The organism is Delftia sp. S65, assembly GCF_016516495.1.
Lineage (GTDB): Bacteria > Pseudomonadota > Gammaproteobacteria > Burkholderiales > Burkholderiaceae_C > Comamonas > Comamonas acidovorans.
Genome location: NZ_JACVUR010000050.1, coordinates 1 through 40,883, shown reverse-complemented (window position 1 = coordinate 40,883; position 40,883 = coordinate 1). Strand labels below are relative to the sequence as shown.

The following is a 40,883-nucleotide window of genomic DNA, read 5'->3' as shown; positions in this document are numbered from 1 at the left end:
GCACCAAAACGACAAGCCTCAGAACTGCAAAGTTCTGAGGCTTTTTCGTTTGTGCCGCCGTTGGTGTCGAGGTTTGTGCGGCGTCTTCGCCTGCTGCGGTGATCTGTGTGAAGATCGGCTCCCTATGAGCAAGGCTTTCACCAAGGAATCCGACGGCGACGACGATGATGAAGTCGGCCTGCCGCCCTTGCCGCCGGGCGGCAAGAACTACATCACGCCCCAGGGCTTCGCGCGGCTGAAGACGGAGCTGCTGGACCTGATCGACAACGAGCGCCCGCGCATCGTGGAAATCGTGCACTGGGCGGCCAGCAATGGCGACCGCTCCGAGAACGGCGACTATCTCTACGGCAAGAAGCGCCTGCGCGAGATCGACCGGCGCATCCGCTTTCTGACCAAGCGGCTGGAGATCGCCGAGGTGGTCGATCCCTCCGTGCATGCCGGCAGCGAGCAGATCTACTTCGGCGCCACCGTGACCTATGTCGATGACGAGGGCGAGGAGCGCACCATCACCATCATGGGCATCGACGAGGCCGACAGCGCACGCCAGCAGGTCAGCTGGATCGCACCCGTCTCGCGCGCCCTGCTCAAGGCCCGTGTGGGCGACGAGGTGGCCCTGCCCACACCCGCAGGTGTGCGCACGCTGGAAGTGCTGGAAGTCACCTACCCGGAGCCGGGCAGCGCCGCCGGGTGAGCGTTCAGGGCTGCAGTTTCTGCAGCAGCTCCAGCGTGGGATAGCCGTCGGCCACCAGGCCCTGGCTTTGCTGGAACTGGCGCAGGCCCGCGCGCGTGGCCGGGCCCATCACGCCATCGGCCGTCCCGGCTGAAAATCCCCGTTCGTTGAGCGCGGCCTGCAAGGCGCGCAACTGCTCGCGCGACAGCGGTGCCAGATCGCGCGGCCAGGCCGCCTGCACGCCGGGGCCGCCGGCCAGTTGCTGCGACAGCAGGCCCACGCCCAACGCGTAATTCACGGAGTTGTTGTAGCGCAGGATGGTGCGGAAGTTGGCTCCCACCATGAAGGCCGGCCCGCGCGCGCCGGCCGGTGCGATCACGCTGGCATCGGCCATGGCGGGCAGGGCGGGGCCGTCCACGGCCTGCACGCCTTCGGCCGCCCATTGCGCGCTGTCCTGGCGCACGCTGGTCTCGGCGCGTGCATGGTCAAAGCCTGCCGGCAGGCGCACTTCCACGCCCCAGGGCTCGCCCGTCTTCCAGCCCGAATGGGCCAGGTAGTTCGCCGTGGAGGCCGTCACATCGGGCAGGCTGCCCCAGATGTCGCGGCGGCCATCGCCATCGGCATCCACCGCATAGGCCAGGAACACGGAGGGCAGGAACTGCGTGTGGCCCATGGCACCCGCCCAGGAGCCGATCATGTGGGCCGCATCGATATCGCCGTTGTCGATGATGCGCAGGGCTGCAAGCAGCTCCTTTTGCGCCCAGGCGGCGCGCCGGCCGTCAAAGGCCAGCGTGGCCAGCGCATCGACCGTGGGGAAGTTGCCGAAGTTGCCGCCGAAATTGCTTTCCATGCCCCAGATGGCGGCGATCACCTCGGCCGGCACGCCATAGCGCTGGCTGGCCGACTGCAGCGGTGCAGCCGCTTCGCGCAGCTTGGCACGGCCCTGGGCAATGCGCTGGGCCGATACGGCGCTGTCCAGGTACTGCCAGGGCGTGCGCGTGAATTCAGGCTGCGAGCGGTCCAGCTGCACCGCGCGGCGCTGCAGCCGGGCAGGCTCCAGCGCGCTGCGCACGGTTTTCTCCGAGATGCCGGCGTCCAGCGCCTTGCGCGCGAAATCCCGCTTCCATGCTTCGAAGCTGGTGGCCTCGGCCTGCTGGGCGGCATCCGGCGCGGTGGTCGGTTCGGGCTGCACGGGCGCGACAGGCGCCGTGGGGGCGGGCATGGAAGGCGGCACTGTGACCGGCGCAGGCGCCGGCCGGGACGCGCAGCCGGCCAGCAGCACGGCGGCCAGAGCGGTGGCCAGGGCGGCACGGTTGAGCGCGGCGGGATGGCGGGCGGTGGGAAAGGCGTGGGCTGTGGCTTGGGCGGTGGCGTGTGCGTGGTGCATCCGGCCATTGTCTCCGCTGCGCCCCGGCTCGGAGTGCAACACGGTGTTTCTGCATTGGGCGTGCGGGGCCGCTATGCTGTGCGGCCATGACCGCCACCGCTCCGCCGCCATCACCATCCCCGGTTCTGCACGATGCCGCGCTGGCCCTGCGCGCCTTGCTGCCGCCCGGCCGGCGCTGGCTGGTGCTGACGGGCGCGGGCTGCAGCACGGGCTCCGGCATTCCGGACTACCGGGATCTGGAAGGCCAGTGGAAGCGTCCTCAGCCAGTGACGCTGCAGGCCTTCATGGGCAGCCATGCCACGCGCCAGCGCTATTGGGCGCGCAGCCTGCTGGGCTGGCCCGTGATGGCGCAGGCCAGGCCCGGCCAGGCCCACGCGGCACTGGCGCAGTTGCAGCGGCGCGGATGGATCGAAGGCCTGGTCACCCAGAATGTGGACGGCCTGCATACGGCAGCGGGCAGCGATGGCGTCATCGACCTGCACGGCCGCATCGCCGCCGTGCGCTGCATGGGCTGCGGCGCCGGCATGGAGCGCGCCGTGCTGCAGGCCATGCTGCTGGAGCGCAACCCCGGCTGGGCCGGCCTGAGCGCCCAGGCCGCGCCCGACGGTGATGCCGATCTGGAGGAGCGCGACTTCAGCCGCTTCGACGTGCCGGCCTGCCCGCACTGCGGCGGCGTGCTCAAGCCCGATGTGGTGTTCTACGGGGAAGGCGTGCCCAGCCAGCGGGTGCAGGCCGTGCGCGCCATGCTGCAGCAGGCCGGCGGGCTGCTGGTCGCCGGTTCGTCGCTGATGGTGTATTCAGGCCTGCGCTTTGTGCATGAGGCCGTGGCCCAGGGCAAGCCGGTGGCGGCCATCAACCAGGGCCGCATGCGCTCCGAGGATTTGCTGGCCCTCAAGATCGAGCAGGACTGCGGCCCGTTGCTGCAGCAGCTGGCCCAGGACCTGGCGCAATGAAAAAGCCCCGCAGGAGCGGGGCAGTGTTCATCAGGGGATGACGCGCGATGCGCGCACCACCGAGTGCACGCGGCGCAGGTTGCGCAGCGCGGACTCCACCTGCTGGTTGTCGTGCACCGAGATCACGAAGCACAGGTCCGTGGTGCTCATGGCCGCCTCGTCGGCCATGTCCACGCGCAGGATGTCCACCTCGGCGCCGGCCAGCTCGGCCGCCACGCGCGCGAGCACGCCCTTGCCGTTGTTGACGGTGACCACGATGCGGGCTTCGAACAGGCGCGCGGCATCCATGTCATCGGCCCACTCGACCACGATGAAGCGGTCCCTGTCCTTTTCCTGCAGGCGCTGCGCGATCTTGCACTGCGCATGGTGGACGATCAGGCCTTCGCCGCTGCCCAGGTAGCCCACGATGGGGTCGCCAGGCACGGGACGGCAGCATTGCGCGTAGTGGATGGAGCCCTGGTTGGAGCCGTCCAGCAGCACGGCACCCTGGAAGGGGCGGTTGCTGGAGTTGAAACGTTCGCGTGTGAGCAGCAGGGCGTCGGGCCGGTGGCCGTGGCGCGCCATCAGCGCCGTCAGGCGCGAGGCCACCAGCGACGCAATGCGCCGGCCCATGCCGATGTCCACCATCAGGTCGGCGCGGCTGCGGCTGCCGGCCATGCGCAGCACCTCGTCCCACAGTGCCTGGTTGGCCTCGTCGGCCGGCGGCACGGCATCCATGCCTTCGGCCCGCATGGCCTGGGCCAGCAGGTTCTCGCCCAGGCGGGCCGATTCGCTTTGCGCGGCCGACTTCAGGTAGTGGCGGATCTTGGAGCGCGCGCGGCCCGTCTTCACGAAGCCCAGCCAGGCCGGGTTGGGCGTGGCGTCCTCGGAGGTGACGATCTGCACCACGTCGCCGCTCTTGAGTTCGGTGCGCAGCGGCACTTCCTCGTTGTTGATGCGCGCGGCCGTCATGTGGTTGCCGACCTTGCTGTGGATGGCATAGGCGAAGTCCACCACGGTGGCGCCGCGCGGCATGGCCATGATCTCGCTCTTGGGCGTGAACACGTAGACGGCGTCGGGGAACAGGTCCACCTTGACGTGGTCCCAGAACTCGGCCGCATCGCGCGTCTCGTTCTGGATGTCCAGCAGCGACTGCAGCCACTGCGTGCCCAGCTGCTCGGAATCGTGGCCGGGCTGGGCCTTGTACAGCCAGTGCGCGGCGACGCCCGCTTCGGCGACGATGTGCATTTCCTCGGTGCGGATCTGGAACTCGATGTTCACGCCCGAGGGGCCCACCAGCGTGGTGTGCAGCGACTGGTAGCCATTGTTCTTGGCAATGGCGATGTAGTCCTTGAAGCGGCCCGGCATGGGCTTGTACATCTGGTGCAGCACGCCCAGCGCGGTGTAGCAGTCGATCACGCGCGGCAGGATGACGCGAAACCCGTAGACGTCCGTCACCTTGGCAAAGCTCAGCTGGTTCTTCTCCATGCGCAGATAGAGCGAATACAGCGTGCTTTCGCGCCCGGCCAGGCGTGCCTGCAGGCCTGCGCCGGCGAACTCCGCATTGACCTCGTCCTGCACGCGCTGGACCAGGTCGCGGCGACGCTTGCGCGAGCGGGCGATGGCCTTTTCCAGCGTGGCATAGCGCCAGGGGTGCAGGTGACGGAAGGCCAGATCCTGCAGCTCGCGGTAGGTCTGGTTCAGGCCCAGGCGGTGGGCGATGGGTGCGTAGATCTCCAGCGTCTCCGACGAGATGCGGCCCCACTTGTTGCGCGGCATGTCGCCCATGGTGCGCATGTTGTGGGTGCGGTCGGCCAGCTTGATCAGGATGACGCGCACATCGCGCGCCATGGCCAGCAGCATCTTGCGGAAGGACTCGGCCTGGTTTTCCTCACGCGTGTTGAACTGCAGCTTGTCCAGCTTGGTGAGGCCGTCGACCAGCTCGGCCACGTCCTGGCCGAAGCGCTGGGCGAGGTCCGCCTTGGTGACGCCGCAGTCTTCCATCGCATCGTGCAGCAGCGCGGCCATCAGGGCCGGCGCGTCGAGCTTCCAGCTCGCGCACAGCGCGGTGACGGCAATGGGATGGGTGATGTAGGGTTCGCCGCTGCTGCGCCACTGGTCGCTGTGGGCCAGGTCGGCAAAGGCATAGGCTTCGCGCACCTGCTCGATGCTGGTGGCATCCAGGTAACCCAGGTGCTCCATCAGTCCGGCAAAGGCATTGGCCGACACGCTCGCTGCCTGCTCTGCAGACATGCGCTCGGGCCGGGGTGTCGGTACGGGATCAGAGGGGGCTGTGAACGAAGTCAAGGCCGCTTTCATGACTTAAATGTAGCGTGCATGCGGGTTTGTGCAGGCTTCATGTAAAAAAAGCACCGCTGTGCGGTGCTCTTTGTGGGGCCATTGTGTTGCTTTGCAGCAAATCAGCCCGGAACCTTCTTCAGCATCTCCAGGCCGACCTTGCCTTCGGCGATCTCGCGCAGGGCGGTGACACCGGGCTTGTTCTTGGTTTCGATCCTGGGCGTGTGGCCCTGGCTCAGCATGCGGGCGCGGTAAGTGGCGGCCAACACGAGCTGGAAGCGGTTAGGGATCTGCTCCAGGCAGTCTTCAACAGTGATGCGTGCCATCAGGATCTCCGGGAAACGTCAGTTGGGTACAGAAATATTGAGAGACTCGAAGGTCTCTGCTCGGCGGCTGCGCTGAGCCGCATACTTGAGGCGCTGGGCGTGGATGATCGTCTTGAGATCAAACAGTGCGCTCTCGAACAATTCGTTGATTATAACGAAGTCGAATTTCGCCACCTGGGCCATCTCCTCGGCCGCGTTCGTCAGGCGCAGCTCGATCACCTCGGGCGCATCCTCGCCCCGGTTTTCCAGGCGTGCGCGAAGCTCGTCCCAGCTGGGCGGCAGGATGAAGATCAGAACGGCGTTCGGAAACGCCTCCTTGACCTGCAGCGCGCCCTGGTAGTCGATCTCCAGCAGCACGTCGGTGCCGACCTGGATGCGCTCTTCCAGCGCCTTCTTGGCCGTGCCGTAGCGGCGGCTGTGCACATTCGCCCATTCGACGAAGGCGTTGTTCGACACCATGGTGTCGAATTCCTGGTCGGAGACGAAGTAGTACTCGCGGCCGTGCTTTTCCTGCCCACGCGGCGCGCGGGTGGTGTGGGAGACGGAGGGCGAGACGCGCGCATCGAACTCGCGCAAGGCTCGCACCAGGCTGGACTTGCCGGCCCCGCTGGGGGCCGAGACGACAAAAAGGTTTCCGGGGTAATCCATGGATTTGTGCGCAGTTTGGTTACGCATGGGCATCTGTGATGGGCTTATTCGATGTTCTGCACCTGCTCGCGCATCTGCTCGATCAGCACCTTCATGTCCACGCTGATGCGGGTCAGCTCCAGCGTGGCGGACTTGGAGCCCAGCGTGTTGGCTTCGCGGTGCAGTTCCTGGATCAGGAAATCCAGGCGCTTGCCGATCTCGCCGCCCTTCTTGAGCAGGCTCTGGATCTCGTCCAGGTGCGAGTCCAGGCGGGTGACTTCTTCCGCCACGTCGATGCGGATGGCAAAGGCCGTGGCCTCGGTCAGGGCGCGGTCCTGGGCGGCTTCGGGCGCCACGGCGCCTTCGGCCAGGGCCATCGCTTCCTTCCAGCGCTCCATGAAGCGCAGGCGCTGCTGCTCCACGAGCTGGGGCACCAGGGGCGTGGCGTCTGCCGCGAGCTTGCGCAGCTGGGCGATGCGGTCCAGCAGCATGGTGGCCAGGCGCTTGCCTTCGCGGGCGCGGGCTTCCAGCAGTTCGGTCAGGGCCTGCTCTGCCAGCGTGGGCAGCACGCTGCTCCAGTCGATGGCCGAGTTGGCGCCGCCGCTGGCCAGGCGCAGTGCGTCGGAGACGGACAGGCTGCGAGCGTCGGGCAGCCATGACTGGACGGTGTCCTGGAGCATGGCCAGGCGCTGCAGCATGGCGGTGGAGGGGTCGGGCAGGGAGTTGCCGTCGTCGTTGTCGATGGCGGCGCGCACTTCGACCTTGCCGCGCTTGAGGCGGGCGGTCAGAAGGGCCCGCAGGGCCGGCTCATGGGCGCGCAACTCGTCGGGCAGGCGGAACGAAAGATCCAGGAAGCGGCTGTTGACCGAGCGGATCTCCAGACCGAGCCGGCTGTTGCGGCCCGACGCTCCACCATCTTCTGCGGACGCGCCGTGCTGGGCACTGGCGTATCCGGTCATGCTGTAAACTGGCATTGGACTTTTGATGGATGCTTGCAATTGCCCGATTATCCGGGTTTCGCCTCATCCCTGAGACTCACCGGAGAAAAATGTCTTCCAAGATCAAGCCGGCGCCATTGCCGCCAGGCAGCACGATCGGCGGCTATCGGGTGGTGCGCAGGCTTGCTTCCGGCGGTTTCGGCGTCGTTTACCTGGCCTTGGATGCAGAGGGCAAGCAGGTTGCGATCAAGGAATACCTGCCCGCATCGCTGGCCACCCGTGCCCCCGGAGAGTTGCAGCCCGCCGTGGCTCCCGAAAAGCTTTCACTGTACCGCCTGGGCCTCAAGAGCTTCTTCGAGGAAGGGCGTTCCCTTGCACAGATCTCGCACGCTTCCGTGGTCAGCGTGCTCAACTTCTTTCGCGAGAACGAAACCGTCTACATGGTGATGAACTACCTGGAGGGTGCCACCCTGCAGGACTTCGTTGTCACCGCGCGCGAGCTCAAGGCCGAGAAGGTGTTCCGCGAATCGACCATCCGCTCGCTGTTCGATGAGGTGCTGCGCGGCCTGCGCATCGTGCACCAGCACAAGATGCTGCACCTGGACATCAAGCCGGCCAACATCTTCATCACCAATGACGACCGCGCCGTGATGATCGACTTCGGCGCGGCGCGCGAGGTGCTGTCCAAGGAGGGCAACTTCATCCGCCCCATGTACACGCCGGGCTTTGCTGCGCCCGAGATGTACCGCCGCGATGCGTCGCTCGGCCCCTGGACCGACATCTACGCGATTGGCGCCTGCATCTATGCCTGCATGCAGGGCTTTCCGCCCAACGAGGCGCCGCAGCGCCAGGACAAGGACCGGCTCACGCTGGCGCTGACCAAGCTGCGCGGCGTGTACTCGGACAACCTCATCGAAGTCGTCGAGTGGTGCATGGCCATGGACCCGGGTTCGCGCCCGCAGTCGGTGTTTGCGCTGCAAAAGGAATTGAGCCGCGAGGGTGAGCGCCGCTACACCAAGCTCAGTGTCTCCGAGCGCATGCGCCTGCAACTGGACACGCTGGTGACCGACGCCAAGAAGAACATGCAGAAGATCAGCGGCGCGGCAGGCCTGCCGGCCGTCGGCCAGGAGCGCAAGCCATGAGGTTTTCGGTATTTCAGCTGAGCCGCCGCGGCGGCCGGGCGCTCAATGAAGACCGCATGGGCTACTGCTACACGCGGGAGGCCGTGCTCTTCGTGCTGGCCGACGGCATGGGCGGCCATCCCGAAGGCGAGGTCGCCGCGCAGCTGGCGCTGCAGGTGATGTCCGTGCATTTCCAGCGCCAGGCCAAGCCGCTGCTGGACGATCCGCAGGGCTTTCTGGTCGATGCGCTGCTGCACGCGCACCGGCAGATCCTGCGCTACGCCAGCGCCAAGGGCATGATCGATACGCCGCGCACCACGCTGGTGGCGGCCGTCATCCAGAAGGGCAAGATCACCTGGATCCACTGCGGCGACTCGCGCCTGTACCTGGTGCGCGGTGGCGAGCTGTTGGTGCGCACGCGCGACCACTCCTATCTGGAGATGGGCGAGATCGCCGCGCAGCTCAAGACATCCAGCCGCAATGTGCTGTTCACCTGCCTGGGCTCGCCGTCCAAGCCCATCTACGACGTGACCGAGCCGCGCCGGCTGGAGCAGGGCGACAAGCTGCTCCTGTGCTCCGACGGCCTGTGGGGCAGCGTGGACGAAGGGCACCTGATGCGCACCCTGCACGGCCGCACCGTGTCCCAGGCCATCCCCCAGCTGGTGGAAACGGCGCTGCGCAACGCGGGCGATGCCAGCGACAACGTCACGGCCATCGCCATGGAGTGGGAGACGCCCGACGCCTTCGAGTCCACCATGGGCATCTCCACCCAGGACATCGAGAACGACGCGTTTGAATCCACGATCCAGGGGGGGCCAATCGAAGACCTGGAAGATGAGCTGGATGACGCTGCCATCGAGCGCTCCATCGCCGAGATCAACGAGGCGATACGCCGCTCGGCCGAGCGCCAGTTCAAGCGCTGAACGCCGCTGCCGGCCCGCAGCAGCGGTGCCGGTGGCGCGCATGGACTACCGAACCTATTGACGACAAAGGGCGCACGGGCGCCCGACTGGATTTCTACGATGAAGATTGTGTTGGCCTCCAACAACCGCGGCAAGCTCGCCGAGCTGCAAGCCATGTTCGCCCCGCTGGGCGTTGAACTGATTCGCCAGGGCGACCTGTTCGAGGGCGAGGCGCCCGAGCCGCATTGCACCTTCGTGGAGAACGCGCTGTCCAAGGCCCGCTTCGCGGCCGAGCGCACGGGCCTGCCCGCCATTGCCGACGACGCCGGCATGTGCGTCTCGCATTTCGGCGGCCTGCCGGGCGTGGACACGGCCTACTACTGCACGCAGTTCGGCTACGAGAAAAGCGACGACAACAACGTGCGCGCCCTGCTGGAGCAGATGCAGGGCGTGGCCGACCGCCGCGCCGCCATGGTCAGCACCCTGGTGGGCGTGCGCAGCGCCAGGGACCCCGAGCCGCTGATCGCCATGGGCCGTGTGCTCGGCGAGATCACCACCGAGCGCCGTGGCACACAGGGCTTCGGCTTCGACCCCGTGATGTACATCCCCGAGCTGGGCCAGACCTTTGCCGAGATGGACCCGGCCGTGAAGCACGCGCACAGCCACCGCGGCCGCGCCACGCTGCAGATGATCGAACTCGTGCGCGAGCGCTGGGTGCGATGATTCCCATCCAGCCCCAGGATTCGGCCTCCGGCGCCCAGGCCGCCGTGCAGCGCGACATCCAGCACTACATGCGCCCCGGCACGCTGCAGCTGGGCAGCCTGCCGCCGCTGTCGCTGTATGTGCACCTGCCCTGGTGCATTCGCAAGTGCCCGTACTGCGACTTCAACTCGCACGAGCATGGCCGCGACGGCCCCGAACTGCCCGAAGACCGCTACATCGACGCCCTGGTCGCCGACCTGGAGAGCGCGCTGCCGCTGATCTGGGGCCGCACCGTGCACAGCATCTTCATCGGCGGCGGCACGCCCAGCCTGTTCGCGCCCGAGTCCATCGACCGGCTGCTGGCCGCCATCCGGGCGCGCCTGCGCATGGAGGCCGACTGCGAGATCACCATGGAGGCCAACCCCGGCACCTTCGAGACCGACCGCTTCCGCGCCTTCCGCGCGGCCGGTGTCACGCGGCTGTCCATTGGCGTGCAGAGCTTTGACGACCGCCTGCTGCAGGCCGTGGGCCGCGTGCACGACGGCGCCCAGGCGCGTGCGGCCGTGCGCGAGGCGGCCGACAGCTTCGAGACCTTCAACATCGACCTGATGTACGCGCTGCCCGGCCAGACCGAACTGGACCTGGCGCGGGACCTGGACGTGGCCATGTCCTTCGCCCCGCCGCACCTGTCGGTCTATCACCTGACCATCGAGCCCAATACGTATTTCGCCAAGTTTCCGCCGGCCATCCCCGAGGACGACCTGGCCTACGACATGCTGGACCGCATCACCGCGCGCACCGCTGCCGCGGGCATGCAGCGCTACGAGATCTCGGCCTATGCGCGTGAGGGCCACCAGTGCTGGCACAACCGCAACTACTGGCAGTTCGGCGACTACCTGGGCATAGGCGCGGGCGCGCACAGCAAGCTCAGCTTTGCGCACCGCATCGTGCGCCAAGTGCGCTTTCGCGATCCCGCGCGCTACATGGACCAGGCCCTGGCCGGCGCGCCGCTGGCGCAGGACGGCGAGGTGCGCCGTGCCGACCTGCCCTTCGAGTACATGCTCAACGCGCTGCGCCTGCGCGAAGGCTTTGCGCTGCAGGACTTCATGGAGCGCACGGGCCTGCCGCTGTCGTCCATCGCCAAGGGGCTGGACGCCGCACAGGCCAAGGGCCTGATCACGCGCGACCTGGGGCGTGTGGTGCCCACGGAGCGGGGCTTTGACTTCCTCAGCGACCTGCAGGAGCTGTTCCTGGCGGAGTGAGCGGGCCAACGACGATTGAAAAAGGACGCCTCGGCGTCCTTTTTTCGTCCAGCGCCACCGCGCAATCGGTCGGCGATCAGCCGCAGCGCACGGCCACGATGCGGCCTGTGCCGTCGACCACCAGGTTCAGGCGTTCCTGGTTGAACTCCATGGTGGTCGGCTGGCCTTCGCGCAGCACGCGGGCCATGTAGGCGCCCGACTGCTTGCGGGCGGCCTCCAGCGTGGCCGAGGTATTGCTCTTGCCCACGAAGGACTGCGCCGATGCCGCATTGCAGACCTGCACGGGGCGCGGGGCCGGTTGCGCCGCGCCGCCGCTGCTGCCACCAAAAGGATTGCTCATGCCGGCGCAGCCTGCCACCAGGGTGGTGGCGCCCAGCAGGGCCAGGGCGGCAAGGCGGCGTTGGAGGGCGGGGGCGGTCATCGGCATGGTCTGTCTCCTCGATTCATGGGGTGTTGCTGCGCAGTATCAGGGCGGGCGCGGGCGCGCTGCCTCGGACAATGCCGCATACCTTAGCCGGGCTGAGCCGGGCCAAGGCGAAGCCGAAGGCATGCGGAAGTAACAGGTGGCAGCAAAGGCTTCAGCGCCGCGCGCTGCGGCCTTCCGCGGGGGCGTGGTGGAAGACCGTGGCCTCCATGCCCATGGCGCGTATCTTGGCGGCCGCCTGATCGGCGCTGCGCTGCTTGGCAAAGGGGCCCGAGCGCACGCGCACGATCTCGCCCTTGTTGCTGTGCAGGGTCTGGCTGAGCGTGGGCAGCTTGGCTTTCTCCAGCCGCTCCACCACGCGCCCGGCATTGCCTGCTTCAGAGAACACGCCGATGTTGATGTAGTAGTTGCCCGGCTCCAGAGCCGCCGAGGCGGCCTTGGCAGGTGCCGGGGCCGGGGCCTTTGCGACGGGTTCGGCGGGCTTGGCGGGCTTGGCTGGTTTGGTTTCAGCCGCCGCCTTGGAGGGCTTGGCGGGCGCTGGCGTGGCTGCGTGCACGGACGCAGGTGCAGGTGCAGGTGCAGGTGCAGGTGCAGGTGCTTTGGCTGGCACCAACGCGGCCTTGACGGGAATGGCTGCCGCTGCAGTGGCCGCGACGGCACCCGCAGCGCCGGCCGCTGCCACGACGGGCATGGGTTCGACCGTGCCGGAGACGGTGCTGCCGGCGGCGGGCAAGGGCGCTTGCGGATCAAGGCGCGCCTCGGTCTGGGCAGCCGGCTCTTGCGGCTGGGGTATGGGGGCGGGAGTAGGGGCGGGTGTGGGCGCCGGTTCCGTCCTTGGCGCTTCAACGGCAGGTACGGCTGCGGCGGGCGTTGGCGCCACGGCTGGTGCAGCTGGCGAAACTGGTGCAGCGGCCGGTATGGCTTCGGACGGGATCACCTCGGTCTGTGCCGCCATGAAATGTGGCATGCCCGACAGCGCCCAGATGCCTGCACCGGCAGCGGCGGCAAGCACCGCACCGGCCGCCACGGCCAGCCGCTTGCGCAGGGGCGTGGCCGCGCGGCGGGCCAGGCGTTCGTGCGCTGCGGCCATGTTGGGGGCCTCGCCAATGGCTTGCAGCGTGTGGCGGCGCACATGGTGCCAGTACAGGGCATTGGCGCCCAGGCCGGGAATGGCAATGGCCAGCAGGATCAGCGTGGCATCGATGCCGTGGGCAATGGCCGGGGGCAGGCCCAGCGCGGGGCGCAGCAGCAGCCCCCAGACCAGGCCCGTGCCGCCGGCGGCCAGCGCATAGAGGCCGCCCTCTTGCCACAGCCCGCGCAGCCCGCACCAGGGCAGGGTGAACAGGCCTGCGGCCAGATTCCAGGTAGGCAAGGGCTTGCCCAGCGCGTCGAAGCGCTCGAACAGGCGCAGGTAGTAGTCGCGTGAGGGCTCGCCAATCAGGCTGGCGTACAGGCCCGGCATCAGGCCGGTGCCCTGTCCGCCGGTGAAGCTGATGACGCCGGAATGTGCGCCGGCGCCTGCCCGCTCGTTGGGGGCCGCGGCGTCATCGCCGTGCTGCAGCGCATAGACTGCGGCGGCGAAGGCGCTGGCTATCGAGGGCGGCAGTTTGCTGGGGCTCTTGGGAGAGTCGGCCGTGTCGGGCCTGCTGGAACTGCCGGGCTCGGCAAAGGCGGGCTCCTGCCGGGCAGGGGCCGCCTGCCTTCCGAAATCGATGGTGGCGGGAGGTGCTGAGATGGCGTCTTCCGATGGGGCGGGCATGTCAGCAATTGTGTCATGCACTCATGGCTGTCGGAATCACGACATTCGGGCGGATCGATCGGGTGAATCAATCGGTCAGATCCATCGCGCAGATCCATCGCGCAGATCCATCGCGCAGATCAATCGCGCAGATCAATCGCGCAGATCAATCGGGCCGATCCATCGGCCCCGATCGATCTGCCGTTGCCATCAGGCCTGGCGCGCGGGCAGCACGGTGGCGCGGCACTCGCCGAAGCCGATGCGTGCGGCGCCCGGCTTCTCGCACCAGCCGCGCAGGATCACGGCATCGCCATCCTGCAGGAAGGTGCGGCTCTCGCCATTGGCCAGGGCCACGGGCTTCTTGCCGCCTTCGGTCAGCTCCAGCAGCGCACCGGCCTCGCTGGAGGTGGGGCCGGACAGCGTGCCCGTGCCCAGCAGGTCACCGGGCTGCAGGTCGCAGCCGTTGACGCTGTGGTGGGCCACCAGCTGGGCCATGGTCCAGTAGGCGTGGCGGTAGCTGGTGTGGGTGATCTGCTGGGCGGCCTGGCCTTCGGCGCGCATGCGGCCGGTCTCCAGCGCCACGCTCAACTGCACGTCGAACGCGCCGCGCTCGGAATTGGCGGACGAACTCAGGTAGGGCAGGGGCTGGGGATCTGCGGCGGGCCGCGTGAAGGCCGTACGGTAGGGCTCCAGCGCCTCCAGCGTCACGATCCAGGGCGAGACCGTGGTGGCGAAGTTCTTCGACAGGAAGGGGCCCAGCGGCTGGTACTCCCAGGCCTGGATGTCGCGCGCCGACCAGTCGTTGAGCAGGCACAGGCCGAAGATGTGGTTCTCTGCCTCGTCCATGGAAATCGCCTCGCCCCAGGCGTTGCCAGCGCCGGTGTAGATGCCCATCTCCAGCTCATAGTCCAGGCGTGCGCAGGGCTTGAGCGCGGGCGCTGCGGCGTCGGGCGCCTTCAGCTGGCCCATGGGGCGGCGGAAGTCCACGCCCGACACGCGCAGGCTGGACGCACGGCCGTGGTAGCCAATCGGCACCCACTTGTAGTTTTCCATCAGCGGGTTGTCCGGGCGGAACAGCTTGCCGACGTTGGTGGCGTGGTGCACCGAGGTATAGAAGTCCGTGTAGTCGCCCACCTGGGCCGGCACCGTGTATTCCACGTCGGACTGGGCCACCAGGCAATCCTGCAGTGCCGCTTGTGCGGCAGCGCCTTCGCGCAGCGCGCGCGACAGCGCCAGGCGCAGGGCCGACCAGGCGGCAGGTCCCATGGCCATGAAGCCGTTCAGGTGCTGTTGCGAAGCGGCTTCCAGCTGCGGCTGCACGGCATCGCCCAGGGCCTTGAGGGCGCTTGCGCGCGCCAGGTCCAGCACCTGGTCGCCAATGGCCACGCCGCCGCGCCAGGCCTCCTGGCTGCCTGCGCGGCGGAACACCGCGTAGGGCAGGTTCTGGATGGGAAAGTCGCTGGCGCCGGTATTGGCCGAGGCCACCCAGCTGCGCAGGCCTGCGTCATGGGTTTCGTTCAAGGACATCTGTCTCTCCTGGTTGGGTTTGTCTGTCGTTGGTCTGAAAAGGGGTTTGGCGGGGCAGGGCGAGGCGTGGCGGGGTCAGGCGGCGGCAAAGCCGCCGTCCATGTTCCAGTGTGCGCCGCGCACCTGGGCGGCCTGCTCGCTGGCCAGGAAACCGGCCAGCGCCGCCACCTGCTCCACGGTCACGAAGGCCTGGGAGGGCTGCTTGGCGCCCAGCAGCTGGCGCGCCGCCGCTTCGGCATCCAGCCCTTCGCGCGCTGCCAGCGCATCGATCTGTCGTTGCACCAGTGGCGTCAGCACCCAGCCGGGGCAGATGGCGTTGCAGGTCACGGGCGTGGTGGCGAACTCCAGCGCCACCGACTTGGTCAGGCCGATCAGCCCGTGCTTGCTGGCCACATAGGCCGGCTTGCGCGCCACGCCCACCAGCCCGCTGACCGAGGCGATATTGATGATGCGGCCCCAGCCGCGCTCCAGCATCTGCGGCGCGCAGGCCTGGATGGCGTGGAAGGGCGCCGAGAGGTTGACGGCCAGCAGCTCGTCCCACTTGCCGGCAGGGAATTCGAGCAGCGGGCTCACATGCTGCATGCCTGCGTTGTTGACCAGGATGTCGATGGGCCCCAGCTCGGCCGCAATGCGCTGCGCCAGCGGCGCGATGGCGCTGCCGTCGCGCAGGTCCAGCCCGTAGTGGCGCACCGGCACGCCATGCGTTTGGGCGATCTCGCGCACCAGTGCATCGGTCTCGGCCGATGCGGCGGCCTGGCCATGCAGCGCGATGGCCGCGCCCTCGCTGGCCAGATGGCGCGCCACGGCCAGGCCGATGCCGCTGGTCGAGCCGGTGATCCAGGCCACGCGGCCCGCATGCGGGCGACAAGCCGGGGAGGAGGGGGTGGGGTTCATTTCAGAAGATCCATTTCCATATGCACGTACTCGCTGAGAAAGCGCACCCGCGCCCAGTAAATCAGCAGCCCATCGGCGTTGCAGGCCCAGCGCAACGCCTGCATCAGCGGCGTGCCCAGGGCCACGCCCAGGTGCTCTGCGGCCAGTTCGTCGGCCGGCGCCACGCTCAGGTGCTGGCGCGCCACGGCAATGCGCGAGGGGTCGCTGCTCAGGGCCACGGCCAGGGAGCTGCGCTCCAGCTGGGCCTCGATCTCGGGGAACAGTTGCTGCTCCAGGTACAGCTGCGACAGGCAGAACCGCGCCGCGTCATGGTCGTACACGCGCAGCAGGTGCACGTAGGCGGGGGCCATGCGGCCCACGTCGGGGAAGCCTTCGGGAATCGGCGGCAGGCAGTCGCGCCCGGTGTGCAGGGTGATCTGGCCGATGTGGGCGCCAAAGGCCACCAGCTCCTTCCAACTGGTGGGCAGCAGAAAGGACGGCGGCTTGTAGGGCGCCGCAATCACCCGCGTGCCGCCGCGCTTGCGCGTGAGCAGCAGGCCCTCTGCCACCAGGGCGCCCAGTGCCATGCGCACCGTGGTGCGCGACACGCCATGCAGCGCCTCCAGCTCCTGCACCGTGGGAATGGCGCTGCCTACGGGCCAGGCGCCCGTGGACACCTTGCTGCGGAACAGCCGCGCCAGCTGCAGGTGCAGCTTGTCCCGGCCTTGTTGAGAGGCCGACGCGGTGGAGTTGGAGGGCATGGAGGCAATAAAGTATCTATTCAGTGCTTTTATTTTCACACAAAGCGCCAGCCCTGACAGCCTGTGCTGACGCCCATCGTTGACAAATGTCTTCAATTGAGCAGGCCGAATGACTTTTAAACTGCGGCCCTTTTTCGGTTTTTCGTTTTCGTTTTTTGAATGTTGGCCAGAGCGGCCGTTGGGTATTTCATGCAGCAGCAACATGCTTGGGAGTTTTTTCGCGCCGGTGGAGTGGACCAGGTGGTCATCCGCACCGGGCAGGACATTGCGCACATCGGCGAGCTGGACCAGAAGCTGTGGGTGGCCCTGGCCTGCCCCACGCGCGGCATCGAGTTCGACAGCGACACGCTGGACCTGATCGACGAGGACAAGGACGGCCGCATCCGCCCGCCCGAACTGATCGCCGCCTGCCAATGGGCCGTGGCGCGCGTGCGTGACCCTCAGGTGCTGGCCGATGGCGGCGACGTGCTGCAACTGTCCAGCCTGGAGCGCGACAGCGAGCAGGGCGCCCTGCTGCATGCCGAGTCCGAGCGCATGCTGGCCCTGTCCGGCCAGGCCGGCGGCGCCGCGCTGAGCCTGGCCCAGGTGCGCGAGCGCCTGGCCTCCCTGGCGGCCATGCGCTTCAATGGCGACGGCATCGTCAGCCCCGCCACCGCCGGGGACGACAAGGCGCTGGCCGCGCTGGTCGAGCGCATCGGCAAGGCCTATGGCACGGCGGCGGGCGCCGATGGCGTGGCCGGCATCGCACGCAAGCAGGCCGAGTCCTTCTATGCCGACCTGCGTTCCCTGCGCGACTGGCATGCAGGCGCCGAGGCCCTGGGCTGCGGCATTGCCGAGCGCGACCAGGCCCTGGCCGCCGCCCGCGCCGTGGACGCGGTGCAAGCCAAGGTGGACGACTTCTTCGCACGCACGCGGCTGGCCGCCTTCGACACGCGCGCGCAGGACCCGCTCAACCCCTCCATCGAAGGCTATGCCGCCCTGGGCCGCGAAGTGCTGGACAGCGGCGCCCAAGCCATTGCCGCCCTGCCGCTGGCCGCCGTAGCGGCCGACCGCGCGCTGCCGCTGGCCCAGGGCGTCAACCCCGCCTGGGCCGGCGCGCTGCAGGCCCTGCGCGAGCAGGCCGTGCAGCCCGTGCTGGGCGAAGACCTGCAGGAGATCACCGCCGCGCAGTGGGAGCAGGTCAAGGCCGCCCTGCAGCCCTGCCGCCAATGGCTGGCGGCCCGGCCCGCCACGCCGCTCGATGCCCTGTCGCAACAGGAGGTGCAGGCGCTGCTGGACGGCGGGCAGGAAGCCGCGCTTCTGGACCTCATCGCCCAGGACGAGTCCGAGAAGGAACACAGCCTGCAGGCCGTGGCGCTGGAAAAGCTCATCCGCCTGCAGCGCGACCTGCTGGTGCTGCTCAACAACTTCGTCTCGTTCAGCAGCTTCTACCGGCGCGAGGGCGCGGCTTTCCAGGCCGGCACCCTCTACCTGGATGCGCGCAGCTGCGACCTGACCGTGGAAGTGAGCGACACGGCCGCCCACGCCGCGCTGGCCGGCCGTGCCAAGACCTGCCTGGCCTACTGCGAGCTCCGGCGCGAGGGCAAGAAGAAAGCCATCGTCGCGGCCTTCACGGCCGGCGACGTGGACTTTCTCTTCGTGGGCCGCAACGGCGTGTTCTATGACCGCGCGGGCAACGACTGGGACGCCACCATCGTCAAGCTCATCGAGAACCCCACCAGCATCGGCCAGGCCTTCTTCCTGCCCTACAAGAAATTCCTGCGCATGGTGGAGGAACAGGTGGCCAAGCGCGCCTCGGCCAAGGAAGAGGGCGTGACCGCCAGCCTGGGCACACAGGCCGGCCAGCTGGTCACGGCGCCCGGCACCGCTGCGGCCAACGCCACAGCCGCCACGGCTGCGGCCGCACCGCGCAAGACCGATGTGGGCACCGTGGCCGCCCTGGGCGTGGCGCTGGGCTCCATCAGCGCCGTGCTGGTGGGCATCTTCGGCAAGTTCATCGACCTGGGGCCCTGGATTCCCGTGGCCCTGGTCGGCCTCATCGCGGCCATCTCCGGGCCCAGCATGATGATTGCCTGGCTCAAGCTGCGCCAGCGCAGCCTGGGGCCCATCCTGGACGCCAGCGGCTGGGCCATCAACGGCCGCATGCGCATCAACCTGCCGCTGGGCCGCAGCCTGTCGCAGACCGCCAAGGTGCCGGTGGGTGCACGGCGCACGGCGGGCGACCCCTATGCGGAAGGCAACGGCCTGCGCAACACCCTGGTGGCGCTGGCCGTGGTGGCCTTGCTGGCGCTGATGGCCTGGCGCCTGCACTGGGTCGATGGCCTGCTGCCCGCCGGCTGGCAGTACGGCGCGGCACCGGCCGCTGTGCCGGCCGTGCCAGAGTCCGCACCGGCACCTGCACCGGCGGCTCAGTAAGTCGATGCCAAGGGGCGGGCAAACCACTTGCCCCGCCCCGGTCGGGAAGCCTCAAGGCGCGACAATAGCGCCATGACCACCCCCACCCACGTACAACGCAGTGCCGTGCCCCTGAGCACGCACGACACCACCCGCATCGACGACCTGCGCATCAAGGCCGTGCGCCCCCTGATCACCCCGGCCCTGCTGCAGGAATGGCTGCCCGCGCCCGAAGCCGCGCAGCAACTGGTGGAAACCAGCCGCGCCGCCATCTCGGACGTGCTGCAGGGCCGGGACGACCGGCTCATCGTTGTCGTCGGACCCTGCTCCATCCACGACCACGACCAGGCCATGGACTATGCGCGCCAGCTCAAGGCCCAGGCCGACGCCCTGGCCGGCGAGCTGCTCGTGGTCATGCGCGTCTACTTCGAGAAGCCCCGCACCACCGTGGGCTGGAAGGGCTACATCAACGACCCGCACCTGGACGGCAGCTTCGCCATCAACGAAGGCCTGGAAATGGCCCGCGCCCTGCTGCTGGACGTGCTGGCCCTGGGCCTGCCCGTGGGCACGGAATTCCTGGACCTGCTGTCGCCGCAATTCATCAGCGACCTGGTCAGTTGGGGCGCCATCGGCGCGCGCACCACGGAAAGCCAGAGCCACCGCCAGCTGGCCAGCGGCCTGTCCTGCCCCGTGGGCTTCAAGAACGGCACGGACGGCGGCGTCAAGGTGGCCAGCGATGCCATCCAGGCGGCCAGCGCGCCCCACGCCTTCATGGGCATGACCAAGATGGGCCAGTCCGCCATCTTCGAGACCCGCGGCAATGGCGACTGCCACGTCATCCTGCGCGGCGGCAAGCAGCCCAACTACGGCGCCGAGCATGTGCAGGCCGCCTGCGCCCTGCTGGAAGGCGCAGGCCTGCGCCCGCAGGTCATGATCGATGTCTCCCACGCCAACAGCAGCAAGCAGCACCGCCGCCAGATCGACGTGGCGGCCGACGTGGCCCAGCAGATCGCCGGTGGCGATGCCCGCATCACGGGGCTGATGGTCGAAAGCCACCTGCAGGAAGGGCGGCAGGACATCGTGGACGGCCAGCCGCTGGCGCATGGCGTGTCCGTGACCGATGCCTGCATCAGCCTGGAGCAGACCGTGCCTGTGCTGGAGCAGCTGGCTGCGGCGGTGAAGGCGCGGCGGGCGAAGCTGCGGGGGTGAGTTGACTGGCCGGGTCTGTTTTGGACCCGCGTCAGGCAATGGGGCAGTCCTGTCCTTCGGCAGGACTGCAATGCAATCGCCACAGCGCAGTGGCATGCATATGAGCCGCCGATGTAAAGCAGGGTCGGCAGACTGCGAATTCCATTCAGGCGCTGGTGCAGCCCAGGCTGTGCATCAAGACTTTCAGATCAGTCCGATTGCATCATGTATTTTTGCAATGAATGATTGATTTATTCATATCGGATTAAAAGATTCTTCTATTGCTGCATCCAGATGTATTTCGAGGATTGCACCAATATATTTGGCCGCCATTGTTATGGTGGTCCATATTCCGGGATGAGAGGGGCGAAGGACAAGGGAAATGAATGGCTCTATCAAAGAAGAGCAGGATCTTCATTTCAAAGAATTCGAGTCATATATCATGGGTTTTGATTCTGAGGAGGAGGGATAGGTATGAGGCCTGGTGATGCAAAGCGGGTATTTGATCTTGCAGTTGGACGCGCCGCCCCACCGCTTGCCTCCATGGTCACCATTTTTGCCATTAGTTTTTATAGCTCGACTCTCGTTGCCCAATTCAGCATAGCCCTTTCCTTTGCATCACTTTTCTTTGTGTTGCCAGCGAGTATTGGTGCGATCTTTTTTTCGGAAATGTCTGCAAGCAAAGATAAGGAGCAATCGGACTCACTCATCAGTTTGCTGTTTTGGCTGGTATTCCTGTACACCGGGTTTTGTTTTATTTTGGTGTATTGGCTTCCTGTTATCTCGAAAACCCTGATATCCGGTTTGCCAGAGGAGCTATTGGATGGAGCCATATCCCAGGCAAGATTGATAATTCTGTGTATTCCCTTCTTCGGAATCATCAATGTATGCGGCTGCGTTCTTGAGTCAAGATCACATACTGCCATCGTTGCAAAATTCAGAATGTGGCAGGTTTTTTTCCATGCAGCATGTGTGATTGTTGTGCTGGCGCTGCTTGGGAAGAATGAGTGGATGAGTGACGATTCGGTCGCTCTGGCCTATCTGTTCAGTGACATCATTTTTTCCGTTGCCGCATATGCTTTGATGCGGAAATACGGTCAATTCAGTTTTTCATTCAATTTTCGTGGATTGCCTGGCAGAAGAATATTTTCCGTTTTGATCCCTGGCTATGCCAATGCTTTCTTTGGGAAATATCTGCTTTATATATTGTCAATGTCTGTTGCAGGGCTGGGTGCAATGTATTCTGCAATTCAATCTCAAGCTTCTGCCATATTGCTGTTGGCAGAGCTGCCTGCCATGGGAGTCTGTGCTCTTCTGGCAATGGAGATATCCAAAAATCGTGGAAAATGGGCAGTGCAATTTCAGTTCATCAAAGATTCGTCGTCATTGATGATTTTTTGTGCCATTATTCCAGTTGTTGCATTGTCTGTATTCATGCTGTTCTATGAAATATCGGAAGCGAATGGTTCTGAAATTGTAGGTGAGGGTTTCCTTTCCTTGTTGTGCAAAGGAGTTACGGATGTGGTGTTCTTCTATGCGGCAGCAATTTCTGGTGGGCTAGGTCTTTATTGGTCGTCAAGAATCATTTTTTGGACTATTTATGCAGTGATATTTTTTGCCCCAATGTCATTGGGCTTCCATGGCTCCAGTTATTCCATGATCAACTATATTTTCTCGTTTTCTTCTCTCGTGTCCTGTGTGATGTTGGTATTGCTTATTCACAATAGGCGAGGGTCTCTATCTGAAGAAAAGATTGGCTTGAAGGAACGCTTGTAGCCGTGGTGGCCTTGGCGAGGTCGTCTGCCCTTCGACAACCTTGCAGCCCCGCAACCGCCACGACGCAGGCGCTGACATACGGGGTGGGGAGACCGGGGGATCGTTCTCAGGCCCGCACGGGCCTCGGCTCCAGATTGCGCGCCGTCCCCAGCCAGGTCGCGCAATGCGTTTCATGACCATCCTCGGCCACCGCGTACAGGTCCGCCGCGCAGATGCTGAGCACGCGGCCGGCATCCACCACGCGGCCGCGCGCCCGCAGGTGGGTGCCGCGTGCGGGCGCGAAGAGCTTCACGCTGCCGTCCACCGTGGCATTGGCCCAGCCAGCAGGCAGCAGCGAACCTGCGGCCGACACCGCCGCAAAATCGCCCAGCGCAAAGATCGCCGTGGCCTGCAACTGGCCCGGCTGAAAGCACAGGGCATCGGCAATGGGCATCTCCAGCTCGGTGGCGCCGGGCTCGGCTCGCACAAAGCGCAGGCCCAGGGTGTGCGCCATGGGCATGGCCAGCACGGCCTTCTGCAGCGCCTGGGTGGATGGGGTGGGGTGCGTGGTCGGCTCAGTCATGGCTTGTCTCCTTCGTGGTGGGTGAAGCGGCACGGCGCACGCGCGGCCAGGGCGCGGCGGGTTTGTCGGGGGTGCTGGCTGGGGCCGGTGCCGTCTGCGCCAGATCCCGCTCGGCCTGGCGGGCGCGCAGCCACTGCACATGGTCCAGGGCCTGGGCGCGCTGGGCCTGCAGCGCGGCGATCTGTTCGTCTATCTCCTGCACGCGCTGCTGCACGGCATCGGCCAGGTCACCGGGACCTATGCGCCCCGCACGCCAGGCGCGCAGGTTCTCCGCAATGCGCGGCAGCCCGAACCCCAGCGCGCGGGACATGGCGATGAACACCACCTCGCGCCGGGCCGAGCGCGGATAGTCGCGGTAGCCATTGGGCAGGCGCCGGGGCTTGAGCAGGCCCGCGCGCTCGTAGTGCCGCAGCGCGTGGATGGAGACGCCCGTGAGCTGGGCGAGTTCGGAGATCAGCATGTGCCAAGGCTAGCAAGGCTTGTGCTGGACTAGGGTTGGGGAGGTGACAGGTTTTTTCTATCGCTGTCTCTTGGCAGTCGTCTTCAAGCCGGCTGCGCGGCAGGCCTCATCACGCGCGCCGTGAACCGGGCCATGAACTCGCGCGTGGCAACGCGGGCGCCCAGGGCCGTCAGGTAGTTGGCGCAACCGTGCACCACCGAGGCGCGGTTGTCGTCGAAAGCTTTTAGCCCCAGGCGAACCACGTCTTCGCTGGATGCTTTTTTCCCGAAGGATGCGGCCTCGCCGGCGCGGGCAAAGAACGCCGTGTCGGTAGCGCCCGGGCACAACGCCAGCACGCGCACGCCGCGCGGCCGGTATTCGGCCCAGAGCGCTTCGCTGAACGAAAGGACGAAGGCCTTGGTCGCGGCGTAGACCGCCATGTACGGGACCGGCTGAAACGCTGCCGTGGAGGCGATGTTGATGACGCCGCCCTGGCGCTGCTCCAGTGCGGGGAGACACAGGTGCGTCAATTCCACCAGGGCTCCCACATTCAGATCGATGGCCTCCCGCTGCATGGCCAGCGCCAGTTCATCAAACCTGCCGTGGGTGCCGAAGCCCGCGTTGTTCACCAGCAGATCCGGCAGCAGGCCCCTGGCGCTGACGGCATCGAAGACCCGCCGGGCCGCCCCGGGTGCGGCCAGGTCCTCGACCAGGAATTCGGCGCCGGGCAATTCGCTGGCGAGCTTCTCGAGCCTGTCGCGGCTGCGCGCGATAAGCACGACTTTGGCGCCACGGCGGGCAAGCTCCCTGGCGAATACTTCGCCGATGCCCATGGAGGCACCGGTCACCAGGACGGTTTTCTGGGAGAAATCAAAAGGGGTTTTCATGCACTCGAGTATTGCGACGGGGTGCCCGGCTGGGAATGGGCAGCGCTGGTAAGCTGATTTGCATTCATGAAAAACCAACCGCCCACCACCTGGGATGACCTGCGCGTGCTCCTGGCGCTTCACCGCTACCAAAGCCTGCTTGCCGCAGGCGCTGCCCTGGGCCTGTCCACCTCCACCGTCGCGCGGCGCATCGAGGCGCTGGAGCAATCCCTGGGCCGCGCCCTGGTACACCGCAGCAGCGCAGGGACGACGGTCGAGCCCGATGCGATGGAACTGGTGGAGCTGGCCGAGCAGTTCGAGCTGGGACTGGGCGGCATCAAGCGCGACGACCGGCCCGATGAGAAGGCCCATGCGCTGACCGGCACCATCCGCGTCAGCATGGGCGAGGGCTTCGTGAAGCCCGTGACCGCCGTGCTCTCGCAGTTGAGAAGCGCGCACCCCGGGCTGCATATCGAAGTGGCCGTGGAGTCGCGCTTCACGGATGTCGGGCGGCGCGAAGTGGATGTCGCGCTCCGGGTCGGGCGCTCCAGCTCGGCCGTGGTGGTGGAGAAATGGGCGGGGCAACTGACGTTTGGCCTGTACGCCTCGCACGGCTATGTCGAGCAGCGCCTGCCGGGTCGCCACCTGCGCGTGCAGGACTTCGCCTGCCACGACTTCGTGGGACAGGACCTGGCCACCGGCCGGCAGGACGCCTCCAACCTGTGGCTGGCCAGCCGGGGCGCCACCCGGTTCGTCTTTCGATCCGGCTCCGACCTGGCCCGCCAGGAGGCCACGGAGCAAGGTCAGGGCATCTGCCTGCTGCCCGACGCCATGGCCCATCCCGTGCCCGGCCTGGTGCGGCTGGAGGTGGATGCTCCACTGCCGTCCTGCCCGGTGTACCTGGCCTATCACCGCGACCGCCGCAACGTGCCGGGCGTGCGGGCGGTCATTGACGCGCTGGGTGCGGCGCTGGCCGATGGGCTGCAGCCGCCCGCAGAAAAGGCGAATGCGGCCAGCCCCGCTGCGAAGCCATGACAGGCACGGTCTTTCCTGCCCTTTCAAGGCGAGGGCGCGAACGACGTACCCGGTGAGCAGCCAGGACCATCGTTGGTCGTTGATCCCAACGAAACATGAATGGGCCTTTGCTGGCGCGGAACGACCCGTTGTCGTCGTTCGTGCCTCGGTGCCTGCAACCCCTCAATCCCTGAGCAAGCGCGCCTTCACCGTTCGCCCCTTGATCTTCCCGCTATTGAGCCGGGCAACCACGTCATGGGCAATCTTGCGGTCCACGGCCACATAGGTTGCGAACTCGGTGATGGCGATCTTGCCCACTTGCTCGCGGGTGTAGCCGAGCCGCTCAAGATTGGCGAGCGTCGCAGGCGAAAGCGCAAGTTTTTCGAAGGAATGGGGGGGGGAGCCGAGGGGGCAGTCATGGCGGCATTTTTGTTTTGGCGCTCTCAAGACCGAGGTGCGGCACGTTGGTCACTGAGAAAGAACAGGGGCTTGCTGGGCCATTGCCGGCATGTGCGAGAAGACGGCCAGCGGGGTGCTGAAGCCATGGAGGGTCGAGATCTGTCATGGGGCTGCCGGCGATGGCGTCGGCGTCGTCCAGACTCACCACGGACACAGGTCGGCACCGGGGATGCCGTGGGCTTCAACGCGGGCGTTCTGCGCCGCGATCCACTCGCCATATTCGGCTTCGAATGCCTTGCTGCAGGTGGCGCTACCCGCGTCGTCGTGCCTGGCTTGCAAGGCCATGTACTGCTCGACCGAGAGGATGACCGTGTCGACTTGACCCGCCTTCTCGACGAACACAGGCCCGCGCTTGGCTTGCGCGCAGAGGCTGCCAAAACGATTCTTGGCTTCGGTGGCGGTTACGTGCATGGTGGAAATCCTCCGGTGATTGGCTGTTTTGGCTAATCCAACCACCGCGCGGGAAGGGCCTCGGAGTGAGTTTGCCCCTGTATTCCCGCCCCCCGACTTATTCGCAATCAAGCGCTTGGTCAGTCCCTGCGGCCTGTTGTCACCTGAACTCCCGAGGCGAACGCATTTCCAGCGAATAATGCGGATGCATCTCGCACCGGCGCGCCTGGCAGCCATTTGGACCAGCACTGCTGACCGCTGTTGCGGGGGGGGGGGCATACCGGCTGGGCCAACCCCTCCGCCTTCGTCCGCGCCGTGCGCGATGTCTTGGATGCCCCCTGATCCTGGCTGGCGGACTGTCCGACGGCGTGGCACCGCGCGCCGCACGCACTCTGGGCTGTGACCTGGGCTCCATGGGCACCCAGTTCATTGCTAAGTGCGAGACCCTGGCCAGTGACACCTATCGCCAGAAGCTTGTCGAAAGCTCGCTGTGCGACGTGATGCTCACCCGCTGCATCAACTCCGGGAACTCACACTTTCACGTGCGCTTGTCGGGACTGCGGCTGGGCCAAGCTGGTTTGCTTCATGAGGGCCGATCGTATGGCATCAACCAGTCAGCGCAAGTTTTCGGCGATTCCTGCCAACCTTCATTAGAGCGAATTCATAGTCCAAGGGCTTACCCTTTACATCAAGTGTTGCAAAGAGTAATACGCTGGCGCACCACAGCCCGCTTTGATTTCATAAAGCTGGCGATGCCCACATATGGCTCGGGAGGGGATAAATGCCTCAGTCCTTTGTTTGTCGCATAGCCGCCGCTTTAGCCCTGCTCCTGTTGCTGACTGGCTGCAGCGTTAACCCCATCGTCCAGTGGCGGCCCGTGGCAGACCCTCCTGCCGGCATGGACGCAGCGCTGGCGGATGCCCAGCAGCTCCGGACGCAGTTCGAAGCTAAGGCGGAGCAGCAGATGGGCAGAAAGCTCCTGACCAATGACTTGCTGTTCGGGCTAGGGGTGGCCTCGTTCGCTGCGGCGATCTCGACGGCGCACAAGGATGTCTTGAAAACGACCGCCGGGCTGGGCGGCGCGACATACCTGTATTCGACTACGGCGTTGCAACAGCCCATCTTCGATGCGTACCAAGTGGGCATTGGCCGCGTCAATTGCGCGGCCACCATTGGCCGCGCTCTGCGGGTGGACCCGCGCGCGGTGGGCGATCAGACCAGACAAACGGAAGCGCTGCGGCAGGAACTGCCTGTGTTGGCGGGTGCTATCAGCGATGCGGAGTTGCAACTGCTGGGCGCCGACGGCATCCCTGCCGACTACAAGGCAGCAGCCAAGTCAAGGATTGCCAGCGCCCGAGAGACGCTGGAGCGAGCCCGCGCTGCCAGCAAGGATGCGGATGCCTTAGGTGAGCGCGAAGCCGGCATGGCTGGCAAGCTGATGGGCACGCTGCATGCCATTCACCAAGCGGTGAACGAGATGGCGGCCAAGGGCGTGCCCGAGCCCAAGGCTGTGATGGAGTCATTGAAATCGCTGGCCGGCTTGGCTGGCGATTTCGGCAAGGCGGTGGGTGCCGATGCAGCGCCTGCTGCATCGGCGGATAGCACCGGAGGGCCCTCTTCCCAATCTTCCGGAGGAAAAAACGTCAGTTCTTCCGGTGTCGCCCGCCCCAACGCTGGCGTAGCCCTGCCGAATCTGACAGCGATTGGCCAGGCTCTGGTCCAAATGGCCAGCGCTGAGGCGCGGGTGGGCGTATTGGCTGATGCGCTGGCGCAGCGAGCCGTGCGCCACACCTCTGACGTGGACGTGAGCGACATGGACAAATGCGTGCCGGACGTCGCCAAAATGAGCACGTTCAAGCTTTCCACATCCGTGCTGAATTTCACCGCGAACAAGGATGATGACCAAAGCCAGAGCTTCTTCGTGTCGGGCGGCGCCACGAACTACACGGCCCGGATCACCAGCCAGCCGACGTACGGCATCTCGCTGGTGTCGCCCTTGGCGGGTGGCAACCTGTTCGACGTCAAGGTGCCGAAAACCACCAAGGGGCCGCACGATCTGACCATCTTGGTGGAAGACTCGTCATCGCCCCGCAACCAGGCCACGCTGGTCATCAAGGTGCGCGAGGCTGGCAAGACGACGGCTGATGCCCAGGCAGCGGCCGGCGGCCCGTCTGCCAGCATGGTCCAGGCCTTAAAAGCCGCGAAAGATAGCGGCGCGTCCATGACTTTCGGTACATCCAGGCTGACCATCAGCACTTGGTATCTCGACCCAAATGGCTTGCGCGTGGAGCTGGCGTGCCAGGCTGGCGCCAAGCCAGTGCCGATCGCCAACAAGGAGGTGCGGTCGAAGCTGCTTGACTTGTTGAGGGATGGCTTTCAATTGGCACCCGATGCGGCCGATGTCATGCGCAAGGCACCCGCCAAATTCTCTGTGGCGACCGTCCCCGCCACATGTATCCAGTGACGATTCGCAATGCTCCCAGCCCGGACCCAACCGGGATAGACGATGTGGTGCTGGTCGAGGCACGGGCACGTTGGGTCAGTCTGTCCCCGGCGCGGCAGATGTCGGTGGCGCGTTGCTTAGCGTTATGCCGGCAGGCAGACTTTACGCGCTCGGTGCGGCAGGTAGTGACGGTGACGGCAGGCCTGCGCCGCCGCAATGATGAGGAAGGCGTCGAGTATTTGCACAACGAGCCGTGCGTGGTGTTCATAGTGCGCCGCAAGATGACGGAAGGGCAGTTGGCGCGAAGCCCCTCGCAGCGGTTGCCTCGGGAGTTGCTGGCACCCGCCTGGATCGATGGTCGCGAACAGGTGGTGTCGGTGCCGACCGATGTACAGACACAGTCGCGGCTGGAGGGCGCTGGGGCGCAGGCCCTGACAAGTGTGAGCGTGGACTGCACTGATGGCTGGTGGGCGCGGGGGGTGTTGGCCTGGGCGGTCTCGGTGGGCGGCCAGCGATATGCGCTGGCGCCTATGCATGTGCTGACTCCATGCCTCAGCCCGGATGGCATGGGCGGCCATGTCGGTGCCAGGGTAGGCTTGGGTCAGCCATTGGCCGCCAGCACCGGATTCGGCGGCAGAGTGGTTCCGCTCGAAGAGGGGATGAGCTTTGATGTTCAATTGGCCAAGTTGCTGCGGCCCGCGGCTTTCTCCGCGTTGTTCGGCGGGCTGCGCCTGTCGGCCGAGCGGCCATGGGCGCGGTCCGAGGAGGAGTTCGATCAATTGCTCGGGGATGGCCTGTCGCTGGAGATCTTCGCGCCCGCCGACAATCCTGACCGCACCGATGGCGGTGTGCCGCCATTTCCGGCGGAGCGCTCGATAGTGGAGCGCGAGTGGGAACTGACCTATCAGTTCGCTGATGGATCGAAGCGCAAGATCAAGCATCGAGTTCTTGAATTGCAAGTGCGCTTTGGCAAGTGCACGTTCAGCGGCGACAGTGGCTGCCCCGTTCTGCTGCGTGATGCGGACGACCAGTTCACGTTGGTGGGGATGCATATCGCGGGGGACGTGGACCGAGGCCAGTCGTATGTCGTGCCGATCTGGCGGCTGTTAGACCCCCGGAGTTATGCGGACGTGGGCGGCAGCCTGCCAGATGGAACGTTGGATCTGGTGACCAGCCCGTAGCCTATGGCAACGCTGAATAAGAGTGGCTAACACCACTTGGTCAGAGGCTCCCCCTGCAGAGTAGTTATGCCTCCATGCCCTCATGTCACGACGACCCGTAAGCAACGAACTGTGGCGACAGCTGCAACCCCTGATGCTGGTGTCTGGGAGCAGTTGCATCGGGCCATGCTGACTCGCTTGCGTGAGCATGACCAGATCGATAGGAGCCGGGCCAGCATTGATGGCTCCTCGATACTAAGCCCCTGGGGTCCAGCAAACAGGGCCGAACCCGTGAGATAGTCCCCTGATTCCCCAGCCCCGTCCTATCGCTTATCTTTGAAGATAGGAGCAGGACTGTGCATATGACTAGGCATACGGAGTCAGTAGAAGTAGTCGTGAGGGACCAGCGCCGCAGGCGCTGGTCTCTCGCAGAGAAGGCGGCGCTGGTGCGCCGAACCTACGAACCAGGCATGAGCGTGTCATTGGTCGCTCGGCAGGAAGGCGTTTCGGCTGTACTGCTGTTTCAGTGGCGCAAGCTCGAACGCCAGGGTGTTTGACCGCCGCCTCCGCTCGCGAGGCAGTCGTGCCGGCATCTGAGCTGGCGGCTGCCCGCACGGAAATCGCCAAGCTGCAGCGCGTGCTCGGCAAGAAAACCTTGGAGAACGAAATCCTCAAGGAGGCCGTGGAGTACGCCGCAGAAAAAAAGTGGATTGCGCGCTCGCCCTTGTTGCCCGGGGGCGACCAGTGATAACGGTCTGCCAGACGATGGGGCTGGCGCGCTCGCATGCGCGCGACCTGCTTGGACGCAATCAAGGCTGGACCGATGGCCGCAGCCATCGCACGCCCTGCGACGATGCCGGGCTGCTCGCCTAACTGCGCCAGGAAATTGCCGACTCGCCCAGCTATGGCTACAGACATGCCTGTGCCTTAGTGACCTGCTTGACGCGCAGACGGTACTGGCGCAACTGCCAGCGGCCTTCGAGCACTTCAACGAGGTGCATCCGCATTCTTCGCTGAAAATGTGGTCGCCTCGGGATTTAAGGCAGAAACATGCCCGAGGGGCTGACCAGGTGCCTTATTGCGAATAGGCCGAGGCCAGGAATATGAGGCAACATCAGCTTCGTCCGTGCCGGGTGGAGGTGGGCGGGTGATGGCAGGGATCGACTCTTGGCCGTTGTTCGAGCCAGGCCGAGCAATCTCTGTAAGCGGTTGCGGCCGTTCATATTCGCTGTCCGGACTAGCGCTGTCTGAGACTAAGTTCGGAAGCCATGCGCTTGCTCGTACCGTCTTTGCAGACATAGAGCGCAAAATGTACCGGCCGTCACCGCGTGCCTGAATGGGCCGCTCAGAAATGTTGCGATCACTATGCCTTCTGGGTGGTCTTAGTCCTAATGGTCTTTTTTGCGGGGCTTTTCTTGGTGACCGCCCGGAAATCGTCCGGCGTCGTCGCATCAATGCCGATGACGCGGAGGTAGCGCGTCCGGTCCTTTGTCTCAAGCTCCTGTGCCTTTGCCGAAAGGATCGCCAAGACCTCCTGAAAATTGAGCTTCTTCTTTGTTTTTGGGTCTATCCACTGGCGACTCTTGGTTTGCAAGACCACGACCAGAAAACCCGTCGTCGCCTTATTGTGACGCATGTATTGGCCTACCAGTTGATCCTCAAGGGCGGCGACGTAGTCCGTGAGGTTCCATCGAGCAGACATCTTCAGTTCGATGGATGCGCGCCAATCGTCTTTACTGCACAGGATGTCCCTGCGTTTAGCCTCGGCCGTCTGGGATTCGACGGTCACGGAATACCGCGTGCGAGCATGATGGTTTAGCTCGCTGGCTAAGAGCCTTTGGAAGAGCGCTTCCAATGCTAAGCCCGCTTTCTCGCCTTCAGTGCCCTTCTTGCTGACCCGCATGAAGTCGACCTGGCTAAAGAAGCTGCGCAGGCTGTGCTCGCCGCGTTCGACGTCGTACTTGACGGCGCGGAGGTCTGCATGCACTGCCATAGCGAGCGAGGTCGTGCCGGTAACTTCCCCACGGAAGTCCTCCTCGAACTTGGCGTACTTCACTTGCGGCAAAGGCTCACGGGTGAACTGCCGCTCACGAAGTTCAAATTGCATCTTCTTGATGTATTCGACCGTGAAGTTGCTAGCAGGCATGGCTTGCTTGATTCGCTCCAACGCGCTGTAGGCAGCCTGAGACGTCGCGGCAGCAATTCCGCTGATGATTCCCCCGCGGAATCGCTCTGCGTTGTCCCGATCGCCAGGAGTATAGGAAATGCCCTCCGGCCTTTCCACATCATCCTTCGGGTCGACTGCCCACCTCGTCCATAGGTACAGGTCCTCCAGCGCCAAGATGCCGTGGTCGCTCTCCGTGGCAATTCGCCCAGCGATGTTCTCGTGGTCACGACCGAATGCAGCCGCGAGGTCAAAGATGAAAGTCTTGACGGCCAGCGGGTCCGATGGCCCCCAAGCGTTGATTGCATTGCGCCACCGCAACGGACTATGAATGAACCAGCGGGTAGCCCAGGTAAACGCATGTTCCCGCTGCGCGCGCAGGGCCTCGTCGACTGGGTCAGCCAGCGGCGAGCAGTAGGCTGCCTTCATCTTCTGAAGCGCCAGACGCTCGAAATCATTTTGCGGAACCTTGCCTGGCACCGAGAGGGCGGCCTTCAGCAACCGATTCAATACGTAGTCGTGGGATGGATTCACGTTTACAAGATACGTCCATGCAAGGCCTGCGAGCGCTTCTTGGACCGGTACAGGCGCGTTGGAAACGGATGCCAGTAAGTCTTCGGCATGCTCCCTGGACGTCGCACCTTTCGCTGCTTCGCCCGCGATTGAAACCAACTCAGAAACCGAGACGGTCGGATATTTCTCGACGAGGGGCCAAAACCACTTCGGATAGCCATTGATTTCGAGGAGTCCGTAACGAAGGGCCCGGCGCACCTCCGGATCCGTGAGTGCGGGAAGCGTAGTCCCATCCGCAAGCTCAAGGTGGAGACCCTGCAGGCCAGCGGCGGAGATGTGGAAAGTCGAGTTCGGTTCGCTCTCCTTGAAGGTCGGGGTCTTGTCGCGCCAAAGTCGACTCATGCCCTGTCGGGTCGCAGCAGCAATCTTCGTTCCGGCGGCCTGCTCGAACGCCTTGAAGTCGACCTCGCCATATCGTGAGGTGCGATTTGTTTGTAATAGCCACCTCGCGATCCACTCGAGCGCCAGGGTATCCGTTCCTTTCGCCAGTGCGCTCAAACGCTCGGTGAGTTGCCGCTTGGCCTTGGCTCCGACGGTGCGTTCCTCGCTCTTCGGCTTGGCCGGCTTAGGCAGTGGCTGTTGTGCAATGGCTTGCGCGCATTGAGCCTGCCAATCTGCGTATACGCGAGTGAGCTGCACGTCGTTCACTTGAACCACGTCCTCGGGTGTGTAGGAGGAAGGCCGGCGAAAGCCAACAACCGCGTGAAGCAGGTCGTCGTCATTGAGCCGTCTCTGAACGGTGGCTCGCAGCAATGCGAGGCGCACGGTTGCATTCGCCTCTACCGCCGACCTCAGCTCCTCGATTGCGCTGCTCTGCTCGTAGCTGTCGTAGATCACCCGATTCACGATGAGGCACAAGCGAGCGACCTTAGCCGCTTGTGAGCCATCCGTCCGTACCACTAAGGCTTCAAGAACCTTGGCAATCAGGTCCAAGTACTGCTGATCCTCGCGATTTTGCTTGTGCTTCACCTCCCTCTTCGCCATGCGCACAGCAAGCCCTCGTGCCAGTTCATATAGCTGACCATCTGTAGCGTCGGTCAGTAAGCTTCCCTTCTCGATGGAATAGGAAATCTGGAATCCACGGGGTCCTGCCAAGAACTGGTTGTCAACCATCACGGCGACGTCACGGGGTGAAAAATATCTCCATCCCAATTCTCGTATTAGGCGGCTGACGACGCCTTCTCGCACATCAGTGCTCGCCATCGCTGCGTCGGCGAGCGCCGCAAGATCGGCATGCCAACCCAATGCAAGGAAGTAGCCAACGTCGCTGCTGTCTGAAAGGACGCGGGCAAATTTTGACCCGTGACGCTTAAGAAGCTTTGCCCGCAGCGGCTCAATCTTGCATGCGGTGGCAATATCGAGAAGGGCTTGCCGCGCCCAATAGTTGTCCTGATACTGGTCGTACAGGCTCGAAATCGTCCCAGCCAATCGGTCTGGCCCTGCCTGCCAGAAGTTTTCAGACGTCAGCCTGAACATGTTGCGGCCGATGTGATCGCCCTGTTCCACCAAGCGCTTGATGCTTTCCGTCAAAGCGTCCTGTGCCGCCTTGAGCGGAACGGCCGGGTTGCGGAGGTCGCCGAAGAACGCCAACGCCTGGGGGTCTTTCTCCACGATGACCTCTCGGCAATGCGCATTCAGCGTGGCAAGCCATCCCAGCATCGGTAAGAAGGCGCGCTGAACTCCTCGTTCGCCGCTGGTCGCAGTCCAAGTGAAATTCTCGAGGAGTCGCTCGGCCTGATCAGGCGAAGCCACCAGGCCGGCGAGACGCTTGGCCGCAAGGAAGGGCAAGAGTTCGTCGGGATAGACCTTGACCTGATGGTAGCCAGCGTCAATGAAGAGTTGGGAGTTCAGCAGCGCCTTGATGCCCGCTTCGTGAAGCAGCGGAGACGCAATCAGTCGAGCTGACAAGGCCGATTCAGGAATGGCCAGGGTCGCCTCAGGCATCTCGATATTCAACAGCTGACATACCACCGAAGCAGAGGCTAGGCGCTGGGCGGCAGCGGTGAGGAACGTTGGCTCGGGGTTGCCTGCGTCTACGAGTCGATGGTCAGCGCCATGCAGTGTGCCGATAGCGTTCACAACGCGCTCGAACACATCGGTCAAGGATGCCGGCGGATTGGCCACCATGTCGATACGAGCAAGGATGTCCAGTCCGCCCGGGCTGCGGATGAAGCCTGGCAGGCCCCGCTCACTGGCAATCTCGATTAGCTGCTTTGCATTGAGCGCCGGGTATCGCCCCGCAAGGTAGACGGCAGCCTGATCGTATTCCAGATGGGCCATGGAAAACAGTCGCAGCGGTGTCCTTTTCTCGGCGTCTACTGCCACGCTGACCACACCGTCGCTATTGCCAAGTCCACTCACTCCACCGGAGCCACCGATGAGCTTTGGAGCTGGCTTGGAGAGCAGGCTGGAGAGCTTTTCGAACACTCTTGAGGTGAGTACCGCTGGCCGAGTCGAAATAACCCACCTGACATGCTCGTTCGGCCATTTCATCTCGTCGGCAACGTCTCCAACAAGATGGCTAATGCTCTCGTCCTTACCAGCGGCGGCGGCCTCATCTAAAGAGTCCACGAACACCGTGATGCGACCTACAGGCGCAGCTTTCCAAGCGCGGTACGTATCGCGGTCATCGCCTTCCAGTGCCTTTTCTAGACTTCCACGATCTGCGAGCTGGCGCAGTGCGATGAATACCGCTGTCTCGCCGTTCGCTCGCAATTGCGCTGCCTGATGGCGCATCTCGGTGGTCTTGCCGAAGTTGGCCGCCGCAACGATGACGCTGCTGCGGTTTTCAAGCACCTTGGTCCATCCCACCAATTTGCCATCTAGTTGCGGAGCGATGAGTTCGTCCTGGTCGTAGCTTTTACGCTCAACAAAGCGTCGATTCAGATCGTAGTAGGCCAATTTTCCCTCTGCAGTTTGTATGTGTTTTTATGCGGGAGCAGTTTAGTCATAAGCGAACTCCCAGAATTGAACCGGCGGCCCATGCCCATCGAAGGCTCTATTTGGCTGAGCCGCGGTCAAATGTGCCGCCGTCCAGCAGTTGGCTGGTGATCCATTGCTGTCGTTCGTGCCGGTTGATCGACGTCGGCCCGCATCCACTAGAGGCGTTCATTCGTTGCTCGCTTCTGCTTCAATCAAACGGCGCTTAGTCTCATCGCGAGCCTCCCCGAGCTGTTTGAACTCGCCCGTGAGGAGGGTGTCAATCGAACACCACACCCGCGCGCTACGTCTGATGGAGTCCGCTGTGCCGCCGGCACCAAGCTTGGTTGGCGGCCGCATGGCAGGGCCAAGCCTGTAGACGAAGTGGTCCATGTTGGTCGTGGCCCAGGTGGGATCTACCGTAGACACGTCGAAGACGATGTCGTGGCTTTCGATCCGGTGGATCGACTGCACTTGGCCCCAGTATCGGAACGCGATGTAGTTCGGTGGCTGCGTGGGCCAGGTATTGCCCACGGGATGGAAATAGCTGCGGTCTTTCTCGACCACGTCGATCCAGGTGCGCTTGCCGTCTTCGCGCATGAGGTTCGAGCTCAGCGACACGACGTAGACCATGTTGTCTCGCGTTCTTTCCATGGCAGCATAGCCCTCCAAATGGATGATCAATTCGCGCAGCCAGAGCTTTTCTTCAAAGCCGTCCGCTTGCTCCCGCGCGGCCTTAGCCATGCCCCGGATCGTGCCCCACGACACATGCATGACCGGAACGCCAGCGATGTCGGATGGCAGACGTCGATTGGCGATGCGCTCAGAGATGGCCGACACGGAGACGAGCACGCGTCGCAATGCCGGTTCAGCGTCCAGGCGGGGGCGGTAGCGCCTTAGCTGGTCTATGCCCGGCAGCGAAAAGCCCTGCTTAGCCTCCAAGATCGCGTGCAACTCATCGCCACAGCGCAACTCCATGTCGGTGAAGCCGCGATCCTTACTGTGGGCCTGTAGCTCGATGCGCATATCTGCAGCGTCAATGGTCTTGGCCGCGAACTTCTCGGCCAGGATGGAGATCAAGGCCGGGCTCCTCTCGAGTGCCCAACCGAGCGCGTAAGTGGCGCTGTTCTCGTTTTTGCCTAAGAGTTCGAACACGTTCTTGGGGAACGAGGCGCGAATCGCCAGCGTCATTGAAAGTCTCCGTCGAAGCATTGCGGGTTGTGCGATATAGCGGCAGCTCAGGATTGGCCGCAGCTCGATCCATATGAGATAGTTCATAAGCGTTCAGGGCCGCCACACGGGCCATCGAGTTTTTTGCCTGGGCTACGCTGCTGTCAAAAATCTCCTCATATCGTACGGCGGGTTATGGCCGTTGCGGCCACTCAGACACTGCGCATGAAAGGCGCAGTTCAACCTGAAGCAGCCCAGCTAAGCAGGTATCACAACCGGCTCCGCTTGGCCGATCTCCGTCAGGTAACGGACTACTCAAACTTAATCGGCACCGATTGTTAGCTCAACTGAAGTGCGCAGCTAAGGAGTCTTACTGATCGGCTGCTTTCAGTCGCAATCATCAGGTCGCCCCGGCGTCACACAGCGGCCGTTCAGGCGACCCATCGGCTTAAGGGCGACTACTTTCACTACCCGCCCTTGAATTCCTCTGTTCGATGGTGCGCCATGTATTTTTCGTGGTCGGGTTTCAGCGCAATCTTCATATCGGACGTGATCCCAAGTTTTGTGGCCTCAATGAAAAGAGGAGAGAGGCGAATCGAGCCGTCCATCTCGAATGTGATGAAGCCCTTGTCGAAAGCCTTGTCCAGATTTGGCGAGAGCAGCAGTCCGTTCCACTGGTCCAGTCGCTCACTATTCGTTGACTTCTTCCATGGCTTGATGTGAGACGCAACAAGAAGGCTGGTGTCGTTGAACCCCGTGACAGCACAGCTGGTCCAGTGCAGCAGCACCTTGTCTCGGAACGCTCCCTGCCCGATCCTAGATTTGATCAGCGCCGTCTTCTCAGTCGCTGTTGTGTTCGGATCGCTGATGATCTGTTCGAGATCGGCTTGCATGTCGTCGCTACCGTTGCTCGCAAGGTATGCGGCGAACTGCGACAAGGTCGCACTGTACATGTGGTGCCCGCGTGCGTTTCGCTCTTTGAAAACGGGCAGTTTCTGGATGCTTGGAGAAAGAGCAGCTAGGGCCGAAGAACTGGTCAAGGCGATCAGAGGACCGGAGGTCAGGCCGCTATCCATCGCCCATTTGGACAGGGCACCACGGAGCGCTCTGTCGTAGCTCTTCGCCGAGGACTCCGAAAGCCCTCTGTAAATCATCCAATCGTAGAAGTTCATGCTCTAAAAATTGTGCGGGGTCTGGCTATTCTCGCGCAGCGCTGGGTCGACTAGCTACGACCGTTGACCGGCGCGACGCGCTAGGCTCAGGTTCTGACCGATAACCCCGTTCGCGCAGCTTGTGAGCCTATTCAAAGGTGTCGAGATAGGAGCAGTAAACAACCTGCTCAAGAACTGTTGAGCGATGCCTTCTCAACCCATTCCCTTCTCTGTCCCAGCCACCAAACCAAGCACCGATTTCTTCGCCCTGACTCGCCCATCACGAGTGAGCTGCCGCACGCCAGGATCACCTCTGCAAGGTCATCGTCCTCGCAGTAAAGGTAAGAAGAAAGCGCGCCGAGAACTTGCGGAATCCGATTAGACGCCTCCACGGTCGGCCGTGTAGTCCGTTCCATATTTGCTCCTCCGAATGGCCGCAGTCTTTGCATCCAGGCTGGAGACAACCATCACCGCTTGCCTTCCGTTCTACGAATTCCGTAGAGACGCTCTTCGCCGATTCAACGAGCATCGCAGGATGCCTCATCATCCCGATCCTTCATCGGCTGCTTCTGCCATGCCTCGGCTCGACGACCTCGCCATCGACGCCGTCCTGCACATGGGCGCCGCGCTGGATGTGCTGGACCTGCACGCACGCCACAACATCACGGCCATCAATTGCGTCTGCCGGGACCTGCTGCGCATCTACTACGTTAAGGCTGATCAGGCGCAGTCGCTGGAGCCGCAGGACAGGGAATTGCTGGGCCTGCTGCACGACACGGCGGTGAACCTGGGCTATGCCATAGAGGTGGTGGACCATCTGAATGGCGACGAGGCTGACGACCCCATCCTCTATGCCGTGAGCTATCTGCTCAAGGCGGCCAAGCGGCTTGCGGATGAGGGCTTGTCTGCTGGGGTGTCGTGATGGGTGAGGGCGCGAACATATTGCCTGCGCTTCACATGCAGGGAATCTGCGTGCGTTGGGAGGCTGCAGTTTGCCGGAGCCATGAATTCGTGCACTGTGGCGCCGGAGTTTTGAACAGAGCCATGCTCGTCGCTGCAGACTCGTACTGATTGGCTCATTTTTTTGGCGACGGTGGAGGCCTGGCGTTGGCAACCGTTCCCTATGCGGCTACGCCTTATGTCGGCGCAGAACGGCCAAGCTGCGATGCCGAATCCGTTGGGAAATGTGCTTGTTCTCAGATACCAGGGCCAGCGCTTGAAGCACATCAGCGTTCACCGGTGCACCTTGCTCCAGCCATTCGATGGCCAGGCCCGGCCAGTAGTCGGAGGCTTCGTAGCCCAGGCCGGCCAGGACGATTTCAACGGGCGATGCACTGCCTGAATAGGCTTGCAGCGGGTGCTCCAGATGCAAAAGCAGGATGCGCGTGTCCATTGGGTTGAATTTCAAAGTTTTGCTGCGGGGTTGCATTCACTGAATCCAGTTGCCACGCCTGGCATGAGTGCGTGTCCATCCGTCATCAATCTTGCCGCCGTTGATCTCGCAGGAAGCTGGCGTCTGCGTCGTGCCCTGCACTCTGGCTCCCGTGTGGTTTGTCATGGAAACGGGGGCGGCAATCACGAGGGTCACCACCCGGCGATCCTTGGTGGCACTCAGGTACGTTGCGCCCGGGGGCAGGCCGGCATTTTTCTGGTACCAGTCAAGACACATGCGCGCTTCTTCCTCCAGCATGGAGGAGGGCGATACAGCCTGTGGTGCGGGGGCTGACGCGGGCTTGGTGGCGGGCTCGGTCGGCATTGTGTCCCGCAAAGGCCCGGGGGATGCAGGGGGCGGGTCCAGTTGCATGGGCTTGGCGGTGGTGCCTTGCGGGCAAGGGGCATCCTGGTACCAGGTTTTTCCATCGCTAAGGCATTTCATGACGGCTTGGGCATCGGGGGCCAGGCCGGCTGCTGCCACCATCCACAGCAGGCTTTTCAGCAGGGCGGTCTTGTTTCGGGTTGGCTTCAGGGCAGTGCGGGTTGCAGGATTGCCGCCGCCAATGGATGCATGGGCCATTGAGTTTCCAATGAAGTGAACTGGCTGCTGCGAGCCTTTGCCCTCGGTATTGCCGATGCGCTGCGGGGCTGGAAATGACGGGTTTCCTGACTCTTTTTCGGCCCCGTGCAGCGGTTATACGTCAGCCACTTCAACCCACCAATTCACCTGCCGAGCCAGACTTCCTTGAGCAGGCCTTGTCGGTGACGTTTGCCCTGGGCCGCTTGCATTTGAAATAAGTGGTTGCTAAAGTGTCGCCATGCCCGAGAACGACATCTTCAAGGCCTTGGCCGACCCTACGCGCCGCTCCATCTTCGAGAAGCTGGCCGCTGGCAGCATGCATGCCAGCGCGCTGCGCGAGGGGATGGATATCAGCCAGTCGGCCATGTCCCAGCATCTGGCCGTGCTGCGCAACGCGGGGCTGGTGAGCGAGCAGCGCCAGGGGCGCTTCATGCATTACGAGGTCGATCCCGAAGGGCTGGCGCTGATTGCGGGCTGGCTGGCGAAGTACCGCGCCTACTGGCCGCAGCGCGTGGATGCACTCAAGGGCCTGCTCAAGGATATGGACCAATGAACAAGATGAGCAATATGGACACCGACGATGCGGCCCGCGAGCTGGTGCAGGAGTACGCGCTGGACGCACCGCCCGAGAAGGTCTGGCGCGCGCTGAGCATTCCCGAGCTGCGCGCGCAGTGGCTGCCGGGCACCGAGCATGCCGAGCCTTTGCAGCAGGTGCCGCAGCAGGCACTGCGCCTGCGGCTGCGAGAGGCGGAGCCGCCCTTTCTTGAAAGCACGGTGGACCTGCAGATCAGCCCCGGCGCCGATGGCGGCACGCTGCTGCGCATCGTCCATGTGCTGACCGATGCGCGGGTGCAGCCCGCCAGGGAAGCGGCCAACGACGGCGGCTTCCTGATGTACGCAACCTGATGTACGCAACCTGATACACGCGGCCTGAGGGCCCCGGCAACGGGGCATGCGGCGCAGGGCCGCAGCCCTTTCTTTTTCACCACCACACACAGGAGTTCGCCCATGCGCGAATCGATGATGCTCGTCCCCATGGTTGTCGAACAGTCGGCGCGCGGAGAGCGGTCCTTCGACATCTACTCGCGCCTGCTGCGCGACCGCGTGATCTTTCTCAACGGCGAGGTGAACGATGCGGTCTCTGCCCTGGTCTGCGCGCAACTGCTGTTCCTGGAGGCGGAGAACCCGGACAAGCCCATTCACCTCTACATCAACTCGCCGGGCGGGGTGATCACCAGCGGCCTGGCCATGTACGACACCATGCAGTTCATCAAGTCCCCCGTGCACACGCTGTGCATGGGCACGGCGCGCTCCATGGGCTCCTTCCTGCTCATGGCCGGAGAGCCCGGCCACCGCATGGCCCTGCCCAACGCCAGCCTGCACGTGCACCAGCCGCTGGGCGGCGTGCAGGGCCAGGCCTCCGACATCCGCATCCATGCCGAGGAAATGCTGCGCACCAAGGACCGCGTGACGCGCCTGTACGCACAGCACTGCGGCCGCAGCTACGAAGAGGTGGAACGCGACCTGGACCGCGACCGCTTCATGACCGCAGAAGAAGCCCGCGAATGGGGCCTGATAGACAAGGTTCTGGACCGGCGCACAGTAACCCCCTGAGCCACAGCGCCAGCGAGCGGCTGCCTTTCTCCCCAATCCCGTATGTCCGCGCCTGCGGCGTGGCGGTTGCGGGGTTGCAAGCCTGCCGAAGGACAGGCT

35 protein-coding genes and 3 pseudogenes are annotated in these 40,883 nt (G+C 64.3%); 18 read left to right on the top strand and 20 right to left on the bottom strand.

The genetic code is table 11. The annotated features are described in order from the left end of the window. The first annotated feature begins 124 nt into the window (after positions 1 to 124). Positions 125 to 691 (top strand): transcription elongation factor GreB, encoded by a 567-nt coding sequence (greB, locus tag IAE24_RS26305; RefSeq protein ID WP_013803797.1) that lies wholly within the window; start codon positions 125 to 127, stop codon positions 689 to 691. A 4-nt stretch (positions 692 to 695) separates the two neighbouring features. On the opposite strand, the gene IAE24_RS26300 is transcribed toward greB, so the two are convergent. Continuing rightward, complete coding sequence (locus tag IAE24_RS26300; RefSeq protein ID WP_199962500.1) at positions 696 to 2,057, bottom strand: lytic murein transglycosylase; 1,362 nt, start codon at positions 2,055 to 2,057, stop codon at positions 696 to 698. Positions 2,058 to 2,143: 86 nt separating this feature from the next. Between IAE24_RS26300 and IAE24_RS26295 the strand changes: the two genes are divergently transcribed. After that, positions 2,144 to 3,010, top strand: coding sequence for an NAD-dependent protein deacetylase (locus tag IAE24_RS26295; protein WP_199962501.1), 867 nt, complete (start codon positions 2,144 to 2,146; stop codon positions 3,008 to 3,010). Between the two features lie 30 nt (positions 3,011 to 3,040). On the opposite strand, the gene IAE24_RS26290 is transcribed toward IAE24_RS26295, so the two are convergent. The 4 genes from IAE24_RS26290 to IAE24_RS26275 form a co-directional block, all read right to left on the bottom strand. Beyond that, a complete protein-coding gene (locus IAE24_RS26290; protein ID WP_012203951.1) occupies positions 3,041 to 5,308 on the bottom strand; it encodes a RelA/SpoT family protein in 2,268 nt (755 codons plus the stop codon). A gap of 101 nt (positions 5,309 to 5,409) precedes the next feature. Further along, entirely contained in the window at positions 5,410 to 5,613 is a 204-nt protein-coding gene (gene rpoZ, locus IAE24_RS26285) for a DNA-directed RNA polymerase subunit omega (protein ID WP_012203952.1), read from the bottom strand. 18 nt (positions 5,614 to 5,631) lie between these two features. Further along, the gene (gene gmk, locus IAE24_RS26280) at positions 5,632 to 6,261 is read right to left on the bottom strand and encodes a guanylate kinase (RefSeq protein WP_013803794.1); all 630 of its coding nucleotides are present in this window, start codon (positions 6,259 to 6,261) and stop codon (positions 5,632 to 5,634) included. Between the two features lie 44 nt (positions 6,262 to 6,305). Continuing rightward, on the bottom strand, positions 6,306 to 7,199 hold the full coding sequence (locus IAE24_RS26275; RefSeq protein WP_063326985.1) for a YicC/YloC family endoribonuclease: 894 nt from the start codon (positions 7,197 to 7,199) through the stop codon (positions 6,306 to 6,308). Between the two features lie 89 nt (positions 7,200 to 7,288). Here IAE24_RS26275 and IAE24_RS26270 point away from each other — a divergent pair, with 89 nt between their 5' ends. The 4 genes from IAE24_RS26270 to hemW all read left to right on the top strand — a co-directional run bounded on the left by IAE24_RS26270 (position 7,289) and on the right by hemW (position 11,165). Continuing rightward, entirely contained in the window at positions 7,289 to 8,320 is a 1,032-nt protein-coding gene (locus IAE24_RS26270) for a serine/threonine protein kinase (RefSeq protein WP_012203955.1), read from the top strand. Continuing rightward, the gene (locus IAE24_RS26265; protein ID WP_012203956.1) at positions 8,317 to 9,222 is read left to right on the top strand and encodes a PP2C family protein-serine/threonine phosphatase; all 906 of its coding nucleotides are present in this window, start codon (positions 8,317 to 8,319) and stop codon (positions 9,220 to 9,222) included. The genes IAE24_RS26270 and IAE24_RS26265 overlap by 4 nt, the downstream gene beginning before the upstream one ends. Before the next feature lie 99 nt (positions 9,223 to 9,321). Continuing rightward, on the top strand, positions 9,322 to 9,924 hold the full coding sequence (rdgB, locus tag IAE24_RS26260) for an RdgB/HAM1 family non-canonical purine NTP pyrophosphatase (protein WP_012203957.1): 603 nt from the start codon (positions 9,322 to 9,324) through the stop codon (positions 9,922 to 9,924). Continuing rightward, complete coding sequence (gene hemW / locus IAE24_RS26255; protein ID WP_012203958.1) at positions 9,921 to 11,165, top strand: radical SAM family heme chaperone HemW; 1,245 nt, start codon at positions 9,921 to 9,923, stop codon at positions 11,163 to 11,165. Before rdgB ends, hemW begins: the two co-directional genes overlap by 4 nt. A gap of 76 nt (positions 11,166 to 11,241) precedes the next feature. Here hemW and IAE24_RS26250 read toward each other — a convergent pair whose 3' ends face one another. From IAE24_RS26250 to IAE24_RS26230, 5 genes are all read right to left on the bottom strand, one after another. Next, positions 11,242 to 11,592, bottom strand: a complete 351-nt coding sequence (locus tag IAE24_RS26250; RefSeq protein ID WP_012203959.1) for an I78 family peptidase inhibitor — start codon at positions 11,590 to 11,592, stop codon at positions 11,242 to 11,244. Positions 11,593 to 11,743: 151 nt separating this feature from the next. Further along, the gene (locus IAE24_RS26245) at positions 11,744 to 13,348 is read right to left on the bottom strand and encodes an SPOR domain-containing protein (protein ID WP_200016402.1); all 1,605 of its coding nucleotides are present in this window, start codon (positions 13,346 to 13,348) and stop codon (positions 11,744 to 11,746) included. Between the two features lie 189 nt (positions 13,349 to 13,537). Next, entirely contained in the window at positions 13,538 to 14,854 is a 1,317-nt protein-coding gene (gene fahA / locus IAE24_RS26240) for a fumarylacetoacetase (RefSeq protein WP_199962344.1), read from the bottom strand. A gap of 75 nt (positions 14,855 to 14,929) precedes the next feature. After that, positions 14,930 to 15,748: a 3-hydroxybutyrate dehydrogenase gene (locus IAE24_RS26235; RefSeq protein ID WP_199962345.1), complete on the bottom strand. Its 819-nt coding sequence runs from the start codon at positions 15,746 to 15,748 to the stop codon at positions 14,930 to 14,932. Next, positions 15,745 to 16,488 (bottom strand): GntR family transcriptional regulator, encoded by a 744-nt coding sequence (locus IAE24_RS26230; RefSeq protein ID WP_199962346.1) that lies wholly within the window; start codon positions 16,486 to 16,488, stop codon positions 15,745 to 15,747. The genes IAE24_RS26235 and IAE24_RS26230 overlap by 4 nt, the downstream gene beginning before the upstream one ends. 189 nt (positions 16,489 to 16,677) lie before the next feature. Here IAE24_RS26230 and IAE24_RS26225 point away from each other — a divergent pair, with 189 nt between their 5' ends. From IAE24_RS26225 to IAE24_RS26215, 3 genes are all read left to right on the top strand, one after another. Continuing rightward, entirely contained in the window at positions 16,678 to 18,903 is a 2,226-nt protein-coding gene (locus tag IAE24_RS26225; protein ID WP_199962347.1) for a hypothetical protein, read from the top strand. Positions 18,904 to 18,975: 72 nt separating this feature from the next. Further along, on the top strand, positions 18,976 to 20,091 hold the full coding sequence (locus IAE24_RS26220; protein WP_012203965.1) for a 3-deoxy-7-phosphoheptulonate synthase: 1,116 nt from the start codon (positions 18,976 to 18,978) through the stop codon (positions 20,089 to 20,091). 453 nt (positions 20,092 to 20,544) lie between these two features. Beyond that, the gene (locus IAE24_RS26215) at positions 20,545 to 21,846 is read left to right on the top strand and encodes a multidrug transporter MatE (protein WP_199962348.1); all 1,302 of its coding nucleotides are present in this window, start codon (positions 20,545 to 20,547) and stop codon (positions 21,844 to 21,846) included. Between the two features lie 106 nt (positions 21,847 to 21,952). Here the strand turns inward: IAE24_RS26215 and IAE24_RS26210 are convergent, their stop codons facing one another. From IAE24_RS26210 to IAE24_RS26200, 3 genes are all read right to left on the bottom strand, one after another. Beyond that, entirely contained in the window at positions 21,953 to 22,408 is a 456-nt protein-coding gene (locus tag IAE24_RS26210; RefSeq protein WP_199962349.1) for a PaaI family thioesterase, read from the bottom strand. Then, positions 22,401 to 22,868, bottom strand: coding sequence for a MerR family DNA-binding transcriptional regulator (locus tag IAE24_RS26205; RefSeq protein WP_183020242.1), 468 nt, complete (start codon positions 22,866 to 22,868; stop codon positions 22,401 to 22,403). The genes IAE24_RS26210 and IAE24_RS26205 overlap by 8 nt, the downstream gene beginning before the upstream one ends. 83 nt (positions 22,869 to 22,951) lie before the next feature. Next, positions 22,952 to 23,734 (bottom strand): SDR family NAD(P)-dependent oxidoreductase, encoded by a 783-nt coding sequence (locus IAE24_RS26200; protein ID WP_199962350.1) that lies wholly within the window; start codon positions 23,732 to 23,734, stop codon positions 22,952 to 22,954. Positions 23,735 to 23,800: 66 nt separating this feature from the next. Here IAE24_RS26200 and IAE24_RS26195 point away from each other — a divergent pair, with 66 nt between their 5' ends. Next, the gene (locus IAE24_RS26195) at positions 23,801 to 24,748 is read left to right on the top strand and encodes a LysR family transcriptional regulator (RefSeq protein ID WP_199962351.1); all 948 of its coding nucleotides are present in this window, start codon (positions 23,801 to 23,803) and stop codon (positions 24,746 to 24,748) included. 162 nt (positions 24,749 to 24,910) lie between these two features. On the opposite strand, the pseudogene IAE24_RS26190 reads toward IAE24_RS26195, so the two are convergent. Next, a pseudogene (locus IAE24_RS26190) lies at positions 24,911 to 25,066 on the bottom strand (DbpA RNA binding domain-containing protein); the annotation flags it as partial. Between the two features lie 261 nt (positions 25,067 to 25,327). After that, a complete protein-coding gene (locus IAE24_RS26185; RefSeq protein WP_199962352.1) occupies positions 25,328 to 25,597 on the bottom strand; it encodes a type II toxin-antitoxin system prevent-host-death family antitoxin in 270 nt (89 codons plus the stop codon). Positions 25,598 to 26,474: 877 nt separating this feature from the next. Here IAE24_RS26185 and IAE24_RS26180 point away from each other — a divergent pair. From IAE24_RS26180 to IAE24_RS26165, 4 genes and pseudogenes are all read left to right on the top strand, one after another. Then, the gene (locus IAE24_RS26180; protein ID WP_199962353.1) at positions 26,475 to 28,040 is read left to right on the top strand and encodes a hypothetical protein; all 1,566 of its coding nucleotides are present in this window, start codon (positions 26,475 to 26,477) and stop codon (positions 28,038 to 28,040) included. Next, the gene (locus tag IAE24_RS26175) at positions 28,028 to 29,200 is read left to right on the top strand and encodes a hypothetical protein (RefSeq protein ID WP_199962354.1); all 1,173 of its coding nucleotides are present in this window, start codon (positions 28,028 to 28,030) and stop codon (positions 29,198 to 29,200) included. Before IAE24_RS26180 ends, IAE24_RS26175 begins: the two co-directional genes overlap by 13 nt. A gap of 138 nt (positions 29,201 to 29,338) precedes the next feature. Continuing rightward, positions 29,339 to 29,471 (top strand): annotated as a pseudogene (locus IAE24_RS26170) (IS5/IS1182 family transposase); the annotation flags it as partial. A 70-nt stretch (positions 29,472 to 29,541) separates the two neighbouring features. Beyond that, positions 29,542 to 30,154: pseudogene (locus IAE24_RS26165) on the top strand (transposase); the annotation flags it as partial. Positions 30,155 to 30,542: 388 nt separating this feature from the next. Here the strand turns inward: IAE24_RS26165 and IAE24_RS26160 are convergent. The 3 genes from IAE24_RS26160 to IAE24_RS26150 form a co-directional block, all read right to left on the bottom strand. Then, positions 30,543 to 34,817: a hypothetical protein gene (locus IAE24_RS26160; protein WP_199962355.1), complete on the bottom strand. Its 4,275-nt coding sequence runs from the start codon at positions 34,815 to 34,817 to the stop codon at positions 30,543 to 30,545. Positions 34,818 to 35,024: 207 nt separating this feature from the next. Next, positions 35,025 to 36,026 (bottom strand): hypothetical protein, encoded by a 1,002-nt coding sequence (locus IAE24_RS26155; RefSeq protein ID WP_199962356.1) that lies wholly within the window; start codon positions 36,024 to 36,026, stop codon positions 35,025 to 35,027. Positions 36,027 to 36,472: 446 nt separating this feature from the next. Next, on the bottom strand, positions 36,473 to 37,177 hold the full coding sequence (locus IAE24_RS26150; protein WP_199962357.1) for an HNH endonuclease: 705 nt from the start codon (positions 37,175 to 37,177) through the stop codon (positions 36,473 to 36,475). Positions 37,178 to 37,730: 553 nt separating this feature from the next. Here IAE24_RS26150 and IAE24_RS26145 point away from each other — a divergent pair. Next, positions 37,731 to 38,078, top strand: a complete 348-nt coding sequence (locus tag IAE24_RS26145; RefSeq protein WP_199962358.1) for a hypothetical protein — start codon at positions 37,731 to 37,733, stop codon at positions 38,076 to 38,078. Between the two features lie 207 nt (positions 38,079 to 38,285). Here IAE24_RS26145 and IAE24_RS26140 read toward each other — a convergent pair whose 3' ends face one another. Next, positions 38,286 to 38,585, bottom strand: coding sequence for a hypothetical protein (locus IAE24_RS26140; protein ID WP_065347537.1), 300 nt, complete (start codon positions 38,583 to 38,585; stop codon positions 38,286 to 38,288). Further along, a complete protein-coding gene (locus IAE24_RS26135; RefSeq protein WP_199962359.1) occupies positions 38,586 to 39,170 on the bottom strand; it encodes a hypothetical protein in 585 nt (194 codons plus the stop codon). It lies immediately after the preceding gene. Positions 39,171 to 39,408: 238 nt separating this feature from the next. Between IAE24_RS26135 and IAE24_RS26130 the strand changes: the two genes are divergently transcribed. The 3 genes from IAE24_RS26130 (at position 39,409) to IAE24_RS26120 (ending at position 40,784) form a co-directional block, all read left to right on the top strand. After that, the gene (locus IAE24_RS26130; RefSeq protein ID WP_016450333.1) at positions 39,409 to 39,723 is read left to right on the top strand and encodes an ArsR/SmtB family transcription factor; all 315 of its coding nucleotides are present in this window, start codon (positions 39,409 to 39,411) and stop codon (positions 39,721 to 39,723) included. Beyond that, the gene (locus tag IAE24_RS26125; RefSeq protein ID WP_199962360.1) at positions 39,720 to 40,076 is read left to right on the top strand and encodes an SRPBCC family protein; all 357 of its coding nucleotides are present in this window, start codon (positions 39,720 to 39,722) and stop codon (positions 40,074 to 40,076) included. Before IAE24_RS26130 ends, IAE24_RS26125 begins: the two co-directional genes overlap by 4 nt. A gap of 102 nt (positions 40,077 to 40,178) precedes the next feature. Then, positions 40,179 to 40,784, top strand: coding sequence for an ATP-dependent Clp protease proteolytic subunit (locus IAE24_RS26120; protein ID WP_013803771.1), 606 nt, complete (start codon positions 40,179 to 40,181; stop codon positions 40,782 to 40,784). Positions 40,785 to 40,883: the final 99 nt, after the last annotated feature.

Excerpts from the sequence above, each read along its gene's own strand:
- rpoZ (WP_012203952.1), bottom strand. The coding sequence starts at position 5,613 with ATGGCACGCATCACTGTTGAAGACTGCCTGGAGCAGATCCCTAACCGC.
- IAE24_RS26205 (WP_183020242.1), bottom strand. The coding sequence starts at position 22,868 with ATGCTGATCTCCGAACTCGCCCAGCTCACGGGCGTCTCCATCCACGCG.
- rdgB (WP_012203957.1), top strand. The coding sequence starts at position 9,322 with ATGAAGATTGTGTTGGCCTCCAACAACCGCGGCAAGCTCGCCGAGCTG.
- IAE24_RS26290 (WP_012203951.1), bottom strand. The coding sequence starts at position 5,308 with ATGAAAGCGGCCTTGACTTCGTTCACAGCCCCCTCTGATCCCGTACCG.
- IAE24_RS26155 (WP_199962356.1), bottom strand. The coding sequence starts at position 36,026 with ATGACGCTGGCGATTCGCGCCTCGTTCCCCAAGAACGTGTTCGAACTC.
- IAE24_RS26135 (WP_199962359.1), bottom strand. The coding sequence starts at position 39,170 with ATGGCCCATGCATCCATTGGCGGCGGCAATCCTGCAACCCGCACTGCC.
- IAE24_RS26200 (WP_199962350.1), bottom strand. The coding sequence starts at position 23,734 with ATGAAAACCCCTTTTGATTTCTCCCAGAAAACCGTCCTGGTGACCGGT.
- fahA (WP_199962344.1), bottom strand. The coding sequence starts at position 14,854 with ATGTCCTTGAACGAAACCCATGACGCAGGCCTGCGCAGCTGGGTGGCC.
- IAE24_RS26265 (WP_012203956.1), top strand. The coding sequence starts at position 8,317 with ATGAGGTTTTCGGTATTTCAGCTGAGCCGCCGCGGCGGCCGGGCGCTC.
- IAE24_RS26140 (WP_065347537.1), bottom strand. The coding sequence starts at position 38,585 with ATGCAACCCCGCAGCAAAACTTTGAAATTCAACCCAATGGACACGCGC.
- IAE24_RS26125 (WP_199962360.1), top strand. The coding sequence starts at position 39,720 with ATGAACAAGATGAGCAATATGGACACCGACGATGCGGCCCGCGAGCTG.
- IAE24_RS26185 (WP_199962352.1), bottom strand. The coding sequence starts at position 25,597 with ATGCACGTAACCGCCACCGAAGCCAAGAATCGTTTTGGCAGCCTCTGC.
- IAE24_RS26145 (WP_199962358.1), top strand. The coding sequence starts at position 37,731 with ATGCCTCGGCTCGACGACCTCGCCATCGACGCCGTCCTGCACATGGGC.
- IAE24_RS26130 (WP_016450333.1), top strand. The coding sequence starts at position 39,409 with ATGCCCGAGAACGACATCTTCAAGGCCTTGGCCGACCCTACGCGCCGC.
- IAE24_RS26245 (WP_200016402.1), bottom strand. The coding sequence starts at position 13,348 with ATGCCCGCCCCATCGGAAGACGCCATCTCAGCACCTCCCGCCACCATC.
- IAE24_RS26275 (WP_063326985.1), bottom strand. The coding sequence starts at position 7,199 with ATGACCGGATACGCCAGTGCCCAGCACGGCGCGTCCGCAGAAGATGGT.
- IAE24_RS26215 (WP_199962348.1), top strand. The coding sequence starts at position 20,545 with ATGAGGCCTGGTGATGCAAAGCGGGTATTTGATCTTGCAGTTGGACGC.
- greB (WP_013803797.1), top strand. The coding sequence starts at position 125 with ATGAGCAAGGCTTTCACCAAGGAATCCGACGGCGACGACGATGATGAA.
- IAE24_RS26250 (WP_012203959.1), bottom strand. The coding sequence starts at position 11,592 with ATGCCGATGACCGCCCCCGCCCTCCAACGCCGCCTTGCCGCCCTGGCC.
- IAE24_RS26300 (WP_199962500.1), bottom strand. The coding sequence starts at position 2,057 with ATGCACCACGCACACGCCACCGCCCAAGCCACAGCCCACGCCTTTCCC.
- gmk (WP_013803794.1), bottom strand. The coding sequence starts at position 6,261 with ATGGATTACCCCGGAAACCTTTTTGTCGTCTCGGCCCCCAGCGGGGCC.
- IAE24_RS26270 (WP_012203955.1), top strand. The coding sequence starts at position 7,289 with ATGTCTTCCAAGATCAAGCCGGCGCCATTGCCGCCAGGCAGCACGATC.
- IAE24_RS26175 (WP_199962354.1), top strand. The coding sequence starts at position 28,028 with ATGTATCCAGTGACGATTCGCAATGCTCCCAGCCCGGACCCAACCGGG.
- IAE24_RS26150 (WP_199962357.1), bottom strand. The coding sequence starts at position 37,177 with ATGAACTTCTACGATTGGATGATTTACAGAGGGCTTTCGGAGTCCTCG.
- hemW (WP_012203958.1), top strand. The coding sequence starts at position 9,921 with ATGATTCCCATCCAGCCCCAGGATTCGGCCTCCGGCGCCCAGGCCGCC.
- IAE24_RS26120 (WP_013803771.1), top strand. The coding sequence starts at position 40,179 with ATGCGCGAATCGATGATGCTCGTCCCCATGGTTGTCGAACAGTCGGCG.
- IAE24_RS26225 (WP_199962347.1), top strand. The coding sequence starts at position 16,678 with ATGCAGCAGCAACATGCTTGGGAGTTTTTTCGCGCCGGTGGAGTGGAC.
- IAE24_RS26180 (WP_199962353.1), top strand. The coding sequence starts at position 26,475 with ATGGACGCAGCGCTGGCGGATGCCCAGCAGCTCCGGACGCAGTTCGAA.
- IAE24_RS26230 (WP_199962346.1), bottom strand. The coding sequence starts at position 16,488 with ATGCCCTCCAACTCCACCGCGTCGGCCTCTCAACAAGGCCGGGACAAG.
- IAE24_RS26295 (WP_199962501.1), top strand. The coding sequence starts at position 2,144 with ATGACCGCCACCGCTCCGCCGCCATCACCATCCCCGGTTCTGCACGAT.
- IAE24_RS26235 (WP_199962345.1), bottom strand. The coding sequence starts at position 15,748 with ATGAACCCCACCCCCTCCTCCCCGGCTTGTCGCCCGCATGCGGGCCGC.
- IAE24_RS26210 (WP_199962349.1), bottom strand. The coding sequence starts at position 22,408 with ATGACTGAGCCGACCACGCACCCCACCCCATCCACCCAGGCGCTGCAG.
- IAE24_RS26220 (WP_012203965.1), top strand. The coding sequence starts at position 18,976 with ATGACCACCCCCACCCACGTACAACGCAGTGCCGTGCCCCTGAGCACG.
- IAE24_RS26195 (WP_199962351.1), top strand. The coding sequence starts at position 23,801 with ATGAAAAACCAACCGCCCACCACCTGGGATGACCTGCGCGTGCTCCTG.